This window comes from Pseudomonas sp. DR48 (assembly GCF_019823085.1).
Classification (GTDB): Bacteria; Pseudomonadota; Gammaproteobacteria; order Pseudomonadales; family Pseudomonadaceae; genus Aquipseudomonas.
Genome location: NZ_CP081946.1, coordinates 2,664,116 through 2,721,155, shown reverse-complemented (window position 1 = coordinate 2,721,155; position 57,040 = coordinate 2,664,116). Strand labels below are relative to the sequence as shown.

Below are 57,040 nucleotides of genomic sequence, written 5' to 3'. Positions count from 1 at the left end.
CCCCAGGCGGTCAACTTAATGCGTTAGCTGCGCCACTAAGAGCTCAAGGCTCCCAACGGCTAGTTGACATCGTTTACGGCGTGGACTACCAGGGTATCTAATCCTGTTTGCTCCCCACGCTTTCGCACCTCAGTGTCAGTATCAGTCCAGGTGGTCGCCTTCGCCACTGGTGTTCCTTCCTATATCTACGCATTTCACCGCTACACAGGAAATTCCACCACCCTCTACCATACTCTAGCTTGTCAGTTTTGAATGCAGTTCCCAGGTTGAGCCCGGGGATTTCACATCCAACTTAACAAACCACCTACGCGCGCTTTACGCCCAGTAATTCCGATTAACGCTTGCACCCTCTGTATTACCGCGGCTGCTGGCACAGAGTTAGCCGGTGCTTATTCTGTCGGTAACGTCAAAACAGATACGTATTAGGTAACTGCCCTTCCTCCCAACTTAAAGTGCTTTACAATCCGAAGACCTTCTTCACACACGCGGCATGGCTGGATCAGGCTTTCGCCCATTGTCCAATATTCCCCACTGCTGCCTCCCGTAGGAGTCTGGACCGTGTCTCAGTTCCAGTGTGACTGATCATCCTCTCAGACCAGTTACGGATCGTCGCCTTGGTGAGCCATTACCTCACCAACTAGCTAATCCGACCTAGGCTCATCTGATAGCGCAAGGCCCGAAGGTCCCCTGCTTTCTCCCGTAGGACGTATGCGGTATTAGCGTCCGTTTCCGAGCGTTATCCCCCACTACCAGGCAGATTCCTAGGCATTACTCACCCGTCCGCCGCTCTCAAGAGAAGCAAGCTTCTCTCTACCGCTCGACTTGCATGTGTTAGGCCTGCCGCCAGCGTTCAATCTGAGCCATGATCAAACTCTTCAGTTCAAACATCTTTGGGTTTTTAAGAAACCCTAAACTTGGCTCAGCAATCGTTGGTTACATCTTTGATTTCTCGCGGAGTAACTTGTGATGCTGATAATCTTGTTGACTATCAGTCTGACTCCACAAGCACCCACACGAATTGCTTGATTCAGTTGTTAAAGAGCGGTTGGTTAAGATCTTTCGTCTCAACCGAGGCGCGCATTCTACAGCAGCCTCTGTTGCTGTCAAGCGGTTATTTTCAGAAGTTTTCAAAGTTTCCTTTGCAACTTCAACCACTTGCGCTTCCGATCTCTCGTTAGCGGGAGGCGAATTCTACAGCGTTACTCGCTGCTGTCAACACCTCTTTTTCTCCGCTTTCGACCGAGAAGATCGAAACGTCCATAAGGCCAAACCCGCCTGCCTTACCGACTCCTTCTGGGCTTCGATGACCTGAAGCAACTCGCTGTCGAAAACTGCGTAACTCTTTGTTTACCAAGGAGTTTTCCGTTTCGACTGCGCCGGAAGTGGGGCGAATTATAGACTTCTGGAATCTGCCGTCAACACCTATTTTCATAATTCTGTCATATCGGTGGAAACAGCCCCAGAAACGCAAAGGCCGGCCCCAAGGGGCCGGCCTTCTTCCCTTTCTACTTACAAGCTAGGGAATGCGAATTGCGACGCTTCATGGCTCGCCCGCTGCGGCCAACGTTGGGTGATGGCCTTGCGACGGGTATAGAAACGCACCCCATCGGGGCCGTACGCATGCAGATCGCCGAACAGCGAACGCTTCCAGCCACCAAAGCTGTGATAAGCCACCGGCACCGGCAACGGCACGTTGACGCCAACCATACCGACTTCGATCTCGTCACAGAACAACCGCGCCGCTTCACCGTCACGGGTGAAGATGCAGGTGCCGTTGCCATACTCGTGATCGTTGATCAGTTGCATGGCCTCTTCCAGGCTATTGACCCGAACGACACACAGTACAGGGCCGAAGATCTCTTCTTTATAGATACGCATCTCTGGCGTGACGTTATCGAACAGGCAACCACCCAGGAAGAAACCATCTTCATGGCCCGTTACGCTCAAACCACGGCCATCAACCACCAACGAAGCTCCGGCCGAGACGCCATCTTCTATATAGCCACTCACCTTGTCGCGAGCCTGAGCCGAAACCAGCGGGCCCATGTCCAGACCACAGGAAGTACCGGCACCGATCTTCAGCGCCTTGATCTGCGGTGTCAGTTTGGCCACCAACGCATCCGCCACTTGATCACCCACACACACGGCCACCGAAATCGCCATGCAACGCTCGCCGCAGGAACCGTACGCCGCGCCCATCAGTGCACTGACCGCATTATCCAGATCCGCATCCGGCATCAGCACCGCGTGGTTCTTCGCGCCACCCAGTGCCTGGACGCGTTTGCCGCGCTTGGTGCCTTCGGCATAGATGTATTCGGCAATCGGTGTCGAACCCACAAAGCTCAACGCTTTGACCTCCGGCGCTTCGATCAGCGCGTCCACCGCCGCCTTGTCGCCGTGCACCACGCTCAGTACACCTTTAGGCAGACCGGCTTCCAGCAACAATTGAGCGATCAGCAATGTCGAGCTTGGATCACGCTCGGACGGCTTGAGGATGAAGCAGTTGCCGCAGACGATCGCCAGCGGATACATCCACAGTGGCACCATCGCCGGGAAGTTGAATGGAGTAATACCGGCAACCACACCCAGCGGCTGGAAATCCGACCAGGCATCAATGTTCGGGCCGACGTTGCGGCTGTACTCGCCCTTGAGGATTTCCGGCGCTGCGCAAGCGAACTCGACGTTCTCGATGCCGCGCTTCAGTTCACCGGCAGCATCTTCCAGGGTCTTGCCGTGTTCTTCGCTGATCAATTGGGCGATACGTGCTTCGTTCTGCTCCAGCAATTGCTTGAAGCGGAACATTACCTGCGCACGCTTGGCCGGTGGCGTATTACGCCACGCCGGGAACGCAGCTTTGGCCGAGTCGATGGCTTTCTGAATGGTTTCACGGCTGGCCAACGGCAGCTTGTGGATGGCCTGGCCAGTAGACGGGTTGAACACGTCGGCCGTTCGACCATCTTCGGTCACCAGTTCGCCATTGATCAAATGCGGGATAAGGCTCATGCAGGGCTCCTGAAAAGTTGTCCACAGACGCCCGTCGAGGGCGTCTGCTGTTTTGTACTTATATAGAGGGGAAAATCAGTCGATCTTGTTCAGCACTTCGCCGACCGCGTCGAACAGACGATCCAAGTCTTGCGGCTTGCTGTTGAAGGTTGGCCCGAACTGCAGGGTGTCGCCGCCGAAGCGCACGTAGAACCCGGCTTTCCACAGCGCCATGCCGGCTTCGAACGGACGCACGATGGCATCGCCATCACGCGGTGCGATCTGGATCGCGCCAGCCAGGCCGTAGTTACGAATGTCGATAATGTTCTTCGAGCCTTTGAGACCGTGCAGCGCATTTTCGAAATGCGGTGCGACTTCCGCCACGCTCTGCACCAGGTTTTCCTTTTGCAGCAGATCGAGGGCTGCCAGGCCCGCGGCGCAAGCCACCGGGTGCGCGGAATAGGTGTAGCCGTGCGGGAATTCGACCGCGTACTCAGGCGTCGCCTGGTTCATGAAGGTCTGGTAGATCTCGGAACTGGCAATCACCGCGCCCATCGGGATCGCGCCGTTGGTGACTTGTTTGGCGATGCACATCAGGTCCGGCGTCACGCCGAAGCTGTCAGCGCCGAACATCGAACCGGTACGGCCGAATCCGGTGATCACTTCGTCGAACACCAGCAGGATGTTGTGCTGATCGCAGATCTCGCGCAGACGCTTGAGGTAACCCTGTGGCGGAACCAGCACGCCAGCGGACCCGGCCATTGGCTCGACGAATACGGCAGCGATGTTCGAAGCGTCATGCAGCTCGATCAGCTTGAGCAGTTCATCTGCCAGGGCGATGCCGCCCTCTTTCGGCATGCCACGGGAGTAGGCGTTGCTCGCCAGCAAGGTGTGCGGCAGGTGATCGACGTCCATCATCGCCTGACCAAACATTTTGCGGTTGCCGTTGACGCCGCCGAGGCTGGTGCCGGCGATGTTGACGCCGTGATAACCACGGGCACGGCCGATCATTTTGGTCTTGGTCGCCTGGCCTTTCAGACGCCAGTAAGCGCGAACCATCTTCACTGCAGTGTCGGCGCACTCGGAACCCGAGTCGGTGAAGAACACGTGGTTGAGGTTGCCCGGCGTCAGGTCGGTGATTTTTTCAGCCAGCTGGAACGACAGCGGATGACCGTACTGGAAGCCCGGCGAGTAATCGAGGGTGCCCAACTGCTTGGCGACCGCTTCCTGGATTTCCTTGCGGGTGTGCCCGGCGCCGCAGGTCCACAGACCGGACAGCGAATCGTAGACTTTGCGGCCCTTGTCGTCCGTCAGCCAGCTGCCTTCAGCCGCCACGATCAGGCGCGGATCACGCTGGAAATTACGGTTGGCGGTGTACGGCATCCAGTGAGCATCGAGCTTGAGCTGGCTAGCCAGGGAAGTCGGGGCGTTTTCAGGCAAGTTCATGGGCAAAACCTCGCAGGGCAATAAGCGGCGTGGAGATCAAAAGCGTTCTTGCAGCTAAATTGCCACGGGGATAAAGTCTGTGAAATTCAACTTTTGTAACGTTCAGTCAGTCAGCCACTAAACTTTGAGTCATTAGCGCATGAGCACTCGTCGTCCCGATCCGCTGGCCCAAGTCAGTGACTTTGATATCCGCCTGCTGCGTATCTTCCGTAGCGTGGTGGAATGCGGTGGCTTTTCCGCGGCGGAATCGGTGTTGGGCATTGGCCGTTCAGCCATCAGCCAGCAGATGAGCGATCTGGAACAACGCCTCGGCCTGCGCCTGTGCCAACGCGGGCGCGCCGGGTTTTCCCTGACCGAAGAAGGTCGCGAGGTCTACCAGTCGGCGTTGCAGCTATTAAGTGCGCTGGAAAGTTTCCGCACCGAGGTCAACGGCCTGCACCAGCATCTGCGCGGAGAGTTGACCATTGGCCTGACCGACAACCTGGTCACCCTCCCCCACATGCGCATCACTCACGCGCTGGCGCAATTGAAGGAACGCGGGCCGGACGTGCAGATTCAGATCCGCATGATCGCGCCCAACGAAGTCGAACAAGGCGTGCTCGACGGCCGCTTGCATGTCGGTGTCGTGCCGCAGGCCAGCGCGCTGTCGGGCCTGGAATATCAACCGCTCTACAGCGAACGCTCGCTGCTGTATTGCGCGGTGGGTCATCCATTGTTTTACGTCGACGACAAACAACTGGACGACGAGCGCCTCAACAGCCAGGACGCCATCGCCCCGACGTTCCGCTTGCCGGCCGAGATTCAGGCGCATTACCAGGCACTCAATTGCACCGCCAGCGCTTCGGATCGCGAGGGCATGGCCTTCCTGATTCTGACTGGACGCTACATCGGTTACCTGCCGGATCATTACGCGAGCCTCTGGGTGCAACAAGGTCGATTGCGCGCACTTAAACCCAAGGCACGCTTTTATGACCTGAGCCTCGCATCGGTCACCCGCAAGGGCCGGCGCCCCCATCTGGTGCTGGAAAGCTTTTTGGAGAGCCTGGCGGCGACGCGCTAGGGCTTTTATTGCCTCGGGACTTGTCTGGAGCCTGTGGGTGCGCTATCAACGCACTGGTTGCACCCACTCAACAGTCTGGAAGTGCCTATGACCTTTGAAGTCCCCGCTCACGGCGGCAAACCTGCCAGCCGCATTCGTCAGAAGAACGAAGAGACCATCATCAAAGCCGCCGAAGACGAGTTCGCCCGTCACGGGTTCAAAGGCACCAGCATGAACACCATCGCGTTGAATGCCGGGTTGCCCAAGGCAAACCTGCATTACTACTTCACCAACAAGCTTGGTTTGTACGTGGCGGTGTTGAGCAACATTCTTCAGTTGTGGGACAGCACCTTCAACACCCTCACTGCCCAGGATGATCCGGCGGAAGCGCTGACCCGTTACATCCGCGCCAAAATGGAATTCTCGCGCCGCCAGCCACAAGCCTCGCGCATTTTTGCGATGGAAGTGATCAGCGGTGGCGAGTGCCTGACCGAGTATTTCAACCAGGATTATCGCGACTGGTTCCAGGGTCGGGCGGCGGTGTTTCAGGCGTGGATCGACGCCGGCAAAATGGACCCGGTCGATCCGGTCAACCTGATCTTCCTGTTGTGGGGCAGCACCCAACATTACGCGGACTTCGCCACCCAGATCTGCCGTGTCAGCGGCCGCACCAAGCTGACCAAGCAAGACATGGAAGATGCCGGCAACAACCTGATCCGTATCATCCTCAAGGGCTGCGGCCTGACGCCTACCATCTAAGACTCTTATGCCTTTTACCCTCAGCGGCTTTTGCGAGTTCCGCGAAGAGATTCGCAAAAGCCGCTTCATCACCTTCGCCGCGCCGATCTCCAGCCCTGCTGAGGCTCAGGCGTTCATCGAGCAGCACAGCGATCTGAATGCTTCGCACAATTGCTGGGCCTGGAAACTGGGCGACCAATACCGCAGCAACGACGATGGCGAACCCGGCGGCACCGCCGGCCGGCCGATTCTGGCGGCGATCGAAGCGCAGGATTGCGATCAGGTCGCGGTGCTGGTGATCCGCTGGTACGGCGGCATTCAACTGGGCACCGGTGGCCTCGCCCGGGCGTATGGCGGTGGCGCAAACAAGTGCCTGCAAACAGCGGCGAAGGTTGAGTTGATCAGTCGCGTGCCCGTCAGCTGTGCCTGCGCCTTTGGCGAGTTGGCCCTGGTGAAACTGCGGGTCGCTGAATCGGGCGGTCTGGTGGTGGAGGAAACGTTCACCGCCAACGGCGTGGAGCTGCAATTGGCAATCGGCAGGGAGCACATCGACCGCTTGCAAGCCCAGCTCGCAGATTTGAGTCGCGGACGCATTCTGTTGCAGCACTGATCGCACCAACTCCGTTCACCATCCTTACGTCAAGCCGATGTATTTGCCCACATCTGCTGTGCACCCGGCTGTGGATAACCTGAGCACATTCTGCTGTAACCCTTCTGTCATGCGGCTTTGCGGGGTTTGTTCACTTTTCGTCCAATTTGCCATCAACAAGACAAATTTAACGAAAAAACAAATAGTTAGGGCGGTTTATCACCTTTAGAAGATAGCCACGCAGTGCTTATGCCCGTGCTTTCGGCTTGCGCACAAATACTGTGGAGCAACCTGTGGATAACCCGTTCATGGCTGGCGCAGCCCCCTATCTGGCATAGCTTGCGGCGTGTTGCTCGTTTTTTGATCAAAGCACCTGGGCAAAATCAGAGCCTGATCAAGGACTTTGCCCTCAAGTGGTGCCGCATCGGGATCGAAATATGGCGAGGCACCGTCGGCAAAGCCATTGCCGACATGGATTTTCGGTTTTCCTGACTCAATGGCCAGGAAATTGCTTTATCCACAGGTATAACGTTCATCGAACCGAGCCTGTCATGCCCAACCCCGTGCCGATCCCCAATCAAATGCCCCGTCTGCAATTGCGCAAAATCAGCAAACGTTACCCCGGTTGCCTGGCCAACGACGCCATCGATCTGAGCATTGCCCCCGGTGAAATCCATGCGCTGCTGGGCGAAAACGGCGCGGGGAAAAGCACGTTGATGAAGATCATCTACGGTGTCACCCATGCCGATTCCGGGGAGATGATCTGGCAAGGCCAGCGTGTGAGCATGCGTAATCCGGCACAGGCTCGCGCGCTGGGGATCGGCATGGTGTTCCAGCATTTTTCGCTGTTCGAAACCCTTAGCGTCGCGCAGAACATTGCCTTGGCGATGGGCGCGGCGGCCGGCACACCGAAACAGCTGGAGCCAAGGATTCGTGAGGTCTCCCGGCGCTATGGCATGGCGCTGGAGCCGGAGCGACTTGTCCACAGCCTGTCGATCGGCGAACGGCAGCGAGTCGAAATCATTCGTTGCCTGATGCAGGACATCCGCCTGTTGATTCTCGACGAGCCCACCTCGGTGCTGACCCCACAAGAGGCCGATGAACTGTTCATCACCCTGCGCCGACTGGCGGCCGAGGGCTGCAGCATTCTGTTTATCAGCCACAAGCTCGGCGAAGTTCGCGCCTTGTGCCACAGCGCCACGGTGCTGCGCGGCGGCCGGGTGGCCGGCCATTGCGTGCCTTCGCAGTGCTCGGACCAGCAACTGGCGAAACTGATGGTTGGCGAGGCTGCCGCGCTGATCACCGATTATCCGAAGGTGACGGGAAGCGAGGTATTTTTGAACGTGAGCGGATTGTCCTGGCACAACCCGGACCCGTTTGGCTGCTCCCTCAAAGACATTGACCTGCAAGTGTGCAGCGGTGAAATCGTCGGCATCGCCGGTGTGGCAGGCAATGGCCAGGATGAATTGCTGGCCCTGCTCAGCGGTGAAGAGCGGCTAACCCGCAACGACAGCGCGACGATCCGTTTCGGCGGACAACCGGTTGCCGATTTGCGGCCCGATGCGCGACGCCGGCTCGGTCTGGCATTCGTTCCTGCCGAGCGGCTGGGCCATGGTGCCGTGCCCGACTTGAGCCTGGCCGACAACGCCCTGCTGAGCGCATTTGAGCAAGGATTGGTCAGCCGCGGGCTGATCCAGCGCAGCAAGGTCGAAGCTCTGGCGCAAGAGATCATCCGGCGCTTCGCGGTGAAGACACCCGACACCCAGACGCCCGCTCGCAGCCTGTCTGGCGGTAATTTGCAGAAATTCATCCTTGGCCGGGAAATCCTCCAGCAACCGAAATTGCTGGTGCCGCGCACCCGACCTGGGGCGTGGACGTCGGTGCCGCCGCCACCATTCACCGGGCCCTGATTGCCTTGCGCGATGCCGGCGCGGCGATCCTGGTGATCTCCGAAGACCTCGACGAACTGTTCCAGATCAGCGACCGCCTCGGCGCCCTGTGCAGCGGACATCTGTCACCGCTCAAAGCCACGCTCGACACGCGCCTGATCGATGTCGGTGGCTGGATGGCCGGCCAGTTCGACGCCCCTCAATCCCTCGCACCCGCTACGGTTTAACGGAGTTTTACATGCTGCTTTCTCTCGAACCCCGTGGCCAGCAATCGCGCCTGATGCTGTGGTGCTCGCCATTACTGGCGGCGGTCCTGACCTTGGGCTGCGGCTCGCTGCTGTTTATTGCGCTGGGACACGATCCATTGTTGACGCTACACACCCTGTTGATCGCGCCGGTCAGCGACCTGTACGGCGTCTCCGAGCTGCTCGTCAAAGCGTTGCCGATTCTCCTCTGCGCGCTGGGCCTGGCGGTGGCGTATCAGGCACGGATCTGGAACATCGGCGCCGAAGGCCAGCTGCTGCTGGGAGCGCTGGCTGGCAGTGCGTTGGCGGTGAACATTATAGACATGCAAAGTCGCTGGGCGCTGGTGCTGATCCTGTTCGTTGGCACCCTGGCCGGCGGGGCGTGGGCCGGTCTGACGGCGTGGTTGCGCACGCGATTCAATGCCAATGAAATCCTCACCAGCATCATGCTCAATTACATCGCCTTGAACCTGTTGCTGTTCTGCGTGCATGGGCCGCTGAAAGATCCCGCCGGCTTCAACTTTCCCGAGTCGGCGATGTTTGGCGATGCCAGTCGCCTGCCGCTGTTGATAGAGGACGGCCGGGTTCACGCCGGGGTGTATTTCGCTCTCCTTGCGTTGGTGGCGGTGTGGGTGTTGCTGCAGAAAAGCTTTGTCGGGTTCCAGATCAAAGTGCTCGGGCTGGACAAGCGTGCAGCAGGCTTCGTCGGCTTTCGCGAGAAGCGCCTGATCTGGCTGGCGTTGCTGATCAGTGGTGGGTTGGCGGGGTTGGCCGGGGTGTGCGAAGTCACCGGGCCAATCGGTCAATTGGTGCCGCAAGTTTCGCCCGGTTACGGCTATGCGGCGATTACAGTAGCGTTTCTCGGACGGCTCAATCCCATCGGCATTGTGTTTTCCAGCCTGTTGATGGCGCTGCTGTATATCGGCGGCGAGAGCGCACAGATGAGCATGAACCTGCCACAAGCGATCACACAGTTGTTCCAGGGGATGATGCTGTTTTTCCTGCTGGCCAGTGACGTGCTGATTCTCTACCGCCCCCGTTTGAACCTGCGCTGGTCCCGCCGTGCGCACACCAATGCCGTACAGGCAGGAGCGCTGTGATGGATTTCGATCTGCTGAGCAATATTTTCTACGCCATGGTGCGTTGTGGTACGCCGTTGCTGTTGGTGGCCCTTGGAGAGTTGATCTGCGAGAAGAGCGGCGTCCTCAATCTCGGCCAGGAAGGCATGATGCTGTTTGGCGCAGTGATCGGTTTTATCGTCGCGCTGAACAGCGGCAACCTGTGGCTCGGCGTATTGCTGGCGATGCTCGCGGGGATGCTGTTGTCTTCGTTGTTTGCCTTGGTGGCGCTGGTGTTCAACGCGAATCAAGTGGCCACCGGGTTGGCGTTGACGATCTTCGGCGTCGGTCTGTCGACCTTTGTCGGCGCGGCGTGGGTCGGTAAACCGCTGACCGGTTTTGAGCCGGTGGCGATTCCATACTTGAGTGCCATTCCGCTGATCGGGCGAATGCTGTTTGCCCAGGATCTGCTGGTGTACCTGTCGTTCGCGCTGTTTGCTCTGGTGACCTGGGTAATTGTGAAAAGCCGCGTCGGATTGATCATTCAAGCCGTCGGGGAAAACCCGGATGCGGCCAGCGCCATGGGTTTGCCGGTGTTGCGCGTGCGCACGCTGGCGGTGCTGTTCGGCGGCGCGATGGCCGGTTTGGCCGGGGCATATTTGTCCCTGGCGTATACACCGATGTGGGCGGAAAACATGAGTGCCGGGCGTGGCTGGATTGCTCTGGCACTGGTGGTGTTTGCCAGTTGGCGGGTGTGGCGGTTGCTGCTGGGGGCGTATCTGTTCGGCCTCGCCAGCATCCTGCATTTGGTGGCGCAGGGGTTGGGGCTGGCGATTCCGTCGAGCCTGCTGGCGATGCTGCCTTATGTCGCGACTATTGTGGTGTTGGTGCTGCTGTCGCGGGATGCAGTGCGCACACGGTTGTATGCGCCGGTGTCGTTGGGGCAGCCGTGGCAGGCAGGACATTAGCGGTTGCCTGCACTGGCCCCATCGCGAGCAGGCTCACTCCCACAATTAGAATGCATTCCCATGCGGGAGCGAGCCCGCTTGCGATAACTGCCGCACTGGCAACACCTGAGCCACGCCCCACGCCAACTCAAAAAACAAGAAAATCACCAGCAAATAACTGGCGCCGTGGACCAAGGCATAGAGCATCCAAGCCGCAAACAGGAACCGCCCCACCGCGTCATACCGACCAAAAATCTGCTGCGGATCGCGGATGCGCAGCACCGCCCAGATACACACAATCGAGCCAAACAGATTGGCTATCAGCATGTGCATCGGCTCGAACGCCGGCAATTCACCTGGCAGGTTGATAGCCTGACTCAAACTCGACAACACTCCATGCAATGCGGTGAAGCTCCACGGCGTGGCAAACGCCGCCGTCACGATCAAGTCATACCAGGCGCTACCCAGCACCAACCGGCGATATTGGGTTGAAGTCCACATCCGTCTTGCTCCAAAAAATCAGGGAGCAAAAAGGCTAAAGCCTGGAGTATGCTCCAAGGTCAAGCCCCCCTCTCGAGACGTCATGATGCGCATCGGTGAATTAGCCCAGGCCTGCGCCGTCAGCCGCGACACGCTGCGCTTTTACGAACAACGCGGGTTGATCGCGGCGCAACGCACGGCCAACGGATATCGCGACTATCCGGCGGACATGGTGCAACTGGTGCTGTATATCAAGACGGCTCAACGGCTGGGGTTTACCCTCGGCGAGATCGCTAACAGTGTCGCCGCGTTGTGGCAGTCGCCCAACCCGGACAGTGCCGTCACGCAATTGCTGCAAGACAAACTCAAACTGATTGAAACCCGAATGGACGAACTTGGCGCGCTGCGCAGTGAGTTGCAGCAACGGCTCGGCCAGCGTTGTCCATTAAATCCGTGACCCTCATTGATCAAGGAAGCCCCTCATGTCTACGGTAAAAACCGCACTCATCATTGGAGCCTCCCGGGGCCTTGGCCTCGGTCTGGTAAAAACCCTGCTGGCAGACGGCTGGCAAGTCACCGCCACCGTGCGCAACCCGCAGAACGCCGAGGCACTGCAAGCGCTGGGCAAGGTGCGGATCGAGAAACTCGACATGGATGACCAGCAGGCGGTCATCGCGCTGAGCCAACAGCTCAAGGGCGAAGTGTTTGATTTGCTGTTTGTGAATGCCGGAGTCAAAGGACCGGACGTGCAAACACCGGGTGGCGCGACGTTGGCTGAGGTCGGCCAGTTGTTCTTCACCAACGCCGTGGCGCCGATCAATCTGGCACAGCGTTTTGTCGGGCAGATTCGCCCGGAGACCGGCGTGCTGGCCTTCATGAGTTCGGTGCTGGGCAGCGTGACCATGCCGGACGCGCCGGAGCTGGCGTTGTACAAGGCCAGCAAGGCGGCGTTGAATTCGATGACCAACAGTTTCGTGACGCAATTGGGCGAGCAGAAACTTACCGTGCTGTCGATGCATCCGGGTTGGGTGAAAACCGATATGGGCGGTGAAGGCGCCGACATCGATGTGGAAACCAGCACCCGTGGCCTGATAGATCAGGTGAACGCGCACACCGGCAAGGGCGGGCATCACTTCGTGAATTACCGGGGTGAAACCATTCCCTGGTAACACACACAAAACCCTGTGGGAGCCGGGCTTGCCCGCGATAGCGGTGTATCAGGCGCCAACGACATCGACTGACACTCCGTCATCGCGGGCAAGCCCGCTCCCACAGGGTCTCGGGTTGCTCTGTCGGACGAGGCTTGCCGGGAAAGCCGTTTTGTTTGAAACTTCGCACCTCGTCCCCGCGGCGACCCTGGATCAGCAGACAGGGTAATCACTGAGCTGGCTAACCTGAACCCACTTTCAGAGGAGCCGGCCACCATGCCTGCGACCCGTACCTGGTTAAAAAATCCCCTCGCGATCTTCACTGCCAATGGCCTCGATGCCCGTGGCGGCTTGGTGCTGCAAGACGGTTTGATCGTCGAAGTGCTCGCCGCCGGCCAGCAACCTTCCGCGCCCTGTGGACAGGTGTTCGATGCCCGCGAGCATGTGATCCTGCCTGGGCTGATCAACACCCATCACCACTTCTATCAAACCCTGACCCGCGCCTGGGCGCCGGTGGTCAATCAGCCGTTGTTTCCGTGGCTGAAAACCCTGTACCCGGTCTGGGCGCGTCTGACCCCTGAAAAACTCGCCCTCGCCAGCAAAGTCGCGTTGGCCGAGTTGCTGCTGTCCGGCTGCACCACCGCCGCCGACCACCACTACCTGTTTCCGCAAGGACTGGAAAATGCCATCGACGTGCAAGTCGAGAGCGTCCGTGAACTGGGCATGCGCGCCATGCTGACACGCGGTTCCATGAGCCTGGGCGAAAAGGATGGCGGCCTGCCGCCGCAGCAAACCGTGCAGGAAGGTGAAGTGATTCTCGCCGACAGTCAGCGCCTGATCGCCGAATACCACGAGCGTGGCGATGGCGCGCAAATCCAGATCGCGCTGGCGCCGTGCTCGCCGTTTTCGGTGACCCCGGAGATCATGTCCGCCAGTGCCGAACTGGCCAATAAACTCGACGTTCGCCTGCACACTCACCTGGCCGAAACCCTCGACGAAGAAGACTTCTGCCTGCAACGCTTCGGCCTGCGCACCGTGGATTACCTGGACAGCGTCGGCTGGCTCGGCCCGCGCACCTGGCTGGCTCACGGCATCCACTTCAACCCGGACGAAATCGCCCGCCTCGGCGCAGCAGGCACCGGCATCTGCCATTGCCCAAGCTCGAACATGCGCCTGGCCTCTGGCATTTGCCCAACACTGGACCTGACCGCTGCTGGTGCGTTGCTAGGTCTTGGGGTGGACGGTTCAGCGTCCAACGATGCGTCGAACATGATGCTCGAAACCCGTCAGGCGCTTTACATTCAGCGGCTGCGTTACGGCGCGGAAAAGATCACTCCGGAATTGGTTCTGGGCTGGGCGACCAAGGGCTCGGCAAGTCTGCTCGGGCGCACGGACATCGGCGAATTGGCGGTGGGCAAGCAGGCGGATCTGGCGCTGTTCAAGCTTGATGAGCTGCGCTTCTCCGGCAGTCATGATCCGGTGTCGGCGTTGTTGCTGTGCGGTGCGGATCGCGCGGATCGGGTGATGGTGGGTGGCCAGTGGCGGGTGATAGACGGGCAAGTTGAGGGGCTGGATCTCAAGGGATTGATTGCCGATCACAGCCAGGCGGCCCGGCAGCTGATCGCTGGTACCTAAGCCGACCACGATCTAATGTGGGAGCGGGCTTGCTCGCGAAAGCGGTGTGTCATTCAACATTAATGCTGACTGACACGGCCCCTTCGCGAGCAAGCCCGCTCCCACATTTTTGATCCGGTTTCCACAGTGGATTTGTAGTGATTTCAGAGGCCCAGCAGCGACAACATGATGAATGTTGCAAACAGCACAAAGTGAGTCATCCCTTCGATGGCATTGGTTTCGCCATCGTTGAGGTTGATCGCGCTGACGATCAGGGTGAGGAAGATCATCACCGTCTGCACCGGGGTCATTGCCATCTGGAACGGCTGACCGGTGTAGAGCGCCATGGCTTCCATCACCGGCACCGTCAGGATCACCGTCGACAACGACGCCCCCATGGCAATGTTGACCACCGACTGCATGCGGTTGGCCAATGCCGCTCGCAACGCAGTAAGGATTTCCGGGGCCGCCGATATCGCTGCCACCAGAATCGCCGTGATCACCGGCGGAGCGCCCGTTCCTTCCAGGCCCAGATCGAGGGTCTTGGACATCACCTCGGCCAACGCGCCGATCACCACCACACCGAACACCAAGGTGGCGATACTCAGCGTCAGATTGACCGGTTCAGGCTCTTCTTCCGGGACTTTCTTGCGACGTTTTTCCGGGTAGCTATAGCTGAAGAAATAACTGTGCGGCCCCACCTGCATGCGCAGGAACAGGGCGTAGAGCACGATCATCGCGCCGATGGTGAACGCCGAATACACCTTCCAGTTGGCTTCGGGAATGAACTCCGGCACCACCATCGAGACGCCCATGGCGGTGAGAATCATCACGCTGTAACTGCGAGCCGAGTCGTCATTGTAAGACTGCTCGCCGTGCTTGATCCCGCCCATCAACGCGGCCAGGCCGAGGATGCCGTTGATGTCGAGCATCACCGCCGAATAAATCGTGTCGCGCACCAGGGTCGATGAGGCTTCATTGCTCATCATGATCGCCAGGATCACCACCTCTACCAGCACCGCGGCCAGTGTCAGGATCATCGTTCCGTAGGGGTCACCGACTTTCTCGGCGAGCAGTTCGGCGTGATGGGCCACGCGCATGGAGGCGGCGACGATGAAACCGATCAGGACCAGGCCGGCGGCGAGTGCGACCGGCTGTCCGCTGTGCAACATCCAGTGTTCCAGTGGATAAGCAACGACGGCAGCCAGCAGCGCCAGCAGGAGAAACTTTTCTTGCTTGAGGAGTGTGAGCATTACGGGCCTTTTTTGCCGATGCAGCGAAAGCAGAGTGATGAGCTACTGACTGCGGTGGAGCGCTAACGTTTCGTTACACCTTAGCGCACCAGTGGATGGCAGCCGTTTCAGGCGATGCACTTTTATTGTCCGCACCGGCCACATCGCGAGCAGGCTCGCTCCCACAGGGATCTCGCCGCTTCCTGTGGGAGTGAGCCTGCTCGCGATAGCCGTTACGCGGTCGTAAGCCATTTGTTGTCTTGTTGGTCAGCAACTTGCATTGCCCCCGCCAACCTCACAACAACATGGAGTTTCAATTCATGCACAAACGTCCGTTGAAGAAGCTGCTTGGCGCTGTTGTCGCGGCTATCGGTCTGAGCGCCAGCCTGACCGCCGGTGCCGCCGAGCCGCTGAAAGTCGGCTTCGTCTACATCGGCCCGATCGGTGACCACGGCTGGACGTATCAGCATGAACAGGGACGCAAGTTGCTGGCCGAAAAATTCGGCAATCAAATCACCACCAACTATGTCGAGAACGTCGCCGAGGGTGCTGACGCCGAGCGGGTGATCCGCAACATGGCCAAGGACAACTACGACCTGATCTTCACCACCTCTTTTGGCTACATGAACCCGACCCTGAAAGTGGCGAAGCAATTTCCCAAGGTGACCTTCGAACACGCCACCGGCTACAAGCAGGACAAGAACCTCGGCACCTATCTGGCGCGCACATACGAAGGTCGCTACGTCAGCGGCTTCCTTGCGGCAAAAATGACCAGGACCAAAAAGATCGGCTACGTCGCCTCGTTTCCGATCCCTGAAGTCATCCGTGACATCAACGCCATTCAACTGGCTTTGAACAAGTACAACCCGGGCACCGAAATCAAAGTGGTGTGGGTCAACTCATGGTTCGACCCGGGCAAGGAAGCCGACGCCGCCAACGCCTTGATCGACCAGGGTGTGGACGTGGTGTTCCAGCACACCGACAGCCCGGCACCGATCCAGGCCGCTGAACGTCGCGGCGTGTATGCCGTTGGCTATGCTTCGGACATGGCGCACTTCGGCCCCAAAGCGGTGCTGACTTCGATCGTCAACGACTGGGCTCCGCATTACATTCAGGCGACGCAAAGCGTGATCGATCACACGTGGAAGTCGCAGGATTATTGGGGCGGGCTGCAGGAAGGCACGGTTGAGCTGCCGATCAGCGACCTGGTGCCGGCGCCGGTGAAAGCCGAGGCAGAACAACTCATCGCCGACATCAAGAGCGGTGCACTGCATCCGTTCACCGGACCGATCAAGGATCAGGCCGGCGTTGTAAAAATTCCTGCGGGTGCGACGGCCAGCAATGCGGAACTGGCGTCGATGAACTACTACGTTGAAGGCATGAAGGCGGACATTCCGAAGTAATTCCCTGTGGGAGCGGGCTTGCTCGCGAAGAGGGAGTGTCAGTCAACATTTATGTATCTGACATACCGCCTTCGCGAGCAAGCCCGCTCCCACACTGAATTTTCAGCGTTCTCAAGGACAGCGCATGAACCAACTCCCCATCATCGATATCGCCCCGCTCTACAGCGATGACCAAACCGCCTGGCAAGCCGTCGCGACCCAAATCGACCACGCCTGCCGCGAGTGGGGCTTCTTCTACATCAAGGGCCACCCGATCAGCCCGTCGCGTATCGACGCGGTACTCGACCACGCCCAACGCTTCTTCGCCTTGCCCACCGAAGAAAAGCTCAAGATCGACATCACCCAGACCCGTCACCATCGCGGCTACGGCGCCATCGCCACTGAACAGCTGGACCCGAGCAAGCCCAGCGACCTGAAAGAAACCTTCGACATGGGCTTGCACCTTGCGGCCGATCATCCGGACGTCCTCGCCGAAAAACCCTTGCGCGGACCCAACCGTCATCCGTCGTTGCCGGGCTGGGCAGCGTTGATGGAGCAACACTACGTCGACATGCAGGCGCTTGCCCAAACCTTGTTGCGGGCGATGACGATGGCGCTGAACATCGAGCGCGACTTCTTCGATACACGCTTCAATGAACCCGTCAGCGTGTTGCGGATGATTCATTACCCGCCGCGCCACACCGCCAGTTGCGCAGAACAACAAGGTGCCGGTGCCCATACCGATTATGGTTGCATCACCCTGCTCTACCAGGACGCCGCCGGTGGACTGCAAGTGCGCAATGTCAAAGGCGAATGGATCGACGCGCCACCCATCGACCGCACGTTCGTGGTCAATCTCGGCGACATGATGGCGCGCTGGAGCAACGACCGTTACCTGTCGACGCCGCACCGGGTGATCAGCCCGCTGGGTGTCGATCGTTACTCGATGCCGTTCTTCGCCGAACCTCACCCCGATACGCCAATTGAATGCCTGCCAGGTTGCCAGGATGAAGGGCAGCCAGCGAAGTACCCGGCCACCACCTGCGCCGAATTCCTGCTTTCGCGTTTTGCCGACACCTACGCTTATCGACGTGAACAGGAAGCGGTGTGAACCTGCTGGTCAGGTTTTGCTAATTGTTTCCACGAGCATCTGTAGAATGCTCGTCATCTGCACCTGATGAGAAAAGACTATGTACGACTGGCTGAACGCCCTGCCCAAGGCAGAACTGCACTTGCACCTGGAGGGTTCGCTGGAGCCCGAGTTGCTGTTCGCCCTGGCTGAACGCAACAAGATCGCCCTGCCGTGGAGCGATGTCGACACCCTGCGCAAGGCCTACGCCTTCAACAACCTGCAAGAATTTCTCGACCTGTATTACCAGGGTGCCGATGTCTTGCGCACGTCGCAGGATTTCTATGACCTGACCTGGGCATACCTGTTGCGCTGCAAGGCGCAGAACGTGATTCACACCGAACCGTTCTTCGACCCGCAGACCCACACCGACCGTGGCGTGCCCTTCGAAGTGGTGCTCAACGGCATCGCCGCCGCACTCAAGGATGGCGAGCAACAACTGGGCATCACCAGCGGTTTGATCCTGAGTTTCCTGCGTCACCTGAGCGAAGACGAAGCGCAGAAAACCCTCGACCAGGCACTGCCGTTCCGCGATACGTTTGTGGCCGTTGGTCTGGACAGTTCGGAAATGGGTCACCCGCCGAGCAAGTTCCAGCGTGTGTTCGATCGTGCCCGCCACGAAGGTTTCCTGACCGTCGCCCACGCCGGTGAAGAAGGCCCGCCGGAGTACATCTGGGAAGCGCTCGACCTGTTGAAAATCCAGCGTATCGATCATGGCGTGCGCGCCATCGAAGATGAGCGTCTGATGCAACGGATCATCGACGAGCAGATCCCGCTGACCGTGTGCCCGTTGTCGAACACCAAGCTGCGCGTATTCGATCACATGTCCCAGCACAACATTCTGGACATGCTTGAGCGTGGCGTGAAAGTCACGGTGAACTCCGATGACCCGGCGTACTTCGGCGGGTACGTGACCGAGAACTTCCATGCGCTCTACACCGATTTGGGCATGACCCAGGATCAGGCCAAGCGATTGGCGCAAAACAGCCTGGATGCGCGATTGGTAAAGCCATAGCTCTCAACACATAACCCCTGTGGGAGCGGGCTTGCTCGCGAAAGCGGTACGTCAGTCAATATCAATATTGCATGACACACCGCTTTCGCGAGCAAGCCCGCTCCCACATTTTCAGATCGGGGTTGCCTCGGTCAGCTCTTCAAGCGTCTTGCCCCGCGTCTCCATCCCGAACACCCAAACCACCCCCGCCGCAATCGCAAAGCACAACGCCCCCAGCGCGAACACGCCGCCCTGCCCGGTGATCGGAAACACCAGCCCGGTTACCAGTGGCCCGAGTAACGAACCCACGCGACCAATCGCCGATGCAAATCCCGATCCCGTTGCCCTGGCCGATGTCGGGTACAACTCAGGCGTGTAGGTGTAAAGCACCGCCCACATGCCGAACAGAAAGAACTGCATCAACAGGCCCGAGCTAATCAACAAGCCGACATTGCCGCCAAACACTGCGCTCTGGCCGTAAAGAAACGCCATCACACCGCCGCCGAGCAGGGTCACCACGCACACCGGTTTACGCCCCCAACGTTCCACCAGCCAGGCCGCCATCAGGAAGCCTGGAATTCCGCCCAGGGAAATCAGCACCGTGTAATACACCGATTGCGTCACGGCAAAACCCGACTGCTGCAGCAATGCGCTGAGCCAGGACGTCAGGCCATAAAACCCCAGCAAGGCAAAGAACCACACGCTCCAGATCATCATCGTGCGCTGGCGATACAGCGGCGACCAGATCTGGCGCAAGGCGGACAAGAAGTTGCCCGGCGTACTGGCCACGCGGGGCAGGCGAATCGGCTCCGGCAAGTCCGAACGCCCCAGCGAGGCCCGGACCCGCTGCTCAATTCCCAGCAACACTTTATCGGCCGCCTCATGCCGCCCGGCCTGTTCCAGCCAGCGCGGTGACTCGGGAATGAAAAAACGGATCGCCAGAACGAACACCGCCGGCACCGCCAACACGAGGAAGATGTCCCGCCAGCCAACCACCGGCAACAGGAAATACGACAACACCCCGGCCGCGACGAACCCCAGCGGCCAGAACCCGTCCATCAACGCAATGTAACGCCCACGCCGCTTGGCCGGAATCAACTCCGAGAGCATCGATTGCGCGATGGGAAACTCCATGCCCATGCCGATCCCCAACAGGATGCGGAACAAGGTCAGCGTTTCGATGTTCTGCGCCGTCGAGCACAGGTAACTGGCGATGCCCCACAACACGATGCTCCACTGGAACACCGGTTTACGGCCGAAACGGTCGGCCAGCATGCCGGACAGCGAAGCGCCGAGCACCATGCCGAAGAAGCTCGAACTGGCCAGCAACCCGGCTTGCGCCGAGCTCAGGCCGAACTCGGTTTTAATCGAGCCGAGCAGGAAGGTCATCATCGCCAGGTCCATGGAGTCGAAGAAAAACGCCAACGCAATGATGATGAAAATGATGCGGTGGTAACCGCTGATGGGCAGCCGTTCCAGTCGTTCTGCCGCGCTGAAGCCTTGTGTGTCCATGCCACATTCCCCCAATCCGAAAATCCCCGAATTCGAGTGTGCGCGATAGACCCTGGGGGTGATGGCTGGATGCGACCTGTCCGCAACTGCTAACGACGCCCGGGCTCATTGGCACCAGACGTCGGGCAAAAAAGGCTCTAAAGCGCAGCTTCCAGCTCGGTCTGCTTGGCGAAACGATGGATCTCGCGCTGCCCCGTTGCGGTGATCTGCAACGCGCGCGAATCGCCGGGCAGACTCAACCAGCCCGACTGCATGAACAACTGCAGCAGCGCCGCGCCGAGCGCACCGCCCATGTGCGGGCGTCTTTCGCTCCAGTCGGGACACGCGCAGGCGACTCTGCTGTTGCGATGGGCCAATGCCTGGATAAACACACCGCGAGCGGCCAGTTGCGTGGACCCCTTGTGCGTGATCATCACACGCTGTTCGAACTGCTCGATCCAGCCGGCATCGAGCAGGCGTTGATAAAGATCGGCGGCCAGCGTGCCGCCCAGATGGTCGTCGCACAATCTGGCGCGCAGTAGCGATGAAGGCGCCGCCTGAGATTTGGCGACGGGGTTGGCGCGCTTGAAAATGTCCGGCACTTCACGTGGCGTACTGGCCAGCGTTGCGCTGGCCAAGGCCTCGATGGCCGCGCCCACTTCAGGTGCGGCCAGGCGGAAAAAGCGTTTGCGTCCACGGATTTCGACTTTCAACAGACCTCCGGCGGACAAACGCCCAAGGTGTGCACTGGCCGAAGACGGTGACAGGCCGGCCAGCAATGCCAGCTCTTCGGATTGGCGCGCCGAGCCGTCCATCAAAGCCCACATCATTGCGCTGCGCTTTGGGTCAGCCAGCAACGTGGCAATCTGGCTGATGCAAGGTGCATGTTCCATGTATTCACTCCCTGTTGAATCGTTTCGTCTGCTGCTCAGAGACATCTTGACCAGTAATGTGTCGTCGGCCAAGAAGCAAAAATCGCCGTCAGCCGGGCAAAGCCCCCACTCACCCATGCCACTGCTTCACAGGCAGGACGAAGGTCGGTGATTGACTGTGGGGCCACCGCCATCGCGAGATCGACCGTGCGTACACGAGGCGGGCGCTAGTATAAGCGGGTTGACCGACGGTTCCTGCCTTCTGCAAAGCGTGGGTGGTGATAGTTCCTGACAGAAATTTCGCTATTTGCCTGCGACTAATGATCGATGCTCGAAATACCCGGAAATTGGCTGCCCAGAAGAGCGCATCGGCTGGCAAGCATTTCGCGCAAAAGGTTCACAGGCTTACTCAATTGTGCGCGATGGGCGCACAGCAGATTCAGCGGTGCGCGTTCGCAGAGGAGCTCCGGCATCAGCACTTTCAAGCGACCGGCGAGCACATCGGCGGCGACATCGAGCCAGGATTTGTAGGCAATGCCGGCGCCCGCAATCGCCCACAGCCGAACGACATCGGCATCGTCACTGAAGCGATCACCGCTGACCGTCAGGCCGACCTCACGTTTGCCGTCGTGGAAACTCCAGCGGTCATGGACCCGGCTGCCGAGCATGAACAACAGACAATTGTGCTGGGCCAGTTGCTCCAGGTGGCGCGGTTCGCCATGCCTGGCCAGATAAGCAGGAGCGGCACACAGCACGCGGCGGTTTTGCGCCGCGATGGGCAACGCCACCAGACTTGAGTCTTCCGGTTCGCCGTAGCGCAGGGCGATATCGACCGGTTGGCGGAACAGGTCGGCGATGCGATCACCCAGCAGCAGGCGTACGGTCAACCTGGGATGCTCGCGCTGGAACTCGTCGAGCCATGGCAGCAACAGGTTGCGGCCAAAGTCCGAGGGTGCCGACAACTGCAAAATCCCGCTGACCTGGTCCTGACCGCTGGCCAGCAAGCGGCGCCCTTCATCCAGATTGCTCAGGGCCGCACGGGCGTACTCCAGAAAACCCTCGCCTTCGGCGGTCAGCCGCAAGCTGCGCGTTGAGCGGGCAAGCAAGCGTGCGCCCAATTGTTGTTCGATACGCTTCAGCGCCGCGCTGGCCACCGCCGCGGACATGTCCATCACCCGCGCCGCCGCGGAAAGACTGCCCAGGTCAGCGGCACGCACGAACAACTGCAAATCATCGAAACGCAGCATTTTCAGCCTTGATTATCAAAAAAATATTGAAAGAGACTGCTCTTTTAGCGGGTTTTATCTTGCAGAGAAATAGCCAATCATCTGTCCCATCGAAATCATCCCGCTCCCGGAGCCCGACCATGTCCCAGCCTTTTACCGCCATTGCCACCCTCATCGCCAAAGCCGGCCAGCAGGACGCCCTTGAACAGCACCTGCGTGCACTGCTGGAACCGACTCGCGCCGAGGCAGGTTGTGGCCAATACGATCTGCATCAGGACCTGGCTAATCCACTGGCCTTCTACATGATTGAACACTGGAGCAGCGACGAAGCCCTGCAAGCCCACGACGACAGCGCGCACATCCAGAACTTCCGCGCCAAGGCCGGCGAGTTTCTTGAGCACTTCGAACTCAAGCGCCTGCGCACCGTGGCTTGATCCCTTCTTTTATTACTGTTCAGGAGCCCTACATGAAAGCCATCGCCTATTACGCCTCGTTGCCGATCAGCGACGCGAAATCCCTGCAAGACATCGAGCTTGCAGAACCGGTTGCCGGACCACGTGATCTGCTGGTCGAAGTCAAAGCCATCTCGGTCAACCCGGTCGACACCAAGGTCCGCCAGAACGTCCAGCCTGAAGACGGTGCAGCGAAAGTGCTGGGCTGGGATGTGGCCGGCGTGGTCAAGGCCGTCGGCAGCGACGTCACACTATTCAAGGCTGGCGACAAGGTGTTTTACGCCGGCTCCATCGCCCGCGCCGGCGGCAACAGCGAACTGCACGTGGTGGACGAGCGAATCGTCGGCCATATGCCCAAGTCCCTCGGTTTCGCCGAAGCCGCCGCGCTGCCGCTGACCGCCATCACCGCATGGGAACTGCTCTTCGAACGCCTGCAAGTGCGCGAAGGCAAAACCGATGAAGGCCAGAGCCTGCTGATCGTCGGTGCGGCGGGCGGTGTCGGGTCGATCCTGACGCAACTGTCCAGCCAGCTCACCGGGCTGAAGGTCATCGGCACCGCTTCCCGCGCGCAAACCCAGAGCTGGGTGCGCGAGCTGGGGGCCGATCTGGTGATCGACCACAGCAAGCCGCTGAGCGAAGAACTGAAACGCGCAGGCGTGGACCAGGTGACCCACGTCGCCAGCCTGACCCAGACCGATCAACATCTGGATCAATTGGTCGAGGCGCTGGCGCCTCAGGGCAAACTGGCGCTGATCGATGATCCGAAGGCGCTGGACGTGACCAAACTCAAGCGCAAGAGCTTGTCTTTGCATTGGGAGTTCATGTACACCCGCTCGCTGTTCGAAACCGCCGACATGATCGAGCAACACAAACTGCTCAACCGCGTGGCCGAGCTGATCGACGCTGGCACACTGAAAACCACGGTCGGCGAGCATTTCGGCACGATCAACGCAGCGAACCTGCGTCGCGCCCATGAGCTGCTGGAGAGCGGCAAAGCCAAGGGCAAGATTGTGCTCGAAGGGTTCTGAAACACACTGACACAAGTGTCGTCCCGAAAAGACGACACCGTCAGTCCGAGAGTTGACCTTCGTCATATTAGTGATCGTATTCAGGTCTACAATCGTCTCCTCTACGATGCAGTTTTTTACGCAACATCTTTTACGAGAGGAGAGATCAGCAATGAAGATCCTGATAAAAGAAGTGGCAAAATCCCAGTGGCAGGTCCGTCTGGACCAACATTCCGTGACCTTTCGCAGCGAAGCCGAAGCCCTCGCCTTCACCCGCACCCTCGAAGCGCGCTTGCTCGCGCCGCATCAGATTCCCGACCGCCAGCAACGCGCTGCTGGCTGAGTCCTTCCTCAGACCTGGGCTTGCGCCAGCGCCCGGGCATTTTGCAGACGCCGGGTGAGCATCGCCGCGCTCACCACCAGAATCCCGCACAGGCTGATGACCATCGCCATCGGCACGGCGCTGCCATCGTGCAAGACACCGACCAACGCTGCCGCACCGGCGGCGACGCTGAATTGCAGGCAACCGAGCATCGCCGACGCACTGCCGGCACGAGCGCCCTGCCCGCTCATGGCGCAGGCCGAGGCGTTCGGCAGGATGCAACCGAGGCTGGCGATACAAATAAACAGTGGGATCAGCAACGGCCATAACTGCTCGGTGTGCAGTGCACTGACGGCGAGCAATGTCAGGCCCGCGCCCAGGTAGATCCATACCGTACGCGCCAACAGGAATGCAGGGCCACGTCTGGCCAGCAGCCGTGCATTGACCTGCGCCACCAGAATGAAACCCGCCGCGTTGGTGCCGAACAGCCAGCCGAAATGCTCGGCCGGTACGCCATAGAGCTTGATGAAGACGAACGGTGAACCGGCGATGTAGGCAAACATCCCGGCGATGGCGATGCCGCCGGTCAGGGCGTGCCCCAGATACACCGGATCCGACAATAGCCGACCGTACTGACGCAGCGCCCCCGACAACGGTTGGCGCGGGACATGGGCCGGCAGGCTTTCCGGCAAACCGATTGCCACGGCCAGGCCTGCCAGGGCGCTGAAGCCGGTCAGCACCAGGAAGATCGACTGCCAACCCGTGGTGTTGACCAACAGCCCGCCCAGCATCGGCGCGAGAATTGGCGCCAGCCCCATCACCAGCATCAGTTGCGAGAAGACTTTCGCCGAACCCACCGCATCGCATTTGTCGCTGACCACCGCGCGGGAGATCACCATTCCGGCGCAACCGCCGAGGGCCTGAATGAATCGCGCCCCCATCAGCCATTCCAGATTCGGCGCGAATGCACAGGCCAGGGAAGCGGCGGTGAACAAGCCGACGCCTGTCAGCAGAGGAATGCGTCGCCCGAAGCGATCCGCAACCGGACCGTAAGCCAGTTGCCCGATGGACAAACCAAGGAAATACGCGGCCAGCGTCAGTTGCACATGTTTCTCATCGGTGCCAAACGCGAGCGCCATCGCCGGGAACGCTGGCAGGTAGAAATCGATCGCCAGCGGACCGAAAGCGCTCAGGGCGCCAAGAATCAAAATGGTACGGAAGTTCATCAGGCATCCAGTTGGGGTCGGCAGCCCGACAGTCTAGCCGCGCGTGGACGCCTTGAACATTCCGTTAGGTCGCTAACTATTAAAAAACCGCTGGAAGAATACAAAACTTGTGTGGGAGTGCGCCTGCTCGCGATAGCGGTGTATCCGTCGGCATCAATGCTGAATGACACACCGCTATCGCGAGCAAGCTCGCTCCCACAGGAATTTTGCTGGTCTCAGGCGAGTTTTGCCTCATAGCCTTCTTCAGTGATCGCCGCGATCACTTCTTCGGCGGTCAGGGTGCTCTCGACGCCGACTTCTTTTGCCGCCAGTTCGACCCGCACACTGGCCGCAGGATCCTTGGCTTGCAGCGCTTGGGTAATGGCTTTGACACAGTGGCCGCAGGACATGCCTTGAACATTGAACACTTGCATGGGATGACTCCTTGAGTGAGGTTGCGAGCAGTCTCGAGCTTGCCACCATGGCAAGGTCAAGTTCTGCAAATCGCTGCCGGGCTGGCAATCGGCGTCGCGCTCGGCCAAGCTGCGTGCATCAATGACTCGACCTCAGGAGATTCAGCCATGCGCTGGTCAGCTCTCAGCCTGTTTGGCTTCCTCAGCCTCTTTGCCGCGACGCCTTCGGCTCAAGCCGCCGGGGAGGACTACGGGGTTCTGATCATTTCCCGCGAGCGCCTGGAAGTCGCAACCGCCTGCGAGATCGGCGTGTACATTCAGGATCAACTGTCGGCGCGGCTGTTCCAGGAACAAAGCACCTCGTTCAACCTGCCGCCGGGCAATGTGTCCTTGCGCCTCAAACTGTTGCCGGGCCAGGCTCCGGGCTGCAACCCGGGGATGCTCGCACCGGGCTCGCAGAACATCACGCTCAAGGCCGGTGATGTGTTGAAGTTCCGGATTGCGATGACGCAGGAAGGGATGTACCTCAAACCCGCCGCCCTCGAATACTGACGCAAATCCAACTGATCGTTCCCACGTCGAGGCGTCGAACCGTCCGCGTGGGAATGCCTCAACGGACGCTCTGCGTTCGGCTTTTAAATGGGACGCGGAGCGTCCCGGGCTGCATTCCCACGCAGAGCGTGGGAACGATCAATCATCTTTTGATCTGAGACATGGCGCTTGACCTTGCCAGCATGGCAAGGTTGATCCTGTAGGCATCTTCTACAGGGAGCGCGACCGATGTCCGAATCCACTACGTTCGATCTGCCGATTGCCGGCATGACCTGTGCCAGTTGCGCCGGGCGTGTCGAGCGTGCCTTGAGCAAAGTCGTCGGCGCCTCCGCCGTCAGCGTCAACCTCGCCACCGAGCAGGCTCGTGTTCAAGCGCCCAGCGACAGCTTGCCGGCGTTGATGGAAGCGGTGCAGCAGGCCGGCTACAGCGTGCCGCAGCAGACGCTGGAATTGAGCATCGACGGCATGACCTGTGCGTCGTGCGTCGGCCGTGTCGAGCGGGCACTGGCCAAGGTGCCTGGGGTGAAAAGCGTCAGCGTCAACCTCGCCAACGAGCGCGCCCACCTCGAACTGCTTGGACACGTCGATCCACAGACGTTGATCGGTGCCGTGACCAAGGCTGGCTATAGCGCCAGCGTCTGGGAAGTCGAACACCCACAGACCGACAACCAGCAACAGCGCCTGCACCGCGAGCGCTGGGCATTGATCATGGCCATCGCCCTTGCCTTGCCGCTGGTGTTGCCGATGCTGCTGCAACCGTTTGGCGTGCACTGGATGCTGCCGGCCTGGGTGCAATTCGCCCTGGCCACACCCGTGCAGTTCATTTTCGGTGCGCGTTTTTATATCGCCGCCTGGAAAGCCGTACGCGCCGGTGCCGGCAACATGGACTTGCTGGTCGCCCTCGGCACCAGCGCCGGTTATGGCTTGAGTCTTTATGAATGGGCCACCGCGGCCGGGCGCATGCCGCACCTGTATTTCGAAGCGTCGGCGGTGGTGATCGCGTTGGTGCTGTTGGGCAAATACCTGGAAAGCCGCGCCAAACGCCAGACCGCCAGCGCCATCCGCGCCCTCGAAGCGTTGCGCCCGGAGCGAGCGATTCAAGTCATCGATGGCCGCGAGCAGGATGTCGCCATCAGTGCTTTGCGCCTCAATGACCTGGTGCTGGTCAAACCCGGCGAACGCTTTCCGGTGGACGGAGAAGTGGTCGAAGGCCAGAGCCACGCTGACGAAGCGCTGATCAGCGGCGAAAGCCTGCCGGTGCCCAAGCAACCCGGCGACAAGGTCACGGGGGGCGCGATCAATGGTGAAGGTCGGTTGTTGGTTCGCACCCAGGCCTTGGGCGCAGAAACCGTGCTGGCGCGGATCATCCGCCTGGTCGAAGACGCCCAGGCGGCCAAGGCGCCGATTCAGAAACTGGTAGATAAAGTCAGTCAGGTGTTTGTGCCGACAGTGTTGCTGATCGCATTGGCGACACTGATCGGCTGGTGGTTGTACGGTGCGCCGATGGAAACCGCGCTGATCAACGCCGTCGCCGTGCTGGTCATCGCTTGCCCCTGCGCATTGGGCCTGGCCACGCCGACCGCGATCATGGCCGGTACAGGGGTGGCGGCCCGCTACGGCATTCTGATCAAGGACGCTGAAGCCCTCGAACGCGCCCATGAAGTCAGCGCCGTAGTGTTCGACAAGACCGGCACGCTGACCTCGGGCACCCCACGCATCGCTCATCTAAGCGCTATCGAAGGTGACGAAGCCGCCCTGCTGCAAATGGCCGGCGCCCTGCAACGCGGCAGTGAACATCCACTGGCGAAGGCGGTTCTGGACACCTGCACCGAACGCGGCTTGAGCGTGGCCGATGTCAGTGACAGCCAATCGCTGACCGGACGCGGCATCGCCGGCACGCTCGACGGTCGTCGCCTGGCGCTGGGCAATCGCCGGATGCTGGAAGAAAGCGGCTTGAATGCCGGCCCGTTGGCTGACTCGGCAACGGCTTGGGAAACCGAAGGCCGGACACTGTCCTGGCTGATCGAACAAAGTCCCAAACCGCGAGTGCTCGGCCTGTTCGCGTTCGGCGATACCCTCAAGCCCGGCGCCCTGCAAGCGGTGCAACAACTCAACGCACGCCACATCAGCAGCCACTTGCTGACCGGCGACAATCGCGGCAGCGCCAAAGTGGTTGCCGAAGCCTTGGGCATCACCGATGTGCACGCCGAAGTCCTACCGGCCGACAAAGCCGCCACGGTGGCCACACTGAAGAAAACCGGTGTGGTGGCGATGGTCGGTGACGGTATCAACGATGCGCCGGCACTGGCTGCGGCCGATATCGGCATCGCCATGGGCGGTGGCACCGACGTGGCCATGCACGCGGCCGGCATCACCCTGATGCGCGGCGATCCACGGCTGGTGCCCGCGGCACTGGAAATCAGCCGCAAGACCTACGCGAAGATTCGGCAGAATCTGTTCTGGGCCTTTGTCTATAACCTGATCGGCATTCCGCTGGCGGCGTTCGGCTTCCTCAACCCGGTACTGGCCGGTGCGGCGATGGCGTTGTCGAGCGTCAGCGTGGTGAGCAATGCGTTACTGTTGAAAACCTGGAAACCCAAGGACCTGGAGGACAATCGATGAACATCGGCCAAGCAGCCCGTCACAGTGGCCTGAGCGCAAAGATGATCCGTTATTACGAGTCCATCGGCTTGCTCAAGGCCGCCCACCGTACCGACAGCGGCTACCGTGTTTACGGCGATGACGACCTGCACACACTGGCGTTCATCAAGCGTTCCCGGGACCTGGGGTTTTCACTCGAGGAGGTCGGCAAATTGCTGACCCTCTGGCAGGACCGCCAACGCGCCAGTGCCGACGTGAAAGCCCTGGCCCGTCAGCACATCGACGAACTGAACCAGAAAATCCGCGAGCTCGGACAGTTGCGCGACACCTTGCAGGACCTGGTCGAGCACTGTCAGGGCGACCATCGCCCCGACTGCCCGATCCTCAAGGAGCTGGCGTCGGGCTGTTGCGCCGAACCTGCCCGCGCCTGAGCGCCAGTCCCTTCACCACCAGCACGGTGGTGATTGGAATACCGTGGAACAGCAACACCACGGCCCCTGGCGTCCACCATGCATAGAACGGCGCGGCGATCAGCATGCCGACGCCGAACCCGGTCATTTGCAGCAGCGTCAACACGCTGAAGATCGGCAGGCGCAGGTTGTCCGGCTCGCGTTGCAGGCGCGACATCAAACCAACTTCCGAGAACCCGTCCCCCAATCCCGCCGGCAACGAGAACAACAGCAAACCGTAGAGCGTCTGCTGCTGAAACATCAGGATGAAACCGCAGGACATCAGCAACACGCCAAAGAAAAATCGCCGCTCCAGATATGCGTTGTCCGAGCCTTGCAGATGACTGGCGATTCGCGCGCCGATCAGTTTGCCGCTGGCCCAGACCGCCAGCATCAAACCCAGGGTGGTACTGGCGGATTCGGGGGTGAGCAGTTTCGAAATGATCGGAAAGCCGACGTTGTGCGCGGCGCTGCCCAGGGTGTCGGCCATGGTGACGGCCAGCATCGCGGCTACCACGGGTGTGCTGCGCAAACCCTGGCGCAGGGCCGACCATTCATTGTGTTCCTGAACGGGGTCGACAGCCGGTCTGGAAAAGCGCAGCGGCACGATGAACACCGCAGCCAGCAAATAAGTGACCACGTTCAATGCAAATACTGTTTCGAAGCCAAACGCGGCCACCAGCAACCCGGCCACCAGACTGCCACCGACCATGGCTGCCGACGACGCCGAGGTGATCCAGGCATTGGTCTTGAGCAGGTGTTCGCCTTCGATCAAGTGTGGCAATTGGCTGTTGAGGCCGATCGCAAACATGGAATTGCCGAATCCCAGGCCAAAAGCGATAAACGGCAATAACAAGGCCTGTTGGGTGACGGGCAGCACCAATAGCAAACCCAAAAGCGCAGCACGCAGCAGGTCGAACGCGATCAGCGGCCCGCGCCCGGCCCAACGGCGATAGAACGTCGTGCCGATGAGGCTGGCGAAAATCCCCCCGCCCACGCGACTGGCGAGAAAGATCCCCACGCTCATGGCGCTGTTGCTGAGCAGGTAGACGTAAGTGGCCAAGGCGACCATGTTGAGGAAGGCGCCGAAATCCGAGACCAGACGAGCGCTGACGATCAGTCGGGCGTTGCGGGTGGAGGTGTTCACATTCAATCCTTGAGTGTGTGGGGAATATGACCGTTTTGGATTGTCTGGTCCGACGCCATCGCGGGCAAGCCCGCTCCCACAAGGTTTTGTGTCGACATCAGAGTCCGGGGCCAGCACAAAACCTGTGGGAGCGGGCTTGCCCGCGATGCAGACGACGCGGTTGCAAAAGGCATCTACAAAAAACCCGGCCGAAGCCGGGTTTTTCGTTAACCGATCACTGCATCCACGGTGGAGGCGGTTCTTCGGTCTTGCCCGGTGGCGCATCATCTGCCGCGCGCACCGCTTGTTTACGCTCTTCATCCAGGCGTGCCGCCTCGATCTCGCGCATGATCCCGCCCACGTCGGCCAGCTCTTCCGGTTCGTCGAACTCGCCGGTCAATACGCTGGCCGGGTGCAAGGTGCCGGCTTCGAACAACGCCCACATTTCCTTGGCGTACTTGGTCTTTTTCAACTCCGGCGCAAACCGGCCGAAGTAGGATGCCATGTTGCCCACGTCCCGCTCCAGCATGCTGAACGCGTGGTTATTGCCCGCCGCGTCGACCGCTTGCGGCAAGTCGATGATTACGGGGCCGGTCGGGGTCAACAGCACGTTGAACTCCGACAGGTCACCGTGCACCAGACCGGTACACAGCATCAGCACGATCTGCGAAATCAGGAACGCGTGATATTCGCGCGCCTGATCCGGCTCCAGCACCACGTCGTTCAGACGCGGCGCCGCATCGCCGTACTCGTCGGCCACCAGTTCCATCAGCAGCACGCCTTCAAGGAAGTCGTACGGTTGAGGCACCCGGACACCGGCGCCGGCCAGACGGAACAATGCCGCCACTTCGGCGTTCTGCCAGGCGTCTTCGGTTTCTTTCTTGCCGAACTTGGAGCCCTTGGCCATCGCCCGAGCCTGCCGGCTGTTGCGTACCTTGCGGCCTTCCTGATATTCGGCCGCCTGGCGGAAACTGCGTTTATTCGCCTCCTTGTAGACCTTCGCGCAACGTAGCTCGTTACCGCAGCGCACCACATAAACAGCTGCTTCTTTACCACTCATGAGTGGGCGCAGCACCTCGTCGACCAGACCGTCCTCGATCAGGGGTTCAATGCGTTTTGGAGTCTTCATCAGCTTTTATTGTGGGTCCTTTATTACCAAACACGCGAAAGTCATTCGTTATACGGCAATCCACTCGTTCGGGGGAGGGGTTGCCGACCTATGAACGTTGAGATGCACACAATGTGCCGGATGAATCGGTCCCTCTCCTTCAGTCAGTATCGGCCGCAAAAGATCATAGCTGAGCCGACAACACTTGTTGGCAGAGGGTTGTGAGGGCATTTGCGACAGAAGCTGACACCTTAATTCATGCCCTTCGTAGGATTTTTCTTTTTAAGCCTCAATTTCCCCCGCAATCAGCCGAAGTCCTCAGAGACAAAGTGATTTGTCCGACAATCGTTCCGACAACAAAAACGATGGCGCGCTCCAGGATCGGGGGGATCAAAAACGTTTACGGCTGCCAAAAATCCGCGAGTCTTCTGCACTGCGTGGGCCTACAAGAAAAATCTGGAGCGCGGATGAACATCAAACAGAAGTTGACCTGGGCGTTTGCAATCATCGCCTGCTTGCCGGTGGTGCTGGTCGCCACCCTTGTCGTGCTGAACTTGCGCAGTGAAGCCAAGGAGAATTTCGTCGACGGCAGCGGCCGCGAAATTCGTCAGGTCAGCAACGCCATGCAATTGTTCTTCGACGGCATCAGCCAGAACGTCGACTATCTGGCCAAGCAACCTCTGATCAAGAACTCCGACGATAGCCTCAAGACCTACATGGGCGCCAACGCCGAGAGCATTCCCCAGGGCGAGATGGACAAAAAAGTCTTCGGCCTCCTGCAGGACCTGGGCAACAGCCATCCATCCTATGCCTACGCCATCCTCGGCACGGCGGCGGGCGGTTATGTGTCCTGGCCGGACGATGCCAAGCTGAGCAATTACGATCCGCGCCAACGCCCCTGGTACAAGGCGGCCCAGGCCAAGCCGGGCAAACCGTTTCGCACCGAGGCCTATTATTGGGCCCAGGACGACGCAACCTACGTCAGCACCGTGCGCACCATCGACAACAAATTGGGCACCAACGGCGGCGTAGTCAGTATCGACGTGACACTCAAGCAGCTCACCGAGATAGTCAAACAGATCAAACTCGGTGAAACCGGCTATCTGATGCTGCTGGAAAACACCGGCACCGTACTGGTCGATCCAAAACAGCCGGAACACAACTTCAAAGCCCTCAGCAGCCTCGGCGAAGGCTATGCGCAACTGGCCAAGGCCGGAAAAGGCCTGGTGGAAGTCGAGCTGAACGGCGAACGCTACATGGCCAACGTCTGGCCGTCGGAGCAACTGGGCTGGACCTTTATCGGCCTGATCAAACAGAACGACGTGATGAGCTCGGCCACGCAACTGACCTGGCTGATCGCAATCATTGCTGCCGTGCTGGCGGTGTTCTTTGCCATCGTCGGCGCCAGTTTCGCCAGCCTCATCGTGCGGCCGATCCGCAGCGTGGCCAGTGGCCTGGAAGGCATCGCCCAAGGTGAAGGCGACCTGACCAAGAACCTGGAAATCCGTGGCAGCGACGAAACCGCGCAACTGGCCAACTGGTTCAACCAGTTCCTGACCGCGATTCGTAACCTGATCCAGAGCATCGGTGGCGCAGCGAACAAGATTCTTGCTACCTCAAAAAGCTCGACCCAGGTCTCCAGTGACATGGCCGAAGCGGCCGGGCGCCAGCGTGAAGCGGTAGACATGGTGTCCACGGCGTTCCACGAAATGGTCGCCACGGCCAACGAAGTCGCGCGTTCTTGCAGCCAGGCAGCCGAGTCGGCAGACAGCGGTCAGCGTCAGGCTCGTGAAGGTCAGCAGCAAATCGACGCGGCCGTAACCAGCGTTGATCGCCTGAGCCAGGAAATCGAACAGTCGGCGCAGTCGATGCAGCAACTGGAACGCGACAGCAACGACATTCAGTCGATCCTGGGGACCATTCGCTCGATTGCCGAACAGACCAACCTGCTGGCCCTGAACGCGGCCATCGAAGCGGCACGGGCCGGTGAACAAGGTCGCGGTTTTGCGGTTGTGGCGGATGAAGTTCGCGCCCTGGCCAAGCGCACGGCCGATTCCACGGCGGAAATCGACGGGCTGCTGGGCAACCTGGCCAAACGCACCAGCCAGGTGACTCAGCAGATGCATGCAAGCCTTGAGGTCTCTCAGCAATCGGTGAGCCGCATCGGCGAGGCCCGTAGCAGCTTTGGGTTGATTCGTGAGTCGGTGGATGTGATTCGCGACATGAACACCCAGATCGCCACGGCGGCGGAAGAACAGCATCAAGTGGCGGAAGACATTAACCGGCACATCAGCCAGATTCATGGCGATGCGCAGCTGGTGGCGGAACTGGCCAACTCGGCGCGCCTGGATTCCCAGAGCCTGGCCGGGTTGTCGAATGAACTGGACGTCCTGGTTCGTCGCTTCAGAACTTGATCAGAGGCCGCTTTTGATCGTTCCCACGTCGAGGCGTCGAACCGTCCGCGTGGGAATGCCTCAACGGACGCTCCGCGTTCGGCTCTGAAAGGGACGCGGAGCGTCCCGGGCTGCATTCCCACGCGGAGCGTGGGAACGATCAGTGTCTGAAGAGTTCGCCAGGGGTAAACCCGAACAGGCTTTTGAACGCCGCAATAAACGCCGACGTCGAGTCATACCCGCAAGACAGCGCGGCATTCGTCACGCTGTCGCCCTCCTCCAGCAGACTCAATGACGACAGCAGCCGCATTCGCTGGCGCCACCCGCGAAAACTCAATCCGGTCTCGCGCTGGAACAAGCGCATCAGCGTCTTTTCCGAAGTGCCGAGGCGTTCCGCCCATTCCTGCAACGTCACGTTGCGCTCCGGGCTTTCGATCAGTTCATTGCACAAGCCCAGCAGTCGCGGGTGCCGAGGCAACGGCAAAGAAAAACCCACTTCCGGCAAACTTGCCAACTGATCCAGCAGCACATTCACCAGCCGTGCTTCCTGGCTATCGCCTTGGGGATATTCCACCGGCAACGCACAAAAACTCTTGATCAACTCGCGCGCCAGCGGCGTGACTTCCAGCACCCGGCAACGCCCGTCCGCCCACTCACAATCTTCGCGGCGCACGTAGAGGCTGCGCATCTCGGCACGCATCGAGGTCACCACCTGGTGTTCCAGGTCCGCCGGAATCCAGATGCCCCACTGCGGCGGCGCAAAGAAACTGCCCTCAGCGGTGTGAACGCCAAGAACGCCACTGATGGCGTAGGAAAACTGCACCCAGTCATGGCGATGAGGCGGCGTCCAGGAACCGGCATTCAAACTTTCCGCCCGCGCGAACAGCGGACGCGGCAGCGCGGTGAGCGTCGGAATGGTCCGTTCGAGAGAAAGTTGTCCGTTAGTCGGCATTGATTGGCCTTATGTCGCAAGACGGCAGTCTGGGCCAACGTTAGGCTAAGTCACCATTTCTTACAAATGTATTCGGTGCCTGTTATGCATGCCTTCAAACACCTCAAACGCGTGGTCACCGACTGGTTCTTGTGCGGCATGCTGATCGCCACGCTGCTGGCGTATTTCTTCCCGACCTTTGGCGCCACGGGCGGCGGCATGCACGCCGAATACGTGATCAACATCGGTGTGTTCCTGGTGTTCTTCCTTCACGGCGTCAACCTGTCCAGCGAGCAGATCCGTCACGGCCTGAAGAACTGGAAGCTGCATGTGATGGTGCAGTGCTTCACCTTCGCGGTGTTTCCACTGATCTGGCTGCTGAGCGACAAACTGCTGGGCTCGCACCTTCCATCCCTGCTGATGCTGGGCTTCCTCTACCTCTGCGCCCTGCCCTCGACCATTTCCTCGTCCGTGGCCCTGACCGGCAGCGCGGGCGGCAACGTGCCGGCGGCGATTCTCAACGCGAGCCTGTCCAGTGTGCTGGGGATTTTCCTGACGCCGTTGCTGGTGAGCTTCGAGGTCGGCAGCGGGGCCGGCGGCATTGACCTGGGCTCGACCCTGCTCGACCTCTGCGCCATGTTGCTGTTGCCGCTGGTGCTCGGCCAATTGGTACGGCCGTTGTTCGGCAAGTTTTTCGCGCGACACAAGCGCTACACCAATGTCGTCGACAAACTGGTGATCTTGCTGCTGGTGTATGCGGCGTTCTGCAACTCGATGGTCTCGGGGATGTGGCAAACGCAGGGCAACACAGTGATTCTGACGGCGCTGATCGGCAGTGCGATCCTGCTGGCGATCATCCTGTGGATGACCACCCGCACGGCTCGCGCGCTGAAATTCAGCCCGGCCGACGAAATCGCGGCGGTGTTTTGTGCGAGCAAGAAATCCCTGGCTGCCGGTGCACCGATGGCGGCGCTGATCTTCGGGGCCAACCCGGGCCTTGGCTTGATTCTGCTGCCGATCATGATCTATCACCCGTTGCAGCTGATCGTCTGCTCGGTAATGGCCGAGCGTTACGCCAACCTCAACCGTGAACGCATCGCGCAGCAGAACGCGCAACTGGTCAGCGCTCGATAATCGCCGTCACACCCTGACCACCGGCGGCGCAGATCGAGATCAAGCCTCGGCCCTTGCCCGCCGCATCCAGCAACTTCGCCAGGTTGGCGACAATGCGCCCGCCAGTCGCGGCAAATGGATGCCCCGCCGCCAGCGAACTGCCTTTGACGTTGAGTCGGCTGCGGTCGATGGAGCCCAACGGCGCATCGAGGCCGAGTCTGGTTTTGCAATACTCCGGATCTTCCCAGGCCTTCAACGTGCAGAGTACTTGCGCAGCGAAGGCTTCGTGGATTTCGTAGTAGTCGAAGTCCTGCAAGGTCAGGCCATTGCGCGCCAGTAAACGTGGCACCGCGTACACCGGCGCCATCAACAGTCCTTCGGCGCCATTGACGAAATCCACCGCCGCCGTCTCGCCATCGCGCAAGTAGGCGAGGATCGGCAAGCCACGTTCCTTGGCCCATTCCTCACTGCCCAGCAGCACCAGCGATGCACCATCGGTGAGTGGCGTGGAGTTGCCTGCCGTCAGCGTGCCCTTGGCGCTTTTCTCGAAGGCTGGTTTCAGCGCAGCGAGTTTTTCCAGGGTCAGGTCCGGGCGCAGGTTGTTGTCGCGGGTCAGGCCGAGGAACGGCGTCATCAAATCGTTGTGCCAGCCTTCGGTGTAGGACGCGGCCAGATTGCGATGGCTCTCCAGTGCCAGTTGATCCTGTTCTTCGCGGGGGATGTTCCAGGTCTGCGCCATCAATTCGCAGTGCTGGCCCATGGACAAACCGGTGCGCGGTTCGCCGTTGCGCGGGAACTCCGGAATCAAATCCCGGGGACGCAATTGCAGAAAGGTTTTCAGTTTGTCGCCCGTGGTCTTGGCCCGGTTGGCTTCAAGCAACACCCGGCGCAAACCTTCACTGACGCTGATCGGTGCATCCGACGTGGTGTCGACGCCACCGGCAATCCCGCAATCGATCTGGCCCAGGGCGATCTTGTTCGCCACCAGCAACGCCGCTTCAAGCCCCGTGCCGCAAGCCTGTTGGATGTCATAGGCCGGCGTGCTGGGGGACAACCGCGAGCCGAGCACGCATTCGCGCGTCAGGTTCATGTCTCGTGACAATTTGAGGACGGCACCCGCCACCACTTCGCCGATGCGCAGGCCATGCAGGTTGTAGCGCTCGATCAGGCCTTCGAGCGCTGCGGTAAGCATTGCCTGATTGCTGGCGGTGGCGTACGGCCCGTTGGAACGGGCGAAAGGGATACGGTTACCGCCGATAATCGCGACGCGGCGCAGCTGAGTCATGAAAAGCTCCTTGAAAAATTCAATTTAAGAACCGATCCCTAGTGGGAGTGAGCCTGCTCGCGATAGCGGTGTGTCAGTTCCCTCAATGCGGGCTGTCATACCGCTATCGCGAGCAGGCTCGCTCCCACAGGATTGCATTCCAATTCAGGTCTGCGGTCGCCTGAAAGTCCTGCGACGAACTAATCTGCTGAGTTCAAGCGTAGGCCTAATCTCGTGGATCGAACGACTGATTGCCATTCGTGGTCCACACTTTGAACCCCAGCTGCCGGAGTGCGTTCCATGTCTGACCGTTATATAGACTTCGCCAATTCGTCCATCGGCCATCGTCTGGTCGGGGCCTTGGGACTGCCGTCTCCGGTACGCCTGGAACGCTGGCAAGCAGGCCGGCTGCGGCCCGTCGAAGGAGCGCTGTTGATCGGCGGCGGCCCGTTGGCGGACAACGTCAACACCTTCGCCAATCGCCTGACCGATGCGATCTATGCCTACGGTGCCGAGCCTTCACTGGCCACCGCGTGGATTCCCGGCCACGGTCCGAAGATCAAGGCCGTGGTGTTCGATGCCAGTGATGTGCTGCACACCGATCAGCTGAAACGGCTGCGCGAATTCTTTCAACCGCTAATGAAAAACCTCGATAACAGTGCGCACCTGGTGATTCTGGGGCGCGCGCCAGAAACGCTGAGCGACCCGTTCGCCGCCAGTGCACAGCGTGCCCTGGAAGGCTTCAGCCGTTCGCTGGCCAAGGAATTGCGCAGTGGCGGCACCTTGCAACTGATCTATGTCGGCGAAGGGGCCGAGGATCAACTGGAAGGGCCGCTGAGGTTTTTCCTCTCGCCCAAAAGCGCATTCGTGTCCGGGCAGGTCATCCGATTGAAAGCCTGCGATACGCAGGTTACGGACTGGACTCGTCCACTGGCCGGGCGCAAGGCGCTGGTCACCGGTGCCGCGCGTGGCATTGGTGCCTCCATCGCCGAAACCCTGGCCCGTGACGGCGCCGAGGTGATCCTGCTTGACGTGCCACCGGCCAAGGCCGACCTGGACGCGCTCGCCGCACGCCTTGGCGGGCGCAGCATCACCCTGGACATTTGTGCCGAAGACGCTGCCGCGCAATTAATCGAACAGCTGCCTGACGGGATCGACGTGGTGGTCCACAACGCCGGCATCACCCGCGATAAAACCCTGGCCAACATGACCCCGGAATTCTGGGATGCGGTGCTCGCGGTCAACCTCAACGCACCGCAAGTGCTGACCAAGGCGTTGCTCGACAGCGGCACCTTGCATGACAACGGTCGAGTGATTTTGCTGGCCTCGATCAGCGGCATCGCCGGCAATCGTGGGCAAACCAATTACGCGGCAAGCAAGGCTGGCCTTATCGGTCTGGCTCAAGCCTGGGCACCGCTGATGAGTGAACGCGGCATCAGCATCAACGCCGTGGCACCCGGATTCATCGAAACGCAAATGACCGCACACCTGCCGTTCGGTATCCGCGAAGCCGGGCGACGCATGAGTTCGCTTGGCCAGGGCGGCCTGCCGCAGGACGTTGCCGAAGCGGTGGCCTGGCTGGCGCAGCCTGGCACCGGCGCGTTCACCGGGCAGGCGTTGCGAGTCTGTGGACAAAGTGTTCTGGGGGCGTAGACATGATCATTGACTGGCACACGCTCAACCGCGAACCGAGCCTGCCTGCGCTGTATGTGCGCGCGGCGATGCGACGCAAAATCACCGGCACCACGTTGCCCGACTCCGGTTTGCGCTGCTGGGTCGAGGTCGATCCCAACCGTTTGGCGGCGTATCGCAAGGTCTGCGGGTTTGCCGACAACGGTTTGCTACCGCCGACCTACCCGCACATCCTGGCGTTTGCGCTGCAGATGCAATTGCTCACGGCCAAGGAGTTTCCGTTCCCGTTGCTCGGGCTCATCCACCTGAGCAATCGCATCCGGGTTTTACGGCCCATGGGCGGCGTGCATCGTGTGCGGGCCAGTGTGCAGGTGCAGAACCTGCAACCGCACGCCAAGGGCGCCACGTTCGATCTGGTGACCTCACTTGACGATCAGCTGGGAACGCTGTGGGAGGCTGAAAGCCGAATGTTGTGCCGGGGCGTCAAACTTGAGGGCGAACCCGTCGAAGAGGTCCTGGCCTCGACACTGGACATGATGGAAGTGACGCGCTGGAAAGCGCCGGCGGATATCGGTCGCCAGTACGCCAAGGTGTCCGGAGACTACAACCCGATTCACCTGAGTGCCGCCAGCGCCAAACTGTTCGGCTTCCCCACAGCCATCGCCCATGGGCTATGGAACAAGGCACGGACATTGGCCGCGTTGAGCGAGCATCTGCCCACCGCCAATGTCGAGATCGAGGTTCAGTTCAAGAAACCGGTAAGGCTGCCCAGCGAAGTGACATTGCTGTCCAGCGCGGCAGGCTCCAGTGGCGATTTTCAGCTGGTGGGTGCAGGGGATCTTGAACACATGACAGGGCATTGGCGGCCCATCGCGTGAGTCGGCCGTTCCCACGCTCGCGTGGGAGCGGTTTTCAGCCCTCATGCCATGGTCAATTGTGTCTAAACACCTTTGGTTTTTTGGCGCCCTCTCAAGGGACGAGGCGTTGCATCTCCGGCTGCGGAAACAAATTATTCAGCGTTTCCAGTAACCGCACGTGGTAAATCGGCTTGCGAAACAGGTCAAGCACCTGCAGGCGCAGCATGTCGCTGACATCCTCCATGTCCGCATGCCCGGACGTGACGATCACCGGCAAATGTTGACGTGAAGTGTGTTCGCGCAAGCGCCTGATCAGCGACATGCCGCTTTCCTCCGGCATGCGCAGATCAGTGATCACCAAGGCGATATCAGGATGGCGGGTCAGATGCTGCAGGGCGAACTTGACCGACGTTGCGGTGAAACAATTGAAGCCCTCCCCCTCCAGTAATTCCGCCAATTCCAGCAATGCATCCTCTTCGTCATCGACCAGCAGCAGCTGTTGACGTGGCAGCGCGTGCGCGTTCATGGGTAACTCCTGCAATGGACCAAGCGCTGACGTCAGTACCACTCAGGCACGCTGGCAAGCTGTAACGTTCATGGCGTCGCCGGCACCAGTACATTTTTGATTCCGGTAAAAATCAGCGTAATCGCACCCGAAATCGGCGTCATGAAAGCCGCCAATGCCACGGCGGCCATGCCCGCGATAATGGCGTATTCGATACCCGAAGCCCCTTCGGTGTCTTTCGCCAGATTGAAGTAGAAGGCAGCTTCGGACTTGATCTTCTGAACAATGTTCGTGAAGGACATAACGATTTCTCCTGAGAGCAGCGGGTGTTGCACCGTCGCAACATGATTCCCCTGTGCCAGCATCAGCATTGTCGCCATTCTCCGGACCTACAACTGTAAGAACGCATTAATACTTAAGTATTAAGCGCAGGCCGTGGACATTGGAAAACCGCACCGGGCGCGTCAACCCTTTCCTTTTGTTCGTTATTTTTTGGGCACTAATGGCGTTTTGCTCTACCTGCGCTACCGTCCAATAGCGAAATAGTTCAATTTTTTTACCGCCTGACTGCAAAAAATTTCTCGTCGCACGGCACGGGTCATCAAGCACCAGGGAAGGGGAAGCCGTCATGAACAGCCGAATCACCATGGGCCTGGCCGGATTGTTTTTGGTCGGTGCCCTGATCGCCGGTTACTGGGGACTTACACTGAGCCGACAACCCTCTCCCGAGCCTATCGTGCAACCTGGCGTTGTCACGGCCGCGCCAACCACGCCCGCGCCGGAGCCCGCAGACGATCCCACCCGCCAACCGGTTGTGGTCCTGCTGCACGACGTGGCGCCCTTCGTTCAGATCACTGCCGCCGATGTGACCCTGGAAAAACTGCGCACGGTCCCGGTCGGCAGTTTGACCCGACTCGATCAAGCGATTGGCCGCACGCCGTGGCGCGCACTGGCGGCGGGCACCTGGCTCAATGCTGAAAGCTTCGAAGCCGGCAGCGCGCTGGCGCGAATGATCCACCCCGATGAGCGCGCACTCGCCGTAGCGGTAGATGAGGTGATCAATGCGGGTGGCCAACTAAGCCCGGGCGACTACGTCGACGTGCTGCTGTTTTTGCGCGCAGACGCCAACAACCCCCAGCAGTCGGCTCAGGTGGTGGTCCCGGCCTTGCGCGTGCTCGGTGTCGGTGAACAACTGGGGCTGACCAATGATGGTCGCCCCGCCAATCCCTCGCGCAGCAGCGAAGAACAAATCAAGCAGGACCAATTGCGCGCCAGTGCCCGCTCGGTGTTGCTCGCCGTCCCCGAACCGTTGCTCAGTCGCCTGATGCTCGCGGCCCAGGCCGGCGTGTTGCGCCTCGCCGTGCGCAGCGCTGAAGAGAAACGCCTGGCGCAGTATTGGGCGGGTGCAAACAGTTCACCGGCCAACCTCGCCAATACCAATCGAGACCTCGTGCAATTCAATCAACTGGCCCTCGTCAGTCCTCCCAAACCACTCACCTTCGGTGGCGGCGCTGCACCACGCCAAGCGCGGGTGGAAGTCATACGCGGTAATGAAGTGACCCAACAAACCCCCTGAGTCGAGCAAGGATGCATCTCAATGCATAGTCGTTCCATGCCCATGTCCGTTTTCCAAGGCCTGCTTTGGGTTTCCTTGATGAGCGGCCTGCCGTTGAGCATGACCTTCGCAGCCACCGGCAATTGTGCCGCGCTGGGTTCATTACCGGCCGTGCTGGAGGTCGGTGAAGGGCTGCAACAAGAACTGCAATCACCCGTCGCGATCACACGGCTGGCGGTCGGTGATCCGAAAATCGCCGACGTGCGTGTCAACGGCAACCAGGCCTTCCTGCTCACCGGCATGGCGCCCGGGGCCACCAGCCTGATGGTCTGGACTGCCTGCGCCAGCGCTCCGCGTCAGAGCATGGTGTTTGTCCAGGGACGTGCAACGGCGGCGTTGACCCGCACGTCGCCCATGCCCTCCGAAGATCCCTTGCTGCCCTCGCAAGTACAGACCGACATTCGCTTCGTGGAGGTCAGCCGGACCAAACTCAAAGAAGCCAGCACGTCGATCTTCGGGAAAAGTTCGAACTTCCTGTTCGGCTCTCCCGGCACCGTGCCCAACACCGCCGTGACACCGCGCGTATTGCCATTGCGCAACATCGATCCACGCATTGCCGTGCCCAGCATCCCGCTGGCCAATGACATGTTCAACATCGTCGCCGGGGGCGGCAATTTCCTCGCGATCATCAACGCCATGGAAGGCAGCGGCTTCGCCTACACCCTGGCGCGGCCAAGCCTGGTGGCGATCAGCGGGCAGAGTGCGAGCTTCCTGGCCGGTGGCGAAATTCCAATCCCGGTCCCCAGCGCCAACAGCAACAGCTACTCCATCGAGTACAAGGAATTCGGTATCCGGCTGACACTCACCCCGACGGTTGTCAGCACCGATCGCATTGCCTTGAAAGTGGCGCCGGAAGTCAGCGAACTCGACTACAACAACGGCGTGACGATCGGTGGCACCACGGTCCCGGCATTCACCATTCGCCGCACCGACACCAGCATCTCCCTGGCCGATGGCGAGAGCTTCGTCATCAGCGGCCTGATCAGTACGCAAAACGCCTCGCAGGTCGACAAGTTCCCGGGGCTGGGCGACATCCCGGTGATTGGCGCATTTTTTCGCAGCTCCTCGATCAAGCGTGAAGAGCGCGAGCTGCTGATGATCGTCACCCCGCACCTGGTTCAACCGTTGGCCGCCAACGCGCAATTGCCGTCACTGCCCGGAGAACAACTGCGCAACTACGACCCCGGGTTTTACCGCATGTACTTCCTGGAAAACGGCAACTTCGATAAACGCAGCGGGTTATCGCAATGAGCCAGAACCTGAGTCAAACCTTCCTCGCGATCACGCGGAACAACACCGACCTTGAATGGCTGCAAGGCGCCCTCGCGCCCTTGGGTCAGGTCGTCAGCGCCGGCGGTGGCAGCCTCGACGAGTTGCTGGCGCTGGTCGATGTGACGTTCGCCAGCCTGGTGTTCGTCGGCCTTGATCGCGAGCATGTGGTGGCGCAGAGCACCTTGATCGAGGGCGCGCTGGAAGCCAAGCCGATGCTGGCAATCGTTGCGCTGGGCGACGGCATGGACAACCAGCTCGTGCTCAACGCCATGCGCGCCGGGGCGCGGGACTTCGTTGCCTATGGCTCGCGTTCCAGTGAAGTCGCCGGGTTGGTACGGCGCCTTGGCAAACGCCTGCCGCCGGTGGCACCGAGTAATCATCTGGGTGGACTGACCGTGCTGTATGGCGTGCAAAGCAATGCCGACGGTGCGCTGCTCGCCAACCACATGGCGCACGTGGTGCAAAAGAGTGGCCAGCAAACCTTGCTGCTGGACTTAGGCTTGCCCCGTGGCGACAGCCTGGCGCTGCTTGGTCTGGAGAGTTCGTATCATTTCGGCGATGCGCTGAGGCACGTACGACGCCTGGACTCGACCCTGATCGACAGTGCCTTCACCAGCGACGGAGACGGGCTGCGCATCCTTGCCTACGCCAGTCACGACGAACCGCTGGAACTCACCAGTGCTGCCGAGCTGTACATGTTGCTCAGCGCCTTGCGCCAACACTTCCAACACATCGTGGTCAATCTCACCGGGCAACCCGACTGCGAAGCGCTGCGCACCTTTGTCAGCCATTGCGACAAGCTGCTCTGGTACACCGATCAGAACGTGCTCGACTGCCGCCGCAACCTGGCGATGCTCAACCTGTGGCGCGAAAAGGGCATGAAGCTCGACCACGCCCGCCTGCTGATCGACCGCTACTTGCGCAACGTCGCACCGGACGCCGACACCCTCGGCAAAAGCTTTGGCATGGAGGTCATCGCGATCCTCGCCTGTAGCCCGGAAGTGCGCCTCAACGCAAAAAACCAGGGCGTGAGCCTGTTCGAACTGGCCCCGCGCGAAGGCCTGACCCAAAGCTTGCGCACCCTCGGCGAATGCTTGGCCAAACGCTCCGAAAGCCTGTCCAAACCCAAGACCGGCTGGTTCAACCGGCTTAGGGGCGCGCAATGAACGGTGAACAATTGTTCGGCGCCACTCAACGCACGCCGACCGGTAACAGCGACCACGAAGGCCTCAAACAGGTCCTGCACCGCTACATCATCGACGCCATTGAAGAGTCCGGAAAAAACCTGCTGGAGGGTTCGCGGCAAGTGCTGTCGCAGTTCGTCATCGACAAAGTGGCGGAGTACATTGCGCGCCTGCACTTGGCGATCACCCGCTATGAAATGGAGCGACTGGCCGAAGAACTGGTCGATGAACTCACCGGTTTCGGCCCGCTGGAAGTGCTGCTGCGCGACCCGGCTGTGACCGAGATTCTGGTCAACGGTCCGCACCGGGTGTTCATCGAACGCGAAGGTGTTTTGTATCAGAGCGACTTGCGTTTCATCGACGCACACCACGTCGAACGGGTCATGCAAAGAATCCTCGCTCCGTTGGGTCGGCGGCTTGATGAATCGTCGCCGATGGTCGATGCACGCCTGCCTGATGGCAGCCGGGTCAATGCGATCATTCCGCCCATCGCCCTCGACGGCCCGTGTCTGTCGATCCGAAAATTTCGCAAGGACATGCTTAAAAGCACCGACCTGATGGCGATGCAAACCATCGATCAGGCGATCTTCGATTTCATCCAGGAAGCCGTGGGCAAGCGCTGCAACATTCTGATCAGTGGCGGCACCGGCACCGGCAAAACCACTCTGCTGAATATTCTCAGCCAATTGATCAACCCGCACGAACGACTGGTGACCATCGAAGACGTCGCCGAATTGCAGCTGGGCCACCCGCACGTCGTGCGCCTGGAAACCCGCCCGCCGAATGCCGAAGGCCACGGCGAAGTGAAGTCCAGCGACTTGATCCGCAATGCCCTGCGGATGCGCCCGGACAGAATCATCCTGGGTGAAATCCGCGGTGTCGAAGTGGTCGACGTGCTCACGGCGATGAACACCGGTCACGACGGTTCGATGAGCACCGTACACGCCAACAATGCCCAGGATGCACTGTTGAGGCTGGAAACCCTGGTCGGCCTGACCGGCCGCACGATTGCCGAAAAGACTCTGCGGCAAATGATCTGCGCGGCGCTGGACGTGGTGATCCAGTTGACGCGCATGCCTGATGGCCGGCGTTGCGTCGCCGAAGTGGTTGAAGTGATTGGCGTGCGCGATGACGTCTACGTGACCAACACGCTGTTCAGGCTGGACCGGCGCACCGGCTTCGGTTTTCTGCGTGAGGCGGTCAACCCCGCCGGCGACAAATTGCGCCGCGAGTCAGCACTCCCCCTCTCACCTTATTAAGGGCCACGGCATGCTCAAACCGGTGCTGCTTATCCTCGTTTGCCTGGTGATGTTTGGCCTGTCGATCCGTTTGTTGCTCAGTGGACTGCGACAGACCGGGACTGAACGCGTTCTGCAACGCCTGACTCAGGGGCAGCCGGAACTGACTGTCGAAAAGTCCTCTTGGGCAGGCCTGGAAAGGGCCTTTCTGCGCGCCGGTCTCGGACGCCCCACCGAACGCCTGGGCGTGTGGATGCTGCTTTGGGCCCTGGTCATCCTGATCGGTTTCGCCAGCGCCGGCTGGATCGGCGGCGGGGTGTCACTGCTGGTGCCGCCTCTGGTTCTGCGGCTGTACATCAGCTGGCGCTATCAACGTCGCCTCAAACGCATGATCGAGCAACTGCCACCAATGCTCGATCACACCGTGCGCAGCCTGAAGTCCGGACGCACCCTCGCCGATGCCGTGCTGGGCGCCATCGATGCCGCCCAGGACCCTTTGAAAAATGCCATGGGCCGCGTGCAGCGCAACGTGCAGTTGGGCGTCAGCCTGCCGGATGCGGCCACCGACTTTGCCGAACTGTATGAGAAAGACGAACTGCGCCTGTTTGCCTTGGGGCTGAAGGTCAATCACCGCTATGGCGGCAGCGCCAGCGAACTGCTGGAAAACCTGATCAAAATGATCCGCGAGCGCGAGCAGATCGCGCGACAACTGAGTGCCATGACCGGCGAAACTCGGGTGACCGCCTGGGTGTTGGGTAGCTTGCCAGTGGGCCTGGCCGGCTATTTTCTGGCTGCCAACCCCACCTACTTGCTCGCCATGTGGCACGACAGCTCGGGGCAAATCATGCTCGCCACCGCGTTCGGTTTGCAGGCGGTGGGCAGCCTGCTGCTCTGGCGCATGTTGCGTAGCGTATGAAAATCGCCCTGCTGATCAGTGCGCTGCTGTTTCTGGGGGCAACTCTTTTGCTCCTCAGCGCCCTGCTGGATCAACGCCGGCGCACGCGCCAAGTGGCCCAGCGACTGGACGGCAAACGAGCCGAAAAAAACCGCGTGGGCCTCTGGTTGCAGGCGCTTGGCAACAGCTCTCTCGGTCAGCGTGTGGTCAATCTGGACAACGAGACCCAGACCTTGCTCAACCGTCTGGGCTGGCGCAGCGCCCGACGGCGCTCGCTGTTTGCCGCGTGCCAGGTCGGCGTCCCGGTGCTGGCGCTGTCCATCAGCTTGCTGATCCAGAGCGTTTTCTACCTCAACGTTGAGAACCACTGGATCGCCCCGCTGTTTGCCACCGCCATCGGCTACTTACTGCCCAAACGCTTGCTCGCCGCAGCGGCACAACGCCGACAAAGACAACTGGCCACCGAGATCTCCACCTTCATTCCACTGCTGCGCATCCTGTTCGAGTCGGGCATGGCGGTGGAACAGTCGCTGCGCGTCATGAGCCATGAAGGCAAATACCTTCTGCCCACACTGACTCAGGAACTGCGCCTGGTGCTGGCCCGTGTCGACTCCGGCCTGGAACTGGGCGAAGCGCTGAACAGGGCCAGCCACCTGCTGGCGGTCGATGAATTCACCGACACCTGCGTGATCCTGCAGCAGTTGCTTCATCAGGGCGGTGGGGCGATGAAATCCCTGCTGGCGCTCAAGCAATTGTTCGATGACCGGCGCCTGACCCGCTTGCAGGAATACATCTCCAAGATGTCCGCCAAAATGTCCGTCGTGATGATGCTGTTTCTCTTCCCGGCGTTGTTGATCGTGCTGGCCGGCCCCGGGTTCACCGCCCTGGCGCGGGCCATTGGTTCATAGAGGGATGATGATGAAAGCAATGATTGCCGGTTTGAGTCTGCTGCTACTGGGCGGCTGCGCAACGAACAGTCAGGCGCCCTGGAGCGCACTGACCAACACCGCCAGTTGCGGCAAATTGGGCGCTGATGAACAACTGTCGATGAACCTCGCCGACGACATGGCCAAGGACGGAAAACTGCACGCCAGCCTTGCCAACTTGCAACGTCTGCCCGACAACCTGGCCGACGTACGCCTGCGCAAGGCCAAGGTTTACCGCCTGCTGGGCCGCAGTGAAGCCGAGCCGCTGTACCGCAGCCTGGTCGGCACCTGCCTGGCCGCCGAAGCCGAACAGGGCCTGGGCCAACTCGCCGCTGCCAGGGGCGATAACGGTCAGGCCCAAACCCACTTGCAACGCGCCGCCCAGTTGGCGCCCACTGATGAAAAAATCCGCAACGACCTCGGCGTGGTCTACCTCAATCAACGGCGCATCGAGGATGCACGCTTCGAGTTCCTGACTGCCATGGAACTCAAACAGAGCGATCAACTGGCGGCGTTGAATCTGGTGACGCTGTTGATCTATCAGGACGACTGGAGCCGCGCCGCCGAACTGGTCAGTCGCGTCGGCCTGAGCCCCGCCCAAGTCACCGAAGCCCAAGAGCGCGCGCAAAAACTCAAGGCCCCGGACAAGACAGGCCCGATCGCCACGAACCAAGTCGCCGCCGTGACGGTTGCGCCCATTCAATAGAGAGAACATCGCGATGAAACCGACCTTCGTTTACCTCGCCCTGTTGGCCTTGCCCCTCACCACCCACGCCCTCGAAGGCCCCTCCTCGGCGCAACAACAGGAAACCGAAGGCTGGCTGCAACTGCAAAGCAGCAACAAGGCCGCCTCGCAAAAACCACAAACCTCAACCGCGACCGAGCGCGAACTGAGCATGCAGCGGTGGCTAAAAAGCTATGAGCATGAGATTCCGAAATTTTTTGACCAGAATGAAGGAGGGACAGTGTCCAGCGGGTCTGGGGGATAAGCTTCGGAGGTGATTCGCTGCGGGGAGCGAGCCTGCTCTGGGCGGCGTTCCGACGATGGAGGTCTGTCGTCCAGCGTTGATGGTGAATGACAGACCGCCATCGCTGGCAGGCCAGCTCCCACAGTTGAATTGTGTGCATCTGCTTGGGATTGGTTGGCCGGCAGGTCGCCATCATCGGAACGCCGCCCGGAGCAGCCCGCTCCTACACGGGATGAGTTTACAACTTGTAAGAAAGTGGTCGGCTGTCTCCACTTGCCGCTTCTCACACGGCGAAGAGGTGGCAGCTATGTGCGAGGTGAGAAGACCGGTATGGACACCCGGCCAGACCGAAGTCCGCCCGCACACAGCCGCCATAACGCATTGACCGGCAGCGAACAGGCTGGTGGCAATTATGCGTGTACAGACACTGGCGACAGCCAGAGGTTAGAGACACAGCTTCCTACCCGGCAACCTGAAAAATGCGTGGGAAAGCGCTGTGTTTCTTACACATCGCTCAGCACAAAAATGGAACGCGGAGCGTCCCTGGCTGCATTCCCACGCGGAGCGTAGGGAACGATCATTTGGCAGCAGGAAGAGATTGTTCGGCTATCTGGCCGCCATCGCGGGCAAGCCCGCTCCCACAGGGTTCGATGTACACCTGCAAGAGATTGGTCGGCTGTCAGGCCGCCATCGCTGCGATGCGGCGACCCGACAAGCCAGCTCCCACAGTAAATCGGGGGCATACCGCCCGCTCCTCACCACTCAACAGGCCGAGCGTTAGCTCGCCTGCAGCTCTTGATCTGGTTTTTGATCCACCTGCCCCGTCGGCAGGCTGAGTGGAGGCGTTCATCTGGGGGGTAGGCGCGTAGCGCCGTGCGGCGAAGCCGCACACATCGAGAGGAGGTCGAAGCGAAGCCGACCGGAGGCGATGCCCCCAGATGAATGCCGGAACGAAGGAACACCGAGCCCTAGCGAGGGGCCGAACGTCGGGGCAAAGCCTTTTGGTTCCTTTTTGGCGTTTGAAAAAGGGACTCGCCGTAATTGGATGGACTCGCCCGCGCCGAGGCGTCAATGCGCCACGGGGGCAGTCTAAGAAGCCACCGACAGCGAGGGCGAATCCATGAAAAAGCATACGACGGTTAAACAGTCCCTGTCTTCCACCGATCTATCGACCTGCACCACGGTGGCGGTCGATCTTGCCAAACAGGTATTCCAGATCGCGGGGGAAAATGCCCTTGGCCAGGTGCTTTACGAAGAACGAATCAAGTCGCGTGAAGCCTTTCATACCTTTCTGCGCCAACTCCCGCCAACCATAGTGGTGCTGATGGAAACAGGACCAGGCGCTCAAGCATGGGCGCGCCAGCTACAGGCTCAGGGCAGTCTGGCGCGGATTCTTCCAGCACAGCTTGTGGCCAAGCACCGCAGCGGCGCCAAAAATGATCGTAATGATGCCCAAGCCATATTGCGCGCCGGGCGCGACAGCAAAATTGCGGCAGTCCCCATCAAAAGCGCCACCGCACTGGCCATGCAGGCCTTGCACCGTGCCCGGCAAGGTTATGTCCGTCGGCGTACAGCCATGAGCAACCAGATGCGGGGCTTGCTAATGGAGCACGGCATCACCCTGGCCCAAGGTGATGCCGCCATCAATCAGACCCTGCCTAGGGTGCTGGAAGACGCGACACAACCCTTGCCCGACATGTTGCGCGAGCTGGTCGACGAGCTGCTGGGCGAATGGCGTCAGCTGGGCGAGCGGATCAACGTGCTGAGCGGTCGCCTGGAGAATGCCGCGAACGAGGATAAAACAGCCCGGCGACTGATGAGCGTACGCGGTATCGGCCCGATCATCGCCACCGCGCTTTTGGCCAAGCAAACCGACCCGGAACGCTTTGCCAATGCACGTCAGTTCGCCGCCTACTTTGGCATGGTGCCTGAGCAGAACAGCAGTGGGCAGAGGGTCCGCCTGGGCAGGATGAGCAAACGAGGCGACAGCTATGTGCGCAGCCTGATGGTGCAAGGCGCTCACGCGGTATTGAGGCATTTACGCCCGGATTCAGAGCAGCCCGACGATCGTCGGTTGCAACGTTGGCAGGAGCGACTGGGCCGCAAGGAAGCGGCGATACGCTTGGCGAATCGCAACTTTCGAATCGTTTGGGTGCTGCTACAAAATGACCAGACTTACCGCAGCCAACCGGCCGATGGCCGGCCAGCTGCGCCAAGTCATTGATCAAAAGCGTTCTGCCACCGGGGCGTCACGGCGCTCCAGCCCCTGCTAGAAAACATTGAACCCAGGTCAGACCGTCGCGGATCGATGCCTGCGCCCTTACCGGCCTTCGAGGCCTGCACGTAATCGGCATACCGCGAGCTCAACCAATGTTGGCCAGAAGCTCAAGACAGCTTCCTTGGACAGGCCTTATACATAAATGCAACCGGGTAGCAGTGTTTGAAAAGCAGGTAGTCAGTGTGGGCGAGTCCATACATAAGGGCGAAACCGCCAGCCGCCGTTACCGCAACAACGGATATACCCCCCACCAAAAACCAAAAAACCTCAGTGAGCAATACGCCGAAGAACCCCAGAACCACCAGGCGAAAGCGCCAACGCCAACTGCGTCCGATTATGCATATGCGTCAACCGCAAAACCTGCGACACATACAACTTCACCGTGTTCTCGGTAATCCCCAACTCACAGGCAATCTGATAATTGGTCTGCCCCTTCCCCACCAACTGCGCCACCTCCAATTGCCGTGGCGACAACTGATGAAAAACCGCAGGAAGCCGCACCCGATCCACACCATCGCCATCAGAAAAATCCGACGACTGCGGACCCTGGCGAACCCTATCCAGATCCTGATACAGATCATCGATCGACTCCGACAGATACTGCAGCTTCTGATCCAAATGCCCCAGCTGCACACTCTTCTGCCGCTCCTGCAACACCACCTCCTGACGCTGAACACCTTCGAGCAACTCATCCAGATCAATCGGCTTCTGGTAATAATCAGCAAACCCGGCGCGCAAAGCCTTGATCACATCCTGCTTATCCGCACGCCCCGTAAGCATGATCGCTTCGAACGCACGATGCTTACCAGCCAACACCTGCAACGCCTGAACCAACTCAATCCCGTTCTTGTCAGGCATATGCAAATCACAGAGCACCAGACCAATCTCCAGATCATCCTGAAACCGCTCGATGGCTTGTCTGCCGGACTCGCAAGGAACACAGCGATAACCACTCCCTTGAAGAAACTCACAGAGCTCTTCAACAACCAGAGGTTGATCGTCCACCACGAGGATTTTTACAGCCGATGTAAACTTGTTCACGAGCAACTCCTTGCGGGGTCAAGGCTGACCGTTCCTGTACTTGCACCAAAGGCTGTACAACAACTGATTTGAAAGTAGACGCACTTCCCAACTATGTACATGGAAGTACCCGAGCCTGGCGACTAGTGCATCCAGGCGAGCGCGAACAAAAATCCGACCAGCACAAACGGAGCAAACGGCGGCTTTTTTGACGATTGCGGCCCTAAATATCTAAGAAGATCCCTAACCCTTTGACTCATATGAAGCCAGACTTTTGGCGCGAGCAGCAGCCAAAGGACGCTGGCCAATCCGGCGCCGATGAACACGCCCAGCAGCAGCCTACCGTCTGTCGCCAAACCCAAGGCTGTCATTAATTTCACATCGCCGCCCCCCAGGCGTCGCATCGCATAACCGGGCAAGGTGAAGGCCAGCGCCAGCAAAAAAGCCCAGCCACCCTGCGCCGCCTCGGCGCCCAGCCAAGTGGTGTCAGTCCAGAGCAAATAGACGAGCGCCAGTAAGCCGCCCCCCAGGGTCAGGCCATTGGCGATGTGTTTTTCTCGAGCATCCTGAGCGGCGCATAACGCCAGCCAGGTCAGTAGGACAAAGCTCTGCATTCGGTAAAAAACATCCGTTATGGCTGAATGATTCTATGCTGATATTACGCAGTGACAGTCAGGGTAGACGCGCTAATGAAAACAGGCCTCCCCCGCAAGCAAAAAGGCGCCGTGGCGATTGAATTTGCCTTGGTGTTCGTAATCTTTTTCGCCGTGTTCTATGGGATTGTGAGTTACAGCCTGCCGCTGTTACTGATGCAATCGTTCAATCAGTCGACCGCCGAAGCGGTGCGTCGCAGCGTAGCGCTGGACCCGAGCACACCTGGCTACGCCACCGCCGTGCAGACCGTTGCCACCACGGAGTTGAGCCGGCAACTGGCGTGGATTCCCACCGCGCTGAACTTCAATGTCGCCACCGATGCCAGCGCTACTTATGTGGGGGGAGTCTTGAAGGTCACCATCAACTACCCCACCAGCAAATTGAACCGGGTGATCCCGTTTCTGGTGCTGCCGGGAATCGGTCCAGTGCCCAACCTGCCGGCCAACCTCACCGCCAGTGCGAGCCTGCAATTTTGAGTTCCGGGGACAAACTCTTCGGGCGTCTGCTTAACCGCCAACCGCTACCGCCACTGGCGCCGCCAGACACCCTGAGCGTGCCAACTGTCGGCCTGCAATTACACCTGGACGCCGAAGGTCGGGTGCTGCACCTGACCGGTCCGCTGCGCCATGCCCTGGCCCAGCAAGTACCCGCCGCGCAGGCATCGCCCTTGCTCGATTACCTCATGCCCCACAGCAGCCTCGCCGTCGAAGGCACGCCGTCGGACTGGCAGGGACAGGTGCTGGACCTGGACTTTTACAGCCTCAGCGGACACCCGCTGCATTTGCGCGGCTGGGTCCAGCCCTTGGCGAACGGCTGGCTGTTGCAATTGCTCGACATCGGCGACTTGTTGCTTGAGCGTCGACAATCACGCAGTCGCGAACACAGTCATTTGCTCGCGGCCAAAATCAGCGAACAACTACGCCTGTGCAGCCTGACGCGACTGGCTGACGTATTGGTGGATCAACTGCAGAGTCTGGCTCAGCGCTTTCATATTCCCTGCATTGCCGTGGCGTTGCTCGATGAGCAGGCACAGGGCTGGCAAATTCATCAGCATTACGCCGCCTGCGACGCCCCGCAGCTCTGGAAAAACAACCAACGCCTGGGCACCGGGCTCGACAGTTTGAGCGGCACCGCTGTGCATCGCCTGACGTTCGGCGAGCACCCTCGCCTGCACGATATCTTCGGCCATGCCGAAGGGCTGGCGGTGCCTTATTACGATGCACACGGCGTGGTCGCCTGGTTGCTATGTGGTTGTTATGCGCCGCAGCGCGGCGCCCCCGATCTGAACGACTGCGACTGGTTGCTGCTCACTGCCGCCCTCGCCAGCCCCTTGCTGGAACGGTTGCGCGAGCATCGGCATCACCTGCAACTGGAACGGCTGGACTCGTTGCAAGCGTTACTCGGTACCGGATGGCTCGAGGTTTTCAGCACCACCGCCGAAGTGCAATTGGCGCCATCGCTCGCCGACACGCTGAGCCTGCTCGCGACCCGGGTGCCGCTGAGCGAATGGCTTGATCGCGTGCACCCTGCCGACCGCGAAGAACTTCGCAGCCGTCTGCAAGACTGGCAGGACGATGCCGTTCCGTTGCTTCTGTGTGTGCGCTTGCATTGCCCAGACGCGACACAAACACCGAGATGGTATCGCTTGCAAGGCCAGGCCCTGGGTGGCGGAATAAACCGCCGGCTGGTGGGCTTCATGCTCGACATCAGCGACATCAAGACCCAGGAACAGAACGCCTCGACGGCCCATGCCCGACTGGACAATCTGATCGCCAGTTCGCCGGCCGTGATCTACGTGCAGCGTTACGTCGAAGGAGCGTTGCTACCGACATTCTTCAGCGCCAGCCTGCAGCCGTTGCTCGGCCTGGAGCTTGCCGATTGCACTGCCGGCGCACTGACAGAACGGGTTCATCCCGAGGACCGCGACCGCTATTTTGAACGCACCCGACTGTTGTTGCGTGAAGGCTCGGTGCGCAGTCGATATCGACTGCGCGACGGCCGTGGCGATTACCACTGGCTGCTCGACGAAGCCAAGTTGCTACGCAACGACCTCGGCCTGCCGGTGGAAGCCGTTGGTTTGTGGCTGGACGTCACTGAAGCGACCCTCGCCACCGAGCAAGTCAAACAGAGCGAAGAGCGCTATCGAATACTGGTGGAGGATTCCCCGGCGATGATCTGTCGGTATCGCCCCGACCTGACCCTGATCTTTGGTAACCGGCCACTGGCGACGTATCTGGAATGTCAGCCCGAGCAACTGCCGGGGGTGAATCTGGGCAGCTGGATGTCAGACGAACAGCGCGCCGCGTTCCTCCAGCGGCTCAGCCGACTGAGCCCGGACGTACCGGTCAGCACCGCGGAAATCAATCTGCAATTGCCGGGACGGGAACATGCGTGGTGGGTCTGGTCGGATCGCGGGGTGTTCGATGAGCAGGGCCGCCTGCTCGAGATCCAGGCCGTGGGCCGTGACAACACCGAAGTACGGCGCTCCCAGCTACAACTCACGCAAAGCGCGAAGATGGCCACCCTCGGCGAAATGGCCACCGGACTGGCCCATGAAATCAATCAACCGTTGAACGTGATGCGCATGGCCATCGTCAATGTGCTCAAACGCCTGAACAGCGGTGAGGTACAGCTCGATTATCTGACCGACAAGCTCAACCGCATCGACGCGCAGGTCCAGCGTGCCGCGCGAGTGGTGGATCACATGCGAGTGTTCGGCCGCCGCTCGGAGATCGAGCAGCAACCGTTCAATCCGGCCGAGGCGATCCAGGGCACGCTGTCACTGCTGGCCGAAGGCATGCGTGGCAAAGGCGTCGAGCTGCGGATCAGTCAGACCGACTTTGAAGTTCAGGTGCGCGGCCATATCGATCAACTGGAACAGGTTCTGATCAACCTGATGGTCAACGCCAGGGACGCATTGCTGAGCAAACGCGAGACCGATCGTGAGTTCAAACCGTGGATTTCGCTGTACGCCGGACAGGACAAGCAATCGGTGCGATTGTGGGTCGAGGACAACGGTGGCGGTATCGATCCACGGCTGCTGGACAGGATTTTCGAACCGTTCTTCACCACCAAACCGGCGGGCATCGGCACCGGGTTGGGGCTGTCGGTGAGTTACGGAATCGTCGAGAACATGGGCGGTCATCTGAGCGTGAACAACACCGTCGAGGGCGCCCGGTTCTGCATTGAGTTACCGATCGCCGACGACGATCAGATCACCAGTGACGCACGCCCGGATTGACAGCTGAGGTTGGCGCCGACATCGACCTTGTTCAGGTCGATGCCCAGACTGACCAGCAGTGTATTGATCAAGGTGTCGAGCAACGGGCTGAGCACTCCGTTGATAGTGTCGACCAGGACGTTGGTGACGGCGCTGAGAATCGTCCCCAGACCACTCACCAGACTGCCCGTAGGGCCATACATGTTGACCTTGATATTGGTCAGCGTGTCGGAAAGGCTGCTGACGATATTGCTGGTGGAAAAGGAATAGTAGAACGGTGGCTGGTTGATCTCCGGCAGGCTGGTTGCCGGTGGTGCGGAATAGACGTGAGGGATATTGGCGTTCTGGGCCACGGTGGTGTCGACCATGATATCGATCCCGCCGCCGACGCCTGGAATCCGTGGGTCGCAACTGACGGGAAAGATCAGGAACCGACGACAGGTTTTCACCCCGATATCGATCACCTTCAACGGCTGCACCACCACGGCTGGCGGCGCGGTGTTGCTGCCGAACGTCGTGTTTGGGTCAATCTTGCCGACTTTCAGATTCACCAAGGACGTGCTGGTATTGGTGGTCAATGTCTTGCTGGTTGGGCTAAGGCAGCTGTAGGCGGTGACGTAACTGTTGGCGCTCGACACGTCCACTGCGACGTCGAGGCCCACGACGTTGGAAAGCGGCACGATCGACGGTGTCTGACAGTCAGCCCCCAGCGCGCAGGTCAATGAATCGATGACACCAACCAGATTTAGATGAAGCAAGGCATTCAAGGTATTGGTCAGGGGGCCGGCCAGATCGGCTGCCGCCGCGAGCAACGGTTGGATGGCACTCAGAATGGGCAGGTTGACCGACAGCAGCGTGCGTATCTGAGCCGTTTTTACATAAATCCGATTGGGTCCCAAAGGCGCGAGCGCGGCGTTTTTCGGATTGCCGATGGCGGAAAGTTGGGGCGGCTCCAGGACCTGCACCCGAGCGGTGATTTGCGCCAGCCCCGAGAGGTTGATCGGCAGGGTCGCCACCAGGCCGTTTTTCTTGTTGGCCAGTTGCACGACGGCTTCGATCAGGTCGAACACTTTCAGGTTGGTGGCCAGTGCCGTCACGTTGCTGCCGGTTTCAATGTGCAGCATGTTGCCCAGAACAACGCTGGTCGTACCGGCCGCGACTTTCAGCGCTTGAAGACTGCCGATGGTGGCCGTCGCGCCGAGTGTGCCGCTGGGGTCCAGCACGTTGACGGCGGTCTGGATCAACTGGCTGACGGCAATCGTATTGCCCAGCACCTGGTCATACCCGGCGGCACTGAGGTTGAGGTCGACTTTCAGCCGGTCGAGGTAGCCGAGCAGGC

At 60.1% G+C, this 57,040-nt stretch carries 50 protein-coding genes, 1 rRNA gene and 2 pseudogenes (2 of these 53 cut by a window edge); 34 read left to right on the top strand and 19 right to left on the bottom strand.

From position 1 onward, the window contains the following. The 3 genes from K5K95_RS12300 to K5K95_RS12290 form a co-directional block, all read right to left on the bottom strand. Positions 1–882 (bottom strand): 16S ribosomal RNA (locus K5K95_RS12300); it reaches 655 nt to the left of the window's first position. A 627-nt stretch (positions 883–1,509) separates the two neighbouring features. After that, complete coding sequence (locus K5K95_RS12295) at positions 1,510–3,003, bottom strand: CoA-acylating methylmalonate-semialdehyde dehydrogenase (RefSeq protein WP_222589655.1); 1,494 nt, start codon at positions 3,001–3,003, stop codon at positions 1,510–1,512. 75 nt (positions 3,004–3,078) lie between these two features. After that, positions 3,079–4,428 (bottom strand): aspartate aminotransferase family protein, encoded by a 1,350-nt coding sequence (locus K5K95_RS12290; protein WP_222589654.1) that lies wholly within the window; start codon positions 4,426–4,428, stop codon positions 3,079–3,081. 139 nt (positions 4,429–4,567) lie between these two features. On the opposite strand from K5K95_RS12290, the gene K5K95_RS12285 reads away from it, so the two are divergent. From K5K95_RS12285 to K5K95_RS12260, 6 genes and pseudogenes are all read left to right on the top strand, one after another. Beyond that, the gene (locus K5K95_RS12285; protein WP_007940170.1) at positions 4,568–5,488 is read left to right on the top strand and encodes a LysR family transcriptional regulator; all 921 of its coding nucleotides are present in this window, start codon (positions 4,568–4,570) and stop codon (positions 5,486–5,488) included. An 87-nt stretch (positions 5,489–5,575) separates the two neighbouring features. Next, on the top strand, positions 5,576–6,226 hold the full coding sequence (locus tag K5K95_RS12280) for a TetR/AcrR family transcriptional regulator (RefSeq protein WP_090175856.1): 651 nt from the start codon (positions 5,576–5,578) through the stop codon (positions 6,224–6,226). Positions 6,227–6,233: 7 nt separating this feature from the next. Beyond that, positions 6,234–6,815, top strand: coding sequence for an IMPACT family protein (locus tag K5K95_RS12275; protein WP_222589653.1), 582 nt, complete (start codon positions 6,234–6,236; stop codon positions 6,813–6,815). Positions 6,816–7,345: 530 nt separating this feature from the next. Then, positions 7,346–8,910 (top strand): annotated as a pseudogene (locus tag K5K95_RS12270) (ABC transporter ATP-binding protein). A gap of 11 nt (positions 8,911–8,921) precedes the next feature. Next, a complete protein-coding gene (locus K5K95_RS12265) occupies positions 8,922–10,028 on the top strand; it encodes an ABC transporter permease (RefSeq protein ID WP_222589652.1) in 1,107 nt (368 codons plus the stop codon). Further along, positions 10,028–10,954: an ABC transporter permease gene (locus tag K5K95_RS12260; protein ID WP_222589651.1), complete on the top strand. Its 927-nt coding sequence runs from the start codon at positions 10,028–10,030 to the stop codon at positions 10,952–10,954. The genes K5K95_RS12265 and K5K95_RS12260 overlap by 1 nt, the downstream gene beginning before the upstream one ends. A gap of 45 nt (positions 10,955–10,999) precedes the next feature. On the opposite strand, the gene K5K95_RS12255 is transcribed toward K5K95_RS12260, so the two are convergent. Continuing rightward, entirely contained in the window at positions 11,000–11,434 is a 435-nt protein-coding gene (locus K5K95_RS12255) for a hypothetical protein (protein ID WP_222589650.1), read from the bottom strand. Between the two features lie 85 nt (positions 11,435–11,519). Between K5K95_RS12255 and K5K95_RS12250 the strand changes: the two genes are divergently transcribed. The 3 genes from K5K95_RS12250 to K5K95_RS12240 all read left to right on the top strand — a co-directional run bounded on the left by K5K95_RS12250 (position 11,520) and on the right by K5K95_RS12240 (position 14,196). After that, positions 11,520–11,870, top strand: a complete 351-nt coding sequence (locus tag K5K95_RS12250; RefSeq protein WP_208672199.1) for a MerR family transcriptional regulator — start codon at positions 11,520–11,522, stop codon at positions 11,868–11,870. Positions 11,871–11,895: 25 nt separating this feature from the next. Then, positions 11,896–12,582, top strand: a complete 687-nt coding sequence (locus K5K95_RS12245) for an SDR family oxidoreductase (protein ID WP_222589649.1) — start codon at positions 11,896–11,898, stop codon at positions 12,580–12,582. A gap of 255 nt (positions 12,583–12,837) precedes the next feature. Next, positions 12,838–14,196, top strand: coding sequence for an 8-oxoguanine deaminase (locus tag K5K95_RS12240; RefSeq protein WP_222589648.1), 1,359 nt, complete (start codon positions 12,838–12,840; stop codon positions 14,194–14,196). Positions 14,197–14,339: 143 nt separating this feature from the next. Here K5K95_RS12240 and K5K95_RS12235 read toward each other — a convergent pair whose 3' ends face one another. Further along, positions 14,340–15,428, bottom strand: a complete 1,089-nt coding sequence (locus K5K95_RS12235; RefSeq protein WP_222589647.1) for a calcium:proton antiporter — start codon at positions 15,426–15,428, stop codon at positions 14,340–14,342. A 299-nt stretch (positions 15,429–15,727) separates the two neighbouring features. Here K5K95_RS12235 and K5K95_RS12230 point away from each other — a divergent pair, with 299 nt between their 5' ends. The 3 genes from K5K95_RS12230 to K5K95_RS12220 all read left to right on the top strand — a co-directional run bounded on the left by K5K95_RS12230 (position 15,728) and on the right by K5K95_RS12220 (position 18,933). Further along, the gene (locus K5K95_RS12230) at positions 15,728–16,810 is read left to right on the top strand and encodes a BMP family ABC transporter substrate-binding protein (protein ID WP_222589646.1); all 1,083 of its coding nucleotides are present in this window, start codon (positions 15,728–15,730) and stop codon (positions 16,808–16,810) included. A 124-nt stretch (positions 16,811–16,934) separates the two neighbouring features. After that, complete coding sequence (locus tag K5K95_RS12225) at positions 16,935–17,900, top strand: 2-oxoglutarate and iron-dependent oxygenase domain-containing protein (RefSeq protein ID WP_222589645.1); 966 nt, start codon at positions 16,935–16,937, stop codon at positions 17,898–17,900. A gap of 79 nt (positions 17,901–17,979) precedes the next feature. Then, entirely contained in the window at positions 17,980–18,933 is a 954-nt protein-coding gene (locus K5K95_RS12220) for an adenosine deaminase (RefSeq protein ID WP_222589644.1), read from the top strand. Positions 18,934–19,044: 111 nt separating this feature from the next. On the opposite strand, the gene K5K95_RS12215 is transcribed toward K5K95_RS12220, so the two are convergent. The 3 genes from K5K95_RS12215 to K5K95_RS12205 form a co-directional block, all read right to left on the bottom strand. Then, positions 19,045–20,424 carry an MFS transporter gene (locus K5K95_RS12215; RefSeq protein ID WP_222589643.1) on the bottom strand — a complete coding sequence of 460 codons (1,380 nt, stop codon included), beginning with the start codon at positions 20,422–20,424 and terminating at the stop codon, positions 19,045–19,047. Positions 20,425–20,561: 137 nt separating this feature from the next. Beyond that, positions 20,562–21,296: an ArsR/SmtB family transcription factor gene (locus K5K95_RS12210; RefSeq protein ID WP_222589642.1), complete on the bottom strand. Its 735-nt coding sequence runs from the start codon at positions 21,294–21,296 to the stop codon at positions 20,562–20,564. Between the two features lie 296 nt (positions 21,297–21,592). After that, entirely contained in the window at positions 21,593–22,522 is a 930-nt protein-coding gene (locus K5K95_RS12205) for a LysR family transcriptional regulator (protein ID WP_222589641.1), read from the bottom strand. 119 nt (positions 22,523–22,641) lie between these two features. On the opposite strand from K5K95_RS12205, the gene K5K95_RS12200 reads away from it, so the two are divergent. The 3 genes from K5K95_RS12200 (at position 22,642) to K5K95_RS12190 (ending at position 24,303) form a co-directional block, all read left to right on the top strand. Further along, on the top strand, positions 22,642–22,935 hold the full coding sequence (locus tag K5K95_RS12200; protein ID WP_222589640.1) for a putative quinol monooxygenase: 294 nt from the start codon (positions 22,642–22,644) through the stop codon (positions 22,933–22,935). A 32-nt stretch (positions 22,936–22,967) separates the two neighbouring features. Then, positions 22,968–23,981 carry a zinc-binding alcohol dehydrogenase family protein gene (locus K5K95_RS12195; RefSeq protein WP_222589639.1) on the top strand — a complete coding sequence of 338 codons (1,014 nt, stop codon included), beginning with the start codon at positions 22,968–22,970 and terminating at the stop codon, positions 23,979–23,981. Between the two features lie 151 nt (positions 23,982–24,132). Beyond that, positions 24,133–24,303, top strand: coding sequence for a hypothetical protein (locus tag K5K95_RS12190; protein WP_167360467.1), 171 nt, complete (start codon positions 24,133–24,135; stop codon positions 24,301–24,303). Positions 24,304–24,311: 8 nt separating this feature from the next. Here the strand turns inward: K5K95_RS12190 and K5K95_RS12185 are convergent, their stop codons facing one another. Continuing rightward, positions 24,312–25,508 (bottom strand): multidrug effflux MFS transporter, encoded by a 1,197-nt coding sequence (locus K5K95_RS12185; protein WP_222589638.1) that lies wholly within the window; start codon positions 25,506–25,508, stop codon positions 24,312–24,314. Between the two features lie 215 nt (positions 25,509–25,723). After that, a complete protein-coding gene (locus K5K95_RS12180) occupies positions 25,724–25,921 on the bottom strand; it encodes a heavy-metal-associated domain-containing protein (protein ID WP_222589637.1) in 198 nt (65 codons plus the stop codon). Between the two features lie 147 nt (positions 25,922–26,068). On the opposite strand from K5K95_RS12180, the gene K5K95_RS12175 reads away from it, so the two are divergent. The 3 genes from K5K95_RS12175 to cueR all read left to right on the top strand — a co-directional run bounded on the left by K5K95_RS12175 (position 26,069) and on the right by cueR (position 29,484). Beyond that, positions 26,069–26,452 carry a hypothetical protein gene (locus tag K5K95_RS12175; protein ID WP_222589636.1) on the top strand — a complete coding sequence of 128 codons (384 nt, stop codon included), beginning with the start codon at positions 26,069–26,071 and terminating at the stop codon, positions 26,450–26,452. A 228-nt stretch (positions 26,453–26,680) separates the two neighbouring features. Further along, positions 26,681–29,074, top strand: coding sequence for a heavy metal translocating P-type ATPase (locus K5K95_RS12170; protein WP_222589635.1), 2,394 nt, complete (start codon positions 26,681–26,683; stop codon positions 29,072–29,074). Continuing rightward, on the top strand, positions 29,071–29,484 hold the full coding sequence (gene cueR / locus K5K95_RS12165; RefSeq protein WP_090175934.1) for a Cu(I)-responsive transcriptional regulator: 414 nt from the start codon (positions 29,071–29,073) through the stop codon (positions 29,482–29,484). The genes K5K95_RS12170 and cueR overlap by 4 nt, the downstream gene beginning before the upstream one ends. Here the strand turns inward: cueR and K5K95_RS12160 are convergent. Further along, a complete protein-coding gene (locus K5K95_RS12160) occupies positions 29,438–30,649 on the bottom strand; it encodes an MFS transporter (RefSeq protein WP_222589634.1) in 1,212 nt (403 codons plus the stop codon). The genes cueR and K5K95_RS12160 overlap by 47 nt on opposite strands. 214 nt (positions 30,650–30,863) lie before the next feature. Continuing rightward, a complete protein-coding gene (locus K5K95_RS12155) occupies positions 30,864–31,757 on the bottom strand; it encodes a PA4780 family RIO1-like protein kinase (protein WP_123369234.1) in 894 nt (297 codons plus the stop codon). Positions 31,758–32,101: 344 nt separating this feature from the next. Here K5K95_RS12155 and K5K95_RS33590 point away from each other — a divergent pair. Both K5K95_RS33590 and K5K95_RS33585 read left to right on the top strand, forming a co-directional pair. Next, positions 32,102–33,244 (top strand): annotated as a pseudogene (locus K5K95_RS33590) (cache domain-containing protein); the annotation flags it as partial. 138 nt (positions 33,245–33,382) lie between these two features. Then, on the top strand, positions 33,383–34,150 hold the full coding sequence (locus K5K95_RS33585) for a methyl-accepting chemotaxis protein (protein ID WP_371927106.1): 768 nt from the start codon (positions 33,383–33,385) through the stop codon (positions 34,148–34,150). Between the two features lie 139 nt (positions 34,151–34,289). On the opposite strand, the gene K5K95_RS12145 is transcribed toward K5K95_RS33585, so the two are convergent. Beyond that, positions 34,290–35,081, bottom strand: coding sequence for an AraC family transcriptional regulator (locus tag K5K95_RS12145; RefSeq protein ID WP_222589632.1), 792 nt, complete (start codon positions 35,079–35,081; stop codon positions 34,290–34,292). A gap of 84 nt (positions 35,082–35,165) precedes the next feature. Here K5K95_RS12145 and K5K95_RS12140 point away from each other — a divergent pair, with 84 nt between their 5' ends. Beyond that, positions 35,166–36,194, top strand: a complete 1,029-nt coding sequence (locus tag K5K95_RS12140; RefSeq protein WP_222589631.1) for a bile acid:sodium symporter family protein — start codon at positions 35,166–35,168, stop codon at positions 36,192–36,194. On the opposite strand, the gene K5K95_RS12135 is transcribed toward K5K95_RS12140, so the two are convergent. After that, positions 36,181–37,458 (bottom strand): acetyl-CoA C-acetyltransferase, encoded by a 1,278-nt coding sequence (locus tag K5K95_RS12135; RefSeq protein ID WP_222589630.1) that lies wholly within the window; start codon positions 37,456–37,458, stop codon positions 36,181–36,183. The two genes, K5K95_RS12140 and K5K95_RS12135, sit on opposite strands and share 14 nt — an antisense overlap. Before the next feature lie 279 nt (positions 37,459–37,737). Here K5K95_RS12135 and K5K95_RS12130 point away from each other — a divergent pair, with 279 nt between their 5' ends. Together K5K95_RS12130 and K5K95_RS12125 are read left to right on the top strand one after the other, a co-directional pair. Further along, complete coding sequence (locus tag K5K95_RS12130; protein WP_222589629.1) at positions 37,738–39,090, top strand: 3-oxoacyl-ACP reductase; 1,353 nt, start codon at positions 37,738–37,740, stop codon at positions 39,088–39,090. Between the two features lie 2 nt (positions 39,091–39,092). Further along, positions 39,093–39,947, top strand: coding sequence for a MaoC family dehydratase (locus K5K95_RS12125; protein WP_222589628.1), 855 nt, complete (start codon positions 39,093–39,095; stop codon positions 39,945–39,947). Between the two features lie 91 nt (positions 39,948–40,038). Here the strand turns inward: K5K95_RS12125 and K5K95_RS12120 are convergent, their stop codons facing one another. Beyond that, positions 40,039–40,452 (bottom strand): response regulator, encoded by a 414-nt coding sequence (locus tag K5K95_RS12120; protein ID WP_222589627.1) that lies wholly within the window; start codon positions 40,450–40,452, stop codon positions 40,039–40,041. A gap of 68 nt (positions 40,453–40,520) precedes the next feature. After that, positions 40,521–40,733: a Flp family type IVb pilin gene (locus K5K95_RS12115; RefSeq protein ID WP_090175965.1), complete on the bottom strand. Its 213-nt coding sequence runs from the start codon at positions 40,731–40,733 to the stop codon at positions 40,521–40,523. A gap of 326 nt (positions 40,734–41,059) precedes the next feature. On the opposite strand from K5K95_RS12115, the gene cpaB reads away from it, so the two are divergent. The 9 genes from cpaB to K5K95_RS12070 all read left to right on the top strand — a co-directional run bounded on the left by cpaB (position 41,060) and on the right by K5K95_RS12070 (position 50,753). Next, the gene (gene cpaB, locus K5K95_RS12110) at positions 41,060–42,007 is read left to right on the top strand and encodes a Flp pilus assembly protein CpaB (protein WP_222589626.1); all 948 of its coding nucleotides are present in this window, start codon (positions 41,060–41,062) and stop codon (positions 42,005–42,007) included. A 21-nt stretch (positions 42,008–42,028) separates the two neighbouring features. Beyond that, positions 42,029–43,297: a type II and III secretion system protein family protein gene (locus K5K95_RS12105; RefSeq protein ID WP_222589625.1), complete on the top strand. Its 1,269-nt coding sequence runs from the start codon at positions 42,029–42,031 to the stop codon at positions 43,295–43,297. Further along, positions 43,294–44,484 (top strand): CpaE family protein, encoded by a 1,191-nt coding sequence (locus K5K95_RS12100; RefSeq protein ID WP_222589624.1) that lies wholly within the window; start codon positions 43,294–43,296, stop codon positions 44,482–44,484. The genes K5K95_RS12105 and K5K95_RS12100 overlap by 4 nt, the downstream gene beginning before the upstream one ends. Next, positions 44,481–45,761 carry a CpaF family protein gene (locus K5K95_RS12095; RefSeq protein WP_222589623.1) on the top strand — a complete coding sequence of 427 codons (1,281 nt, stop codon included), beginning with the start codon at positions 44,481–44,483 and terminating at the stop codon, positions 45,759–45,761. The genes K5K95_RS12100 and K5K95_RS12095 overlap by 4 nt, the downstream gene beginning before the upstream one ends. Before the next feature lie 10 nt (positions 45,762–45,771). Then, positions 45,772–46,656: a type II secretion system F family protein gene (locus tag K5K95_RS12090; RefSeq protein WP_222589622.1), complete on the top strand. Its 885-nt coding sequence runs from the start codon at positions 45,772–45,774 to the stop codon at positions 46,654–46,656. Further along, complete coding sequence (locus K5K95_RS12085; RefSeq protein WP_222589621.1) at positions 46,653–47,543, top strand: type II secretion system F family protein; 891 nt, start codon at positions 46,653–46,655, stop codon at positions 47,541–47,543. The genes K5K95_RS12090 and K5K95_RS12085 overlap by 4 nt, the downstream gene beginning before the upstream one ends. Before the next feature lie 10 nt (positions 47,544–47,553). Continuing rightward, on the top strand, positions 47,554–48,267 hold the full coding sequence (locus tag K5K95_RS12080; RefSeq protein WP_222590329.1) for a tetratricopeptide repeat protein: 714 nt from the start codon (positions 47,554–47,556) through the stop codon (positions 48,265–48,267). 13 nt (positions 48,268–48,280) lie between these two features. Further along, complete coding sequence (locus K5K95_RS12075; RefSeq protein WP_222589620.1) at positions 48,281–48,550, top strand: DUF3613 domain-containing protein; 270 nt, start codon at positions 48,281–48,283, stop codon at positions 48,548–48,550. 1,099 nt (positions 48,551–49,649) lie between these two features. Further along, a complete protein-coding gene (locus K5K95_RS12070; RefSeq protein WP_222585923.1) occupies positions 49,650–50,753 on the top strand; it encodes an IS110 family transposase in 1,104 nt (367 codons plus the stop codon). Positions 50,754–51,074: 321 nt separating this feature from the next. On the opposite strand, the gene K5K95_RS12065 is transcribed toward K5K95_RS12070, so the two are convergent. Continuing rightward, positions 51,075–51,848 carry a response regulator transcription factor gene (locus K5K95_RS12065; protein WP_222589619.1) on the bottom strand — a complete coding sequence of 258 codons (774 nt, stop codon included), beginning with the start codon at positions 51,846–51,848 and terminating at the stop codon, positions 51,075–51,077. 122 nt (positions 51,849–51,970) lie between these two features. Next, positions 51,971–52,441, bottom strand: coding sequence for a prepilin peptidase (locus K5K95_RS12060; protein ID WP_222589618.1), 471 nt, complete (start codon positions 52,439–52,441; stop codon positions 51,971–51,973). Between the two features lie 75 nt (positions 52,442–52,516). On the opposite strand from K5K95_RS12060, the gene K5K95_RS12055 reads away from it, so the two are divergent. Then, positions 52,517–52,957, top strand: coding sequence for a TadE/TadG family type IV pilus assembly protein (locus K5K95_RS12055; RefSeq protein WP_222589617.1), 441 nt, complete (start codon positions 52,517–52,519; stop codon positions 52,955–52,957). Further along, positions 52,954–55,722, top strand: a complete 2,769-nt coding sequence (locus K5K95_RS12050; RefSeq protein ID WP_222589616.1) for an ATP-binding protein — start codon at positions 52,954–52,956, stop codon at positions 55,720–55,722. The genes K5K95_RS12055 and K5K95_RS12050 overlap by 4 nt, the downstream gene beginning before the upstream one ends. Here K5K95_RS12050 and K5K95_RS12045 read toward each other — a convergent pair. Beyond that, positions 55,692–57,040 carry the 3' portion of a pilus assembly protein TadG-related protein gene (locus tag K5K95_RS12045; RefSeq protein WP_222589615.1) on the bottom strand. It continues 634 nt past the right edge of the window, so only the last 1,349 of its 1,983 coding nucleotides appear in the window; the start codon falls outside the window, past its right edge; its stop codon occupies positions 55,692–55,694. The two genes, K5K95_RS12050 and K5K95_RS12045, sit on opposite strands and share 31 nt — an antisense overlap.

What these genes read in the sequence shown, in the direction of transcription:
- K5K95_RS12280 (WP_090175856.1), top strand. Translation starts at nt 5,576, where the DNA reads ATGACCTTTGAAGTCCCCGCTCACGGCGGCAAACCTGCCAGCCGCATT.
- K5K95_RS12185 (WP_222589638.1), bottom strand. Translation starts at nt 25,508, where the DNA reads ATGAACTTCCGTACCATTTTGATTCTTGGCGCCCTGAGCGCTTTCGGT.
- K5K95_RS12195 (WP_222589639.1), top strand. Translation starts at nt 22,968, where the DNA reads ATGAAAGCCATCGCCTATTACGCCTCGTTGCCGATCAGCGACGCGAAA.
- K5K95_RS12140 (WP_222589631.1), top strand. Translation starts at nt 35,166, where the DNA reads ATGCATGCCTTCAAACACCTCAAACGCGTGGTCACCGACTGGTTCTTG.
- K5K95_RS12230 (WP_222589646.1), top strand. Translation starts at nt 15,728, where the DNA reads ATGCACAAACGTCCGTTGAAGAAGCTGCTTGGCGCTGTTGTCGCGGCT.
- K5K95_RS33585 (WP_371927106.1), top strand. Translation starts at nt 33,383, where the DNA reads ATGGCCGAAGCGGCCGGGCGCCAGCGTGAAGCGGTAGACATGGTGTCC.
- K5K95_RS12130 (WP_222589629.1), top strand. Translation starts at nt 37,738, where the DNA reads ATGTCTGACCGTTATATAGACTTCGCCAATTCGTCCATCGGCCATCGT.
- K5K95_RS12135 (WP_222589630.1), bottom strand. Translation starts at nt 37,458, where the DNA reads ATGACTCAGCTGCGCCGCGTCGCGATTATCGGCGGTAACCGTATCCCT.
- K5K95_RS12215 (WP_222589643.1), bottom strand. Translation starts at nt 20,424, where the DNA reads ATGGACACACAAGGCTTCAGCGCGGCAGAACGACTGGAACGGCTGCCC.
- K5K95_RS12290 (WP_222589654.1), bottom strand. Translation starts at nt 4,428, where the DNA reads ATGAACTTGCCTGAAAACGCCCCGACTTCCCTGGCTAGCCAGCTCAAG.
- K5K95_RS12070 (WP_222585923.1), top strand. Translation starts at nt 49,650, where the DNA reads ATGAAAAAGCATACGACGGTTAAACAGTCCCTGTCTTCCACCGATCTA.
- K5K95_RS12120 (WP_222589627.1), bottom strand. Translation starts at nt 40,452, where the DNA reads ATGAACGCGCACGCGCTGCCACGTCAACAGCTGCTGCTGGTCGATGAC.
- K5K95_RS12275 (WP_222589653.1), top strand. Translation starts at nt 6,234, where the DNA reads ATGCCTTTTACCCTCAGCGGCTTTTGCGAGTTCCGCGAAGAGATTCGC.
- K5K95_RS12190 (WP_167360467.1), top strand. Translation starts at nt 24,133, where the DNA reads ATGAAGATCCTGATAAAAGAAGTGGCAAAATCCCAGTGGCAGGTCCGT.
- K5K95_RS12125 (WP_222589628.1), top strand. Translation starts at nt 39,093, where the DNA reads ATGATCATTGACTGGCACACGCTCAACCGCGAACCGAGCCTGCCTGCG.
- K5K95_RS12220 (WP_222589644.1), top strand. Translation starts at nt 17,980, where the DNA reads ATGTACGACTGGCTGAACGCCCTGCCCAAGGCAGAACTGCACTTGCAC.
- K5K95_RS12245 (WP_222589649.1), top strand. Translation starts at nt 11,896, where the DNA reads ATGTCTACGGTAAAAACCGCACTCATCATTGGAGCCTCCCGGGGCCTT.
- K5K95_RS12250 (WP_208672199.1), top strand. Translation starts at nt 11,520, where the DNA reads ATGCGCATCGGTGAATTAGCCCAGGCCTGCGCCGTCAGCCGCGACACG.
- K5K95_RS12240 (WP_222589648.1), top strand. Translation starts at nt 12,838, where the DNA reads ATGCCTGCGACCCGTACCTGGTTAAAAAATCCCCTCGCGATCTTCACT.
- K5K95_RS12155 (WP_123369234.1), bottom strand. Translation starts at nt 31,757, where the DNA reads ATGAAGACTCCAAAACGCATTGAACCCCTGATCGAGGACGGTCTGGTC.
- K5K95_RS12080 (WP_222590329.1), top strand. Translation starts at nt 47,554, where the DNA reads ATGAAAGCAATGATTGCCGGTTTGAGTCTGCTGCTACTGGGCGGCTGC.
- K5K95_RS12175 (WP_222589636.1), top strand. Translation starts at nt 26,069, where the DNA reads ATGCGCTGGTCAGCTCTCAGCCTGTTTGGCTTCCTCAGCCTCTTTGCC.
- K5K95_RS12170 (WP_222589635.1), top strand. Translation starts at nt 26,681, where the DNA reads ATGTCCGAATCCACTACGTTCGATCTGCCGATTGCCGGCATGACCTGT.
- K5K95_RS12225 (WP_222589645.1), top strand. Translation starts at nt 16,935, where the DNA reads ATGAACCAACTCCCCATCATCGATATCGCCCCGCTCTACAGCGATGAC.
- K5K95_RS12100 (WP_222589624.1), top strand. Translation starts at nt 43,294, where the DNA reads ATGAGCCAGAACCTGAGTCAAACCTTCCTCGCGATCACGCGGAACAAC.
- K5K95_RS12180 (WP_222589637.1), bottom strand. Translation starts at nt 25,921, where the DNA reads ATGCAAGTGTTCAATGTTCAAGGCATGTCCTGCGGCCACTGTGTCAAA.
- K5K95_RS12090 (WP_222589622.1), top strand. Translation starts at nt 45,772, where the DNA reads ATGCTCAAACCGGTGCTGCTTATCCTCGTTTGCCTGGTGATGTTTGGC.
- K5K95_RS12260 (WP_222589651.1), top strand. Translation starts at nt 10,028, where the DNA reads ATGGATTTCGATCTGCTGAGCAATATTTTCTACGCCATGGTGCGTTGT.
- cpaB (WP_222589626.1), top strand. Translation starts at nt 41,060, where the DNA reads ATGAACAGCCGAATCACCATGGGCCTGGCCGGATTGTTTTTGGTCGGT.
- K5K95_RS12085 (WP_222589621.1), top strand. Translation starts at nt 46,653, where the DNA reads ATGAAAATCGCCCTGCTGATCAGTGCGCTGCTGTTTCTGGGGGCAACT.
- K5K95_RS12235 (WP_222589647.1), bottom strand. Translation starts at nt 15,428, where the DNA reads ATGCTCACACTCCTCAAGCAAGAAAAGTTTCTCCTGCTGGCGCTGCTG.
- K5K95_RS12115 (WP_090175965.1), bottom strand. Translation starts at nt 40,733, where the DNA reads ATGTCCTTCACGAACATTGTTCAGAAGATCAAGTCCGAAGCTGCCTTC.
- K5K95_RS12255 (WP_222589650.1), bottom strand. Translation starts at nt 11,434, where the DNA reads ATGTGGACTTCAACCCAATATCGCCGGTTGGTGCTGGGTAGCGCCTGG.
- K5K95_RS12105 (WP_222589625.1), top strand. Translation starts at nt 42,029, where the DNA reads ATGCATAGTCGTTCCATGCCCATGTCCGTTTTCCAAGGCCTGCTTTGG.
- K5K95_RS12265 (WP_222589652.1), top strand. Translation starts at nt 8,922, where the DNA reads ATGCTGCTTTCTCTCGAACCCCGTGGCCAGCAATCGCGCCTGATGCTG.
- K5K95_RS12075 (WP_222589620.1), top strand. Translation starts at nt 48,281, where the DNA reads ATGAAACCGACCTTCGTTTACCTCGCCCTGTTGGCCTTGCCCCTCACC.
- K5K95_RS12205 (WP_222589641.1), bottom strand. Translation starts at nt 22,522, where the DNA reads ATGCTGCGTTTCGATGATTTGCAGTTGTTCGTGCGTGCCGCTGACCTG.
- K5K95_RS12200 (WP_222589640.1), top strand. Translation starts at nt 22,642, where the DNA reads ATGTCCCAGCCTTTTACCGCCATTGCCACCCTCATCGCCAAAGCCGGC.
- cueR (WP_090175934.1), top strand. Translation starts at nt 29,071, where the DNA reads ATGAACATCGGCCAAGCAGCCCGTCACAGTGGCCTGAGCGCAAAGATG.
- K5K95_RS12285 (WP_007940170.1), top strand. Translation starts at nt 4,568, where the DNA reads ATGAGCACTCGTCGTCCCGATCCGCTGGCCCAAGTCAGTGACTTTGAT.
- K5K95_RS12145 (WP_222589632.1), bottom strand. Translation starts at nt 35,081, where the DNA reads ATGCCGACTAACGGACAACTTTCTCTCGAACGGACCATTCCGACGCTC.
- K5K95_RS12295 (WP_222589655.1), bottom strand. Translation starts at nt 3,003, where the DNA reads ATGAGCCTTATCCCGCATTTGATCAATGGCGAACTGGTGACCGAAGAT.
- K5K95_RS12210 (WP_222589642.1), bottom strand. Translation starts at nt 21,296, where the DNA reads ATGGAACATGCACCTTGCATCAGCCAGATTGCCACGTTGCTGGCTGAC.
- K5K95_RS12060 (WP_222589618.1), bottom strand. Translation starts at nt 52,441, where the DNA reads ATGCAGAGCTTTGTCCTACTGACCTGGCTGGCGTTATGCGCCGCTCAG.
- K5K95_RS12055 (WP_222589617.1), top strand. Translation starts at nt 52,517, where the DNA reads ATGAAAACAGGCCTCCCCCGCAAGCAAAAAGGCGCCGTGGCGATTGAA.
- K5K95_RS12095 (WP_222589623.1), top strand. Translation starts at nt 44,481, where the DNA reads ATGAACGGTGAACAATTGTTCGGCGCCACTCAACGCACGCCGACCGGT.